This window comes from Bordetella genomosp. 10, assembly GCF_002261225.1.
GTDB lineage: Bacteria > Pseudomonadota > Gammaproteobacteria > Burkholderiales > Burkholderiaceae_B > Bordetella_C.
In genome coordinates this window covers 1544755-1593390 of sequence record NZ_NEVM01000002.1, presented here as the reverse complement: position 1 = coordinate 1593390, position 48636 = coordinate 1544755, and the positions used below count along the sequence as shown (strand labels likewise).

General features: G+C 67.6%; 48 protein-coding genes and 1 pseudogene. 36 read left to right on the top strand and 13 right to left on the bottom strand.

The features are described from left to right. The 5 genes and pseudogenes from CAL29_RS32020 to CAL29_RS16200 form a co-directional block, all read right to left on the bottom strand. Window positions 1-513: pseudogene (locus CAL29_RS32020) on the bottom strand (flagellar hook-length control protein FliK); the annotation flags it as partial. Beyond that, window positions 510-857, bottom strand: a complete 348-nt coding sequence (locus tag CAL29_RS16215) for a flagellar protein FliT (protein ID WP_094853988.1) — start codon at window positions 855-857, stop codon at window positions 510-512. The pseudogene CAL29_RS32020 and the gene CAL29_RS16215, both read right to left, overlap by 4 nt. Before the next feature lie 54 nt (window positions 858-911). Beyond that, window positions 912-1325, bottom strand: a complete 414-nt coding sequence (gene fliS, locus CAL29_RS16210; protein ID WP_094853987.1) for a flagellar export chaperone FliS — start codon at window positions 1323-1325, stop codon at window positions 912-914. Window positions 1326-1332: 7 nt separating this feature from the next. Beyond that, complete coding sequence (fliD, locus tag CAL29_RS16205; protein ID WP_094853986.1) at window positions 1333-2757, bottom strand: flagellar filament capping protein FliD; 1425 nt, start codon at window positions 2755-2757, stop codon at window positions 1333-1335. 123 nt (window positions 2758-2880) lie between these two features. Then, the gene (locus CAL29_RS16200) at window positions 2881-3276 is read right to left on the bottom strand and encodes a flagellar protein FlaG (RefSeq protein ID WP_094853985.1); all 396 of its coding nucleotides are present in this window, start codon (window positions 3274-3276) and stop codon (window positions 2881-2883) included. A 134-nt stretch (window positions 3277-3410) separates the two neighbouring features. Here CAL29_RS16200 and folC point away from each other — a divergent pair, with 134 nt between their 5' ends. The 4 genes from folC (at window position 3411) to purF (ending at window position 7777) form a co-directional block, all read left to right on the top strand. Beyond that, complete coding sequence (folC, locus tag CAL29_RS16195; RefSeq protein WP_094853984.1) at window positions 3411-4721, top strand: bifunctional tetrahydrofolate synthase/dihydrofolate synthase; 1311 nt, start codon at window positions 3411-3413, stop codon at window positions 4719-4721. A gap of 106 nt (window positions 4722-4827) precedes the next feature. Further along, on the top strand, window positions 4828-5721 hold the full coding sequence (locus tag CAL29_RS16190; protein WP_094853983.1) for an SPOR domain-containing protein: 894 nt from the start codon (window positions 4828-4830) through the stop codon (window positions 5719-5721). Further along, the gene (locus tag CAL29_RS16185) at window positions 5718-6206 is read left to right on the top strand and encodes a CvpA family protein (RefSeq protein ID WP_094853982.1); all 489 of its coding nucleotides are present in this window, start codon (window positions 5718-5720) and stop codon (window positions 6204-6206) included. Before CAL29_RS16190 ends, CAL29_RS16185 begins: the two co-directional genes overlap by 4 nt. A 53-nt stretch (window positions 6207-6259) precedes the next feature. Then, a complete protein-coding gene (gene purF, locus CAL29_RS16180) occupies window positions 6260-7777 on the top strand; it encodes an amidophosphoribosyltransferase (RefSeq protein WP_094853981.1) in 1518 nt (505 codons plus the stop codon). Window positions 7778-7812: 35 nt separating this feature from the next. Here purF and CAL29_RS16175 read toward each other — a convergent pair whose 3' ends face one another. The 3 genes from CAL29_RS16175 to map all read right to left on the bottom strand — a co-directional run bounded on the left by CAL29_RS16175 (window position 7813) and on the right by map (window position 11825). Then, window positions 7813-8286, bottom strand: coding sequence for a disulfide bond formation protein B (locus tag CAL29_RS16175; protein WP_094853980.1), 474 nt, complete (start codon window positions 8284-8286; stop codon window positions 7813-7815). Window positions 8287-8380: 94 nt separating this feature from the next. Further along, window positions 8381-10987 carry a [protein-PII] uridylyltransferase gene (locus CAL29_RS16170; RefSeq protein ID WP_094853979.1) on the bottom strand — a complete coding sequence of 869 codons (2607 nt, stop codon included), beginning with the start codon at window positions 10985-10987 and terminating at the stop codon, window positions 8381-8383. Between the two features lie 16 nt (window positions 10988-11003). Further along, a complete protein-coding gene (gene map / locus CAL29_RS16165) occupies window positions 11004-11825 on the bottom strand; it encodes a type I methionyl aminopeptidase (protein ID WP_094853978.1) in 822 nt (273 codons plus the stop codon). A 296-nt stretch (window positions 11826-12121) separates the two neighbouring features. On the opposite strand from map, the gene rpsB reads away from it, so the two are divergent. The 16 genes from rpsB to CAL29_RS16085 all read left to right on the top strand — a co-directional run bounded on the left by rpsB (window position 12122) and on the right by CAL29_RS16085 (window position 27849). After that, a complete protein-coding gene (gene rpsB / locus CAL29_RS16160) occupies window positions 12122-12874 on the top strand; it encodes a 30S ribosomal protein S2 (RefSeq protein ID WP_094853977.1) in 753 nt (250 codons plus the stop codon). A 137-nt stretch (window positions 12875-13011) separates the two neighbouring features. Next, window positions 13012-13890 (top strand): translation elongation factor Ts, encoded by an 879-nt coding sequence (gene tsf / locus CAL29_RS16155; protein ID WP_094853976.1) that lies wholly within the window; start codon window positions 13012-13014, stop codon window positions 13888-13890. Window positions 13891-14010: 120 nt separating this feature from the next. Next, the gene (pyrH, locus tag CAL29_RS16150; protein ID WP_094853975.1) at window positions 14011-14727 is read left to right on the top strand and encodes a UMP kinase; all 717 of its coding nucleotides are present in this window, start codon (window positions 14011-14013) and stop codon (window positions 14725-14727) included. A gap of 16 nt (window positions 14728-14743) precedes the next feature. Further along, window positions 14744-15304, top strand: a complete 561-nt coding sequence (frr, locus tag CAL29_RS16145) for a ribosome recycling factor (protein ID WP_094853974.1) — start codon at window positions 14744-14746, stop codon at window positions 15302-15304. A 17-nt stretch (window positions 15305-15321) separates the two neighbouring features. Beyond that, window positions 15322-16080, top strand: coding sequence for a polyprenyl diphosphate synthase (gene uppS, locus CAL29_RS16140; RefSeq protein WP_094853973.1), 759 nt, complete (start codon window positions 15322-15324; stop codon window positions 16078-16080). A 42-nt stretch (window positions 16081-16122) separates the two neighbouring features. Further along, window positions 16123-16977 (top strand): phosphatidate cytidylyltransferase, encoded by an 855-nt coding sequence (locus tag CAL29_RS16135; RefSeq protein ID WP_094853972.1) that lies wholly within the window; start codon window positions 16123-16125, stop codon window positions 16975-16977. Beyond that, entirely contained in the window at window positions 16974-18182 is a 1209-nt protein-coding gene (locus CAL29_RS16130; RefSeq protein ID WP_094853971.1) for a 1-deoxy-D-xylulose-5-phosphate reductoisomerase, read from the top strand. Before CAL29_RS16135 ends, CAL29_RS16130 begins: the two co-directional genes overlap by 4 nt. A gap of 48 nt (window positions 18183-18230) precedes the next feature. Continuing rightward, the gene (rseP, locus tag CAL29_RS16125; protein WP_094853970.1) at window positions 18231-19565 is read left to right on the top strand and encodes an RIP metalloprotease RseP; all 1335 of its coding nucleotides are present in this window, start codon (window positions 18231-18233) and stop codon (window positions 19563-19565) included. 68 nt (window positions 19566-19633) lie between these two features. Beyond that, window positions 19634-21967: an outer membrane protein assembly factor BamA gene (bamA, locus tag CAL29_RS16120; protein WP_094853969.1), complete on the top strand. Its 2334-nt coding sequence runs from the start codon at window positions 19634-19636 to the stop codon at window positions 21965-21967. A gap of 100 nt (window positions 21968-22067) precedes the next feature. After that, window positions 22068-22628, top strand: coding sequence for an OmpH family outer membrane protein (locus tag CAL29_RS16115; protein ID WP_094853968.1), 561 nt, complete (start codon window positions 22068-22070; stop codon window positions 22626-22628). A 16-nt stretch (window positions 22629-22644) separates the two neighbouring features. Continuing rightward, window positions 22645-23742, top strand: a complete 1098-nt coding sequence (gene lpxD / locus CAL29_RS16110; RefSeq protein WP_094853967.1) for a UDP-3-O-(3-hydroxymyristoyl)glucosamine N-acyltransferase — start codon at window positions 22645-22647, stop codon at window positions 23740-23742. A gap of 89 nt (window positions 23743-23831) precedes the next feature. Next, on the top strand, window positions 23832-24284 hold the full coding sequence (fabZ, locus tag CAL29_RS16105) for a 3-hydroxyacyl-ACP dehydratase FabZ (RefSeq protein ID WP_094853966.1): 453 nt from the start codon (window positions 23832-23834) through the stop codon (window positions 24282-24284). After that, entirely contained in the window at window positions 24285-25079 is a 795-nt protein-coding gene (lpxA, locus tag CAL29_RS16100; RefSeq protein ID WP_094853965.1) for an acyl-ACP--UDP-N-acetylglucosamine O-acyltransferase, read from the top strand. Between the two features lie 80 nt (window positions 25080-25159). Beyond that, complete coding sequence (gene lpxB, locus CAL29_RS16095) at window positions 25160-26386, top strand: lipid-A-disaccharide synthase (protein ID WP_094854133.1); 1227 nt, start codon at window positions 25160-25162, stop codon at window positions 26384-26386. Further along, a complete protein-coding gene (gene rnhB / locus CAL29_RS16090) occupies window positions 26373-27053 on the top strand; it encodes a ribonuclease HII (protein WP_373559774.1) in 681 nt (226 codons plus the stop codon). Before lpxB ends, rnhB begins: the two co-directional genes overlap by 14 nt. A 13-nt stretch (window positions 27054-27066) precedes the next feature. After that, window positions 27067-27849, top strand: a complete 783-nt coding sequence (locus tag CAL29_RS16085; RefSeq protein WP_094853963.1) for a TrmH family RNA methyltransferase — start codon at window positions 27067-27069, stop codon at window positions 27847-27849. 95 nt (window positions 27850-27944) lie between these two features. Here CAL29_RS16085 and ppsR read toward each other — a convergent pair whose 3' ends face one another. Further along, entirely contained in the window at window positions 27945-28775 is an 831-nt protein-coding gene (ppsR, locus tag CAL29_RS16080) for a posphoenolpyruvate synthetase regulatory kinase/phosphorylase PpsR (RefSeq protein WP_094853962.1), read from the bottom strand. A 159-nt stretch (window positions 28776-28934) separates the two neighbouring features. On the opposite strand from ppsR, the gene ppsA reads away from it, so the two are divergent. Beyond that, window positions 28935-31298: a phosphoenolpyruvate synthase gene (gene ppsA, locus CAL29_RS16075; RefSeq protein ID WP_094853961.1), complete on the top strand. Its 2364-nt coding sequence runs from the start codon at window positions 28935-28937 to the stop codon at window positions 31296-31298. A 6-nt stretch (window positions 31299-31304) separates the two neighbouring features. Here ppsA and CAL29_RS16070 read toward each other — a convergent pair whose 3' ends face one another. Together CAL29_RS16070 and CAL29_RS16065 are read right to left on the bottom strand one after the other, a co-directional pair. Continuing rightward, entirely contained in the window at window positions 31305-32150 is an 846-nt protein-coding gene (locus CAL29_RS16070; protein WP_094854132.1) for a methylated-DNA--[protein]-cysteine S-methyltransferase, read from the bottom strand. An 88-nt stretch (window positions 32151-32238) separates the two neighbouring features. Further along, window positions 32239-32973: a glutamine amidotransferase gene (locus CAL29_RS16065; protein WP_094853960.1), complete on the bottom strand. Its 735-nt coding sequence runs from the start codon at window positions 32971-32973 to the stop codon at window positions 32239-32241. A 161-nt stretch (window positions 32974-33134) separates the two neighbouring features. On the opposite strand from CAL29_RS16065, the gene CAL29_RS16060 reads away from it, so the two are divergent. The 5 genes from CAL29_RS16060 to CAL29_RS16040 are packed head-to-tail and all read left to right on the top strand — an operon-like array spanning window position 33135 to window position 37649. Next, entirely contained in the window at window positions 33135-33569 is a 435-nt protein-coding gene (locus tag CAL29_RS16060) for an NfeD family protein (RefSeq protein WP_094853959.1), read from the top strand. 51 nt (window positions 33570-33620) lie between these two features. Continuing rightward, window positions 33621-34544, top strand: a complete 924-nt coding sequence (locus CAL29_RS16055; RefSeq protein ID WP_094854131.1) for an SPFH domain-containing protein — start codon at window positions 33621-33623, stop codon at window positions 34542-34544. A 24-nt stretch (window positions 34545-34568) separates the two neighbouring features. Continuing rightward, window positions 34569-35717, top strand: a complete 1149-nt coding sequence (locus CAL29_RS16050) for a GGDEF domain-containing protein (RefSeq protein WP_094853958.1) — start codon at window positions 34569-34571, stop codon at window positions 35715-35717. Window positions 35718-35741: 24 nt separating this feature from the next. After that, a complete protein-coding gene (locus CAL29_RS16045) occupies window positions 35742-36917 on the top strand; it encodes a GGDEF domain-containing protein (RefSeq protein WP_179284060.1) in 1176 nt (391 codons plus the stop codon). A gap of 18 nt (window positions 36918-36935) precedes the next feature. Next, window positions 36936-37649, top strand: a complete 714-nt coding sequence (locus tag CAL29_RS16040) for a hypothetical protein (protein ID WP_143277679.1) — start codon at window positions 36936-36938, stop codon at window positions 37647-37649. 23 nt (window positions 37650-37672) lie between these two features. On the opposite strand, the gene smpB is transcribed toward CAL29_RS16040, so the two are convergent. Beyond that, a complete protein-coding gene (gene smpB, locus CAL29_RS16035) occupies window positions 37673-38140 on the bottom strand; it encodes an SsrA-binding protein SmpB (protein ID WP_094854130.1) in 468 nt (155 codons plus the stop codon). A 68-nt stretch (window positions 38141-38208) separates the two neighbouring features. Here smpB and CAL29_RS16030 point away from each other — a divergent pair, with 68 nt between their 5' ends. The 6 genes from CAL29_RS16030 to CAL29_RS16005 all read left to right on the top strand — a co-directional run bounded on the left by CAL29_RS16030 (window position 38209) and on the right by CAL29_RS16005 (window position 43458). Further along, complete coding sequence (locus CAL29_RS16030; RefSeq protein ID WP_094853955.1) at window positions 38209-38643, top strand: type II toxin-antitoxin system RatA family toxin; 435 nt, start codon at window positions 38209-38211, stop codon at window positions 38641-38643. A gap of 2 nt (window positions 38644-38645) precedes the next feature. Next, window positions 38646-39020: an RnfH family protein gene (locus CAL29_RS16025; RefSeq protein ID WP_094853954.1), complete on the top strand. Its 375-nt coding sequence runs from the start codon at window positions 38646-38648 to the stop codon at window positions 39018-39020. A 226-nt stretch (window positions 39021-39246) separates the two neighbouring features. Next, on the top strand, window positions 39247-40407 hold the full coding sequence (locus CAL29_RS16020; RefSeq protein ID WP_094854129.1) for an acyl-CoA dehydrogenase family protein: 1161 nt from the start codon (window positions 39247-39249) through the stop codon (window positions 40405-40407). Continuing rightward, the gene (locus CAL29_RS16015; protein ID WP_094853953.1) at window positions 40404-41579 is read left to right on the top strand and encodes an enoyl-CoA hydratase/isomerase family protein; all 1176 of its coding nucleotides are present in this window, start codon (window positions 40404-40406) and stop codon (window positions 41577-41579) included. Before CAL29_RS16020 ends, CAL29_RS16015 begins: the two co-directional genes overlap by 4 nt. Window positions 41580-41752: 173 nt before the next feature. Further along, window positions 41753-42640, top strand: coding sequence for a 3-hydroxyisobutyrate dehydrogenase (mmsB, locus tag CAL29_RS16010; protein ID WP_094853952.1), 888 nt, complete (start codon window positions 41753-41755; stop codon window positions 42638-42640). A 128-nt stretch (window positions 42641-42768) separates the two neighbouring features. After that, entirely contained in the window at window positions 42769-43458 is a 690-nt protein-coding gene (locus CAL29_RS16005; RefSeq protein WP_094853951.1) for a VIT1/CCC1 transporter family protein, read from the top strand. A 37-nt stretch (window positions 43459-43495) separates the two neighbouring features. Here CAL29_RS16005 and ygfZ read toward each other — a convergent pair whose 3' ends face one another. Continuing rightward, on the bottom strand, window positions 43496-44578 hold the full coding sequence (gene ygfZ, locus CAL29_RS16000; protein ID WP_094853950.1) for a CAF17-like 4Fe-4S cluster assembly/insertion protein YgfZ: 1083 nt from the start codon (window positions 44576-44578) through the stop codon (window positions 43496-43498). Between the two features lie 374 nt (window positions 44579-44952). On the opposite strand from ygfZ, the gene mltG reads away from it, so the two are divergent. The 4 genes from mltG (at window position 44953) to CAL29_RS15980 (ending at window position 48566) form a co-directional block, all read left to right on the top strand. Next, window positions 44953-45972: an endolytic transglycosylase MltG gene (gene mltG / locus CAL29_RS15995; RefSeq protein WP_094853949.1), complete on the top strand. Its 1020-nt coding sequence runs from the start codon at window positions 44953-44955 to the stop codon at window positions 45970-45972. Continuing rightward, complete coding sequence (tmk, locus tag CAL29_RS15990) at window positions 45969-46595, top strand: dTMP kinase (RefSeq protein ID WP_094853948.1); 627 nt, start codon at window positions 45969-45971, stop codon at window positions 46593-46595. The genes mltG and tmk overlap by 4 nt, the downstream gene beginning before the upstream one ends. Continuing rightward, complete coding sequence (holB, locus tag CAL29_RS15985; protein WP_094853947.1) at window positions 46592-47665, top strand: DNA polymerase III subunit delta'; 1074 nt, start codon at window positions 46592-46594, stop codon at window positions 47663-47665. The genes tmk and holB overlap by 4 nt, the downstream gene beginning before the upstream one ends. Window positions 47666-47795: 130 nt before the next feature. Beyond that, complete coding sequence (locus CAL29_RS15980) at window positions 47796-48566, top strand: TatD family hydrolase (protein WP_094853946.1); 771 nt, start codon at window positions 47796-47798, stop codon at window positions 48564-48566. The last annotated feature ends 70 nt before the right edge of the window (window positions 48567-48636 follow it).

Below are 48636 nucleotides of genomic sequence, written 5' to 3'. Positions count from 1 at the left end.
GCCCGCTTGCGCTGCCTGGCCGGCCTGGCTCGCGGGGCCGCCGGCCGCGTCGCGCGTTCCCGCGTTGGCGGCCGGCGCCTGGCCGCGGGCGGCGTCGCCGGCGGGCGCGTCGTCGGCGGCTGCCTCCGGCGCGCCTTCGCCGTCGGCCCACAAGGGCGCCTTGCCGGCGAGGGCCGGCGCGGTATCGGGGTATTGCGCCAGCAGCGTCAGGATCGTGCGCGCGGTCTGGCCCAGGATGGTGGGGGCCGAGCCGGTGATGTCCGCGCTGAGAAAGCGCGCGCGCGTGGCGGCGTTCAGCTCCGCCTTGTCGACGATTTCCTGGATGGCCTTGCTTTGCGGGCCTTGCTGGGAAACCGCGCCGTCCCCTTCCGCGCCGATGTCGACGGCGGTGCCCGGCGGGGTGACGGCGTCCAGGCGAGTGGTGTCCTTGCCCTGCTGCGCGAGCTGGGTGCCGAGGACTGCGTCCAGCCGCTGCACCAGCAGCGAGCTGAGCGCGGTGGGACCGACGCTCATAGGGCGCGCGCCTTGGTGCCGGCATAGGCGCGCAAGGCGCCTTGCTGGCGCTTCATGCGGCCCAGCAGTTCGCTCATGCGCGCGAGCTCGGGCATGGCCAGGTCGCGCGTGTGCGCGTCGTTTTCGAGGATCTGGACCAGCATGTCGTGCTTCTGGCGGCGTTCGTCATCGTCCAGCAGTTCGCCGACGCCGATGTGGCGCAGGCGTTCTACGGCCTCGCAATACGATAGTCCGTGAGTCAGGACGCTGTTCCAGTCTTCTGTCCGCGCCGCGTTGAGCATCGAGGCCGTCACGGCAACGATCTCCCGATAAAGCTCCAGTATCTGCGGGGAAGGGGAAGTCATAAGAGACCTTGTGCCGGTCGGCAGTGTTGCTTGGTGTGATAAAAACGTGTCTGCCTAGACCGGGCGGTCCACCGCGGTTTGCCAGGCGTCCTGCAAGTCGGCCAGAAGGCGGTCGGCGGTGTCCAGCGCGGTCGTATCGCCCTTGATGTTGGCGGTGACCAACTGGCGCAGGATGTAGTCGTAGAGGGCGTCGAGATTGGCGGCCAGCTCGTCTTCATGAGGATTCGCCAGAGCCTGCTTCAGGCCTTCGTCGACCAAGCGCATGGCGTGCGTGATGGCTTTGGCGCGTTCGGGAACGTTGCCTTCTTCCAGGTGATGCCGGGCCTGGCCGATGGCTACCCGCGCGCCGCTGTACAGCAGGGAAATGAGCCGTTCGGGCGAGGCGCTGAGAACCTGGGTTTCCAGGCCTACGTCCTTGTATGAACGGACTGAGTAGGTTGCGTCGGGACGGCGGGATGCGTAAGCCATAATTGGATCAGGAAGTCGACTTGGTCAGCGCCGCAAACTGTTGGGTTAGATAACTGCTGGTGCTGTTCATTTGCGCGACAAAGGAGTCCAACGCCACGAACTTGGCGCGCAAGGTGGCGATATCGGCGTCGATATGGTCCTTGGTGCTGTCGTAGTTGTCCTGTAGCGAGTCGTATGTTGACTGCAGGCCGTCGGTCCGGGCAGAGATAATGCCGCCGGTCTGCAGGATCGAGGTGGTGGTGGTGTTGAACGCTGTTCCCAAACCGCTGCTGCCGAACAGCAGTGTCTTCACGTCGTCCGAGTTGTTAACCAGCGCTTCGGTCATCTTGTTGACGTCCAGCTTCAGCGTGCCGTTCTTTGCGTCGGTGTCGGTGGTGATGCCGAGGTCGGCCAGTGAGCTAATGGCGCCGCCGTTGTTGGTCACGCGCAGGGCTTGCGCCAGCATGGTCTGGATGCCGCGGATCGTGCCGTCGCCGGTCAACACCGAACCAGTCTCGGACGACGTGTCGAAGGCAGTCGCGGTAGCGATCTGCGAGGCCACGGTGTTGTAGGCCGTGACGAAGTTCTGGATCGCCGTGGCCTGGGCCGTCGTGTCGGTGGTGATGCGCAGCGTGCCGGCCGTGTCCGTCTTCTCGGTCAGCGTCAGCGTGATGCCGTCGATGGCCGAGTCCACGGTGTTGGACGCGCTGGTCACGGTGATACCGTTGATTTCGACTACTGCATCGGTCGCTGCATCGCCCACGCGGGTTACTTTGGAGTCGGTGACGTCGCTGCCGTAGTTCAACGAGGTGGCCAGCGTATCGTTACCGGTCACGGAGATTCCCGTCACGGCCGCTTTGGTGCCCGTCGTGCTGGAGGTCAGCATCAGGTAGCTGTTGCCGTTGCCGTCGCTGATGATGGAGGCCTTGATGCCAAGCTTGCTGTTGCCGTTAATCGTGCTGGCGATGCCGTTGAGCGACGTGTCCGAGCCAAGGTCGACGCTAGCGGTGGTAGCGCCGTCTCCCGTACCCAGGGTAACGGTAAGCGTCCCGCCGGTGCCATTTGCGAGCGTTCGGCTAGAAAATGCCTGTGTCTGCAGGGTTTCGGTGGTGGCCAGCGAGTCGACCTTCACGCTGTACGTGCCCGTCACAGCGCTCGCCTTCGCAGTCGCGGTGAAGCCGTCGCCGGTCACGGTGGCCTTGGCGGCATTGTAGGTGTCGGCGCTACTTAGGGCCTGGGCGGCAGTCTGCAGCGCGGCGATCGAGCTCTTGATCGTCCCGTAGGCGGTGATCTTGCTCTGAATTTCGCTCTGCTGGGTCTGGATATTGGTAAGGGCGACTTCCTCGTTGTCCTGCAGCTTGTCCAGAATGCCCTGCAGATCGAGATTCGATCCGGATCCCAGCGAGGTGACGGCGGGAAGGGTGCTGCTGGAGGTGGAGCTGGTGGTAGCCATGCGAGGTTTCCTTCTTACGGTGCGTATTTTTGCAAATTCCCGGAAATGCTTATGCGCCGGGAAAACGGCATAACTGGGTCCTGTTTGGCGCTTTCGCGCCCGCTGGCGGGGAAAACGTCCGGCTCAGGCGGAGGTCTTGATGGCCGAGCCCTGGAACTCGGTGATCATCTTGGCGATCTGCAGGACGGTTTCGCTGGGGATGGTCTTGATGGTGTCCCCGGTTTTGCTGTCCTTGATCGAGATCACCACGCGCTGGGTGTCCTGGTCGATCGAAAAGGACATCTGGGTGGACCAGGCGTCCATCTTCTCGTTCAGCTTCTCCAGCGCCTGGTCGATGGGCAGCTTGCTGGCGCCCTGGTCCGAGGTGACGGTATCCGTGCTGCCGTCCTTGGCGGTGGCGCCGGCGGGCAGCACCGATACGGTCGCGTCGACGGGAGCGGCAGGCGAGGGAGCCTGGACGGGCGTTGCGATGGCTTGCTGCACGGGCAGGGCCGCGGTACCAATAGGGCTGACAGCCATAAAGACTCCACTTACACACTGCGTCGTCGACGCGTTGATCTGGTTTTCCGTTCCTGATAACGGCATGCTGAACGGGAACTTTAGGGGGCGGGGCGCCTGTTAAAATCCGCCAGCCTCAAATTCGTTACGTCCTCATGTCGCCGATCACCAAACCGGATGCCGCCAGTTCCCTGCCCGAATGGCTGGCCTATATCGAAGCGCTGCATCCCAAGACCATAGAACTGGGCCTGGAGCGCTCGCGCCGCGTGGCCGAGCGCCTGGGCCTGTCCCTGGATTGCGTGAAGATCGTCGTCGGCGGCACCAACGGCAAGGGGTCGACCTGCGCCATGCTGGAGGCCATATTGCTGGCCGCCGGCTACCGCGTCGGCCTGTACACCTCGCCGCACCTGATCGATTTCAACGAGCGCGCCCGGGTCAACGGCGAAATCGCCAGCGACGCCGCCCTGGTCGAGCAGTTCGTGGCGGTCGAGGCCGCGCGCGGCGAGGTATCGCTGAGCTACTTCGAATTCACCACGCTGGCCATCCTGCGCCTGTTCGCCGGCGCGCGGCTCGACGCCGTGGTGCTGGAGGTCGGCCTGGGCGGGCGCCTGGACACCGTCAATATCGTCGACGCGGATTGCGCCATCGTTACCAGCGTGGACCTGGACCATACCGACTGGCTCGGCGACACGCGGGAAAAGATCGGCTACGAGAAGGCCCATATCTACCGCGCCGGCCGGCCGGCCATCTGCGCCGATCCGGTGCCGCCGCAGACCCTGCTGGACCATGCCGCCGCCATCGGCGCGGATCTCTGGCTGTTCGGCCGCGACTACAACTATTCCGGCGACCGCCAGCAGTGGAGCTACGGCGGGCGCGGCCAGCGCCGCGCCGCGCTGGCCTACCCGGCCCTGCGCGGCGCCAACCAGTTGCTCAACGCCTCCGCCGCGCTGGCCGCCCTGGAGGCCTTGCGCGAGCGCCTGCCGGTGCCGCAGCAGGCGGTGCGGCAGGGCTTGCTGCAAGCGTCGCTGCCGGGCCGGTTCCAGATCCTGCCGGGCCAGCCCACCGTCATCCTGGACGTCGGCCACAATCCGCACGCCGCGGCGGTGCTGGCCCAGAACCTGGACAACATGGGTTTCCACCCGTACACCTACGCGGTCTTCGGCATGCTCAGCGAAAAGGACGTCGCCGGCGTGGTGGCCAAGCTCGCCGGCCGTTTCGACCACTGGTATTGCGCCGGCCTGCCCGGGCCGCGCGGCGGCAGCGGCGAGGCGCTGGCCGAACGGGTGCGCGAGGCCTTGCCCGCCCCCGCCCAGGGCGACGAGGCGGCCGGCATTTCGGCCTGCGCCGACCCGGTCGAGGCCTATGCCCAGGCGCGCGCCCGGGCGGGCGAGGGTGATAGAATCGTGGTATTTGGATCGTTCCTTACCGTGGCTGCCGTGCTCCAGTCGCTGGGCCGGAAATCCTAATCCGGCAAACGCCTTGAAATACGCGTTGCCGCCTCGAAATACGGCTTGATTGGATACGGCTTGGTTCCGCACGCCGTGTGCGCCGACTGCAAGGAATTAGCTCTTCATGGGTTTGTTTACACGGAAAGACCCCGCCCCCGACGCTTCCGCGGGCAAGCCACGTCCCTCCGTATCCAGCGAAGCGCAGGCCGCGCAATTGCGTGCGCGGGCTCGCAGGCGCCTGGCCGGCGCGGTTGCGCTGGTGCTGGCGGCGGTCATCATCCTGCCCATGGTGCTCGATTCCGAGCCGGCCCGCGTCAGCGACGACATTCCCGTCCGCATTCCCGATCGCGGCGCGCCTTACCAGCCGCCGGTCTCCGATCCCCAGGCGGCCCAGCCGCCGGCGGCGGACGGCAGCCAGGGCGGCGCCGCGCAGCCGCCCGCGCCCGCCAACGGCGCCGCCGCGGGCAATCCCCCCGCCGCCAACGGTTCGCAGATCGCCGCCGCGCCGCCCGTGAGCGAACCGGCGCCGCAGCCGCCGGCGCGCCAGCCCGCGCCGCGGCCCGAAGCGCCGCGCCCCGAGCCCGCGCGTCCGGAAAGCCACCCGGCGCCCGCGCGCCCCGAATCGCGGCCGGAAGCCCGCACCGAGACCAGGCCGGAGAACAAGCCCGCCGCCAAGCCGTCCGACGTCCAGCGCACCGACGACGGCGCGCGCGCCATGGCCTTGCTGGAAGGCCGTTCCGTGCCCGCGCCGGCGGCCGCGCCCGCCAGGCCGGCCGACACCAAGGGAAATTTCGTGCTGCAGATCGCCGCCTACACGTCGCAGGCCGATGCCCAGGCGCGCCGCGACAAGTTGCATGCCGCCGGCGTGACCAATGCCTTCCTGCAGGAGACGACGGCGGGCGGCAAGCAGCAGTACCGCCTGCGCGTCGGGCCGTTCCCGTCGCGCGAGGCCGCGCAGGCCGCCCAGGCCAGATTGCGTACGCTGGGCTATGACAACGGCTTCATTGCTGCGCAGTGACCGGCTTCGATTTCGTCGTGATGGCGATCCTGGCCGTTTCGGCGGTGCTGGGGTTGGTGCGCGGCCTGCTCAAGGAAGTGCTGTCGCTGCTGGCCTACGGGCTGGCGTTCGTGGCGGCCATCTGGTGGGGCCCCACGGTATACGGCTGGCTGGCCGGGATGATCGAGACCACCATGCTGCGCATGGGCGTGGCGTATGCGGCGGTCTTCATCGTGGTGCTGCTGCTGGTCGGGCTGGTCAACATGACGCTCGCGGCCCTGATACGCACCACCGGCCTGACGCCGGCGGATCATGGATTGGGCGCGTTGTTCGGCCTGCTGCGGGGCCTGCTCATCGTGCTGGTGCTGGTGGCCCTCGCCGGCTATACGCCGCTGCCGCAGGAGCCGTGGTGGCGCGACGCGATGTTTTCTCATGCGGCCACAGAAGCCGTCATACATACCAAGGGCTGGCTGCCGCCGTCGCTGGCGTCATTGCTGCCTTATTGAATGCGTTCGAACGACACATCGACTGAACGCGGTCGGATCAACAGGAAATTGCCATGTGTGGAATCGTAGGTGTCATGGGGCGCGGCCCTGTCAACCAGTTGCTCTATGACAGCTTGCTGCTGTTGCAGCATCGCGGCCAGGATGCGGCGGGGATCGCCACCGCACAGGGCAACCAGTTCAATATGTACAAGGCGCACGGCCTGGTGCGGGACGTTTTCCGCACCCGCAACATGCGCTCGCTGCCGGGCAACAGCGGCGTCGGCCAGGTGCGCTATCCCACCGCGGGATCCAGCGACTCCGAGGAAGAGGCGCAGCCGTTCTACGTCAACGCGCCGTTCGGCATCATGATGACGCACAACGGCAACCTCACCAACTGGCGCGAGCTGCGTGAATCGCTGTTCCGCGTCGATCGCCGCCACATCAACACCAATTCCGATTCGGAAGTGCTGCTGAACGTGCTGGCGCATGAGCTGCAATCCTCCGCCAACGGCGTGTCGCTGGACGACGACGCGATCTTCCGCGCCGTCGGCGCCGTGCATCGCCGCGTCAAGGGCGCCTATGCGGTGATCGCGCAGATCGCCGGCTACGGCCTGCTGGGTTTCCGCGATCCCAACGGCATCCGTCCGCTATGCCTGGGCCGCATGGAAGGCGACGAGGGCGTGGAGTGGATGCTGGCGTCCGAATCGGTGGCGCTGGAAGGCAGCGGCTTCAGCTTCGTGCGCGATATCGCGCCCGGCGAGGCCGTCTTCATCGACCTGGACGGCCGCATCGTCAGCCGCCAGTGCGCCGAGAACGCCCAACTGGTTCCCTGCATTTTCGAGTACGTGTACTTCGCCCGTCCCGATTCGCTGATGGACGGCGTCTCGGTCTACGACGCGCGCCTGCGCATGGGCGAATACCTGGCCGACAACGTCGCGCGCCGCCTGCGTCTCGGCGATATCGACGTGGTCATGCCCATCCCCGATTCCTCGCGTCCGGCGGCCATGCAACTGGCAGCCCGCCTGAACCTGGACTATCGCGAGGGCCTGATCAAGAACCGCTACGTCGGCCGCACCTTCATCATGCCGGGCCAGGCCGTGCGCAAGAAGTCGGTGCGCCAGAAGCTCAACGCCATCGGCATGGAGTTCAAGGGCAAGAACGTGCTGCTGGTGGACGACTCCATCGTGCGCGGCACCACCAGCCGCGAAATCGTCGACATGGCGCGCGCGGCCGGCGCCAACAAGGTGTTCTTCGCCTCGGCGGCGCCCCCGGTGCGTTTCCCCAACGTGTACGGCATAGACATGCCGACGCAGAAGGAACTCATCGCCACCGGCCGCACGGACGAGGAAATCGCCCGCACCATCGGCGCCGACGCGCTGGTCTACCAGGACCTGAACGATATGCAGCAGGCGGTGCGCGACCTGAATCCGGCCATGGCGCGCTTCGAGGCGTCCTGCTTCGACGGCCAGTACGTCACCGGCGACATCACGCCCGAATACCTGGAGCGCCTGCAACAAAGCCGCGACCAGGGCAGCGGCGAGGAGCACGGCGGCCTGCAGTTCAACATGGGCTACGCCGCCAACGACGGCTGATCGGGATCGGGCAGGGCGGCGCTGCCGCCCGTCCGTCAGGCGCGCTTGAGCAGCGCCGCCAGCGACAGCAGCGCCAGGATCACGAACAATCCCAGGCTCCACAGGGCATACTCCACGCCCAGGACCTTGACCACGGCGTCCGCGCAGGTGGCGTAGGCGCCGAAGACCTGCGGCAGCAGCGTGTCCAGCCCCAGGCTGGCGATGAAGCGGTCGGCGAAGGTCTGGGCGCAGGACAGCAGCTTGGACGCCACCGTGTACTGGTAATAGGCCGCCCATATGCCGCAGGCGGACAGCGCCAGCCCCAGCAGGGCGCCGAGCCGGCGCAGCACGCCGCCGCCCAGCGCGGTGAGCAGGCACACCACCCCCACCACCAGGTAGATCAGGCGTTGCAGCACGCAATAGGCGCAGGGCTGCATATCGAACGCGTATTGCGAGACCAGGGCCACGCCGACGGCGGCGAAGGACAACAGGGCAATCAGGATCAGCAAGCGTCGGTTGGAGGCGAACATGGGGTTCCTACGTCGGGGTGAGGCCAGGGCCCGTCAGGGTCCTGGAGGGCAATGCCATAAGAGCGCCGAAAGCGCCCGGAGTTCCAGCAGTGGGTCAGGCGGCCGCCTTCTGCGCATTGTCGCCCGCGAGGGCTTCCAGTATGTCGTGCTCGAACCGCATTTGCGAGCGCGGCCGCTCCAGCGCCGAGCCTTCGAGGATGAAGACGTCCTCGACGCGGTCGCCCAGCGTCATCACCTTGGCCATCTGCAGATTGACCGCGTGGCGCGCGAACACGCGCGCCAGGGCGTGCAGCAGGCCGGAGCGGTCGGTGGCGGTCACCTGCAGGCGCCACGACTGGCTGCGTTCGTCGGGCTGCAGTTCGACCTGCGGCGGCACCGGGAACATGCGCGACATGCGCGAGAGCCGCGCGCGTCCGTACATCGCGCCCTGCGACGCCGCGGGCTGCGCATCGGTCCGCGCTTCGCGCAGGCGCGCCGCCAGTTCGTGTTCGACCAGCGTGGCCTGGGCGCGCAGGTCCTGCTGCCCCTCGGGCAGCAGGACGATGAAGCTGTCCAGCGCGTAGCCGTGCCGCGTGGTGTGGATGCGGGCGTCCTGGATGCTGAGCGACTTGGCGTCGAAAAAGCCGCAGATCACCATGAACAGGTCCGGCACGTCGCGGGTGTAGACCATGACCTGGAGGCCTTCGCCCTGTTCGGTGGGGCGCGCCTTGACCACGGCCTCCTCCGGCGCGGGGCGGTGGTAGAGATGGCGCGTATGCCAGGCGATGTCGGAAGCGTCGTGGCGGAGGAAGTAGGCCACGTCCAGTTGCTTCCAGAACGCTTCGCGGGCGTCGTCGCGCAGCCCGCCCAGGCGCGTCAGCCGCGCGGCTTCGGCCTTGCGGTCGGTGAGCACCGTGTGGGCGTCGGCCTGGCCGCCGCCCAGCGCGCGCAGGGTCAGGCGGTAGAGGTCCTCCAGCAGCTTGCCCTTCCAGGCGTTCCAGACCTTGGGACTGGTGCCGCGGATATCGGCCACGGTCAGCAGGTAGAGCGCCGTCAGGTGGCGTTCGTCCTTGACCGCGGCGGCGAACTCGCGCACCACCTCGGGATCGGACAGGTCGCGCTTCTGCGCGACCGTCGACATCAGCAGGTGCTGGCGCACCAGGAACTCGACCAGTTCGGCGTCGGCCGGCGCCAGGCCGTGTTCGTGCGCGAAGCGGCGCACGTCGCGCGAGCCCAGTTCGGAATGATCGCCGCCGCGGCCCTTGGCGATGTCGTGGAACAGCGCGGCCACGTAGAGCAGCCAGTGGTCGTCCAGCTCCGAAATCAACTGGCTGGCGAGCGGATATTCCTGCGCGTGCTCCGGCATGGTGAAGCGGCGCAGGTTGCGGATGACCTGGAGGGTGTGCTGGTCCACGGTATAGACGTGGAACAGGTCATGCTGCATCTGTCCCACGATGCGCCGGAACACGGGCAGGTAGCGGGGCAGGATGTTCAGCATGGTCATGCGGCGCAGCTCGTGCACGATGCCCGCCGGCTGCTGCAATATCTGCAGGAACAGCTTGCGGTTGACCGGATTGCGGCGGAACTGCGCGTCGATGCGGTCGCGCGCATGCCAGATGGCGCGCAGCGTGCGCGCCGACATGCCCTTGAGTTCCTGGTGCTGCTGCATGGTGAGGAAGGCGCGCAGCAGCAAGGTGGGATTGCGCTCGAAGGCGTCGTCGCGAATGATGTCCAGGCGGCCGTGCAGGCTGCGGAAATCCTCGTCGATGGCCTGCGCGTCCTCGGCCGGGCGCGGGAACAGCCGTTCCTCGATGTTCTGCACCAGGATGGTGTTGAGCTGCGTCACCAGGCGCGCGGCCCAGTAATAGCGCTGCATCAACAGCTCGCTGGCGCGCCGCGTGGCGGTGGCCTTGATGCCGTAGACCTCGGCCAGGGCCGGCTGCAGGTCGAACAGCACGCGGTCCTCGCGGCGCTTGGCCAGCAGGTGCAGTTCGATGCGCAGGCGCTTGAAGGCCTGCTCGGCCCGGCGCAGGTTGCGCGCCTCGGACGCCGTGAGCAGGCCCGCGTTGGCGACCTCGCGCCAGCTTTCGCCGAAGCCGGCCGCGCGCGCCATCCACAGGATCACCTGCAGGTCGCGCAGGCCGCCGGGCGATTCCTTGCAGTTCGGCTCCAGCGCGTACGGCGTGTCCTGGTAGCGCGCATGGCGCTGCTGCATTTCGATGCGCTTGGCGCGGAAGAACTTGGCGGGGTCCAGGCGCGCGTGCATGGCGGCCTCGAACTGCCGGATCAGCGCGCGGCTGCCCGCCAGCCAGCGCGACTCCAGCAGCGCGGTCTCGACCGTGATGTCGGCCTGGGCCTCGCGCTCGCAGTCCTCGATGGTCCGCACGCTGTGGCCCGGCTCCATGCCCAGGTCCCAGAGCGCCGCCACCAACTGGCCGATGGCGCTTTCGTCGCGCTCGGACGGCGCGTGCGGCAGCAGGATGAGCAGGTCGACGTCGGAATAGGGGTAGAGTTCGCCGCGCCCGTAGCCGCCCACCGCCGCCAGGGCGGCGCCGGCGGGCAGGGGGCATTGCTTGACGAGCTCGCGCAGCGTGTGGTCGGTGATGCGGCGCAGCTCGTGCAGCAGCGTATCCGGCCGTTCGTGCGCGCGGAAGGACTCGATGGCCTTCTGCCGGCTGTCACGCATGCGCTCGCGTAGCGCGGGGATGTCCGGGGCGGTCATGGCTGCGGATGAGGGATCAGGCGGCGGGCAGGGCCACGGGTTCGGCGATGAAGGCGGGCGGCGCCGGCATGTCGGGCGACACGGTCAGCACCTCATAGCCGGTTTCCGTCACCAGCACGGTGTGTTCCCACTGGGCCGACAGGCTGTGGTCGCGCGTCACCACGGTCCAGCCGTCGGAAAGCTGGCGGATTTCGCGGCGGCCCGCGTTGATCATCGGCTCGATGGTGAAAATCATGCCCGGCACCAGCTTCACGCCGCTGCCCGGCTTGCCGTAGTGCAGCACCTGGGGGTCTTCATGGAAGCGCCGGCCGACGCCGTGACCGCAGAATTCGCGCACCACGGAATAGCCCTTGCCCTCGGCGTATTTCTGGATGGCATGGCCGATGTCGCCCAGGGTGGCGCCGCCGCGCACCTGCTGGATGCCCAGCCACATGCATTCGTAGGTGGTGTCCGTCAGGCGGCGCGCCAGCACGGAGGGCTCGCCCACGTAGTACATGCGGCTGGTGTCGCCGAACCAGCCGTCCTTGATGATGGTGACGTCGATGTTCACGATGTCGCCGTTCTTCAGCACCTTGTCGCCGGGAATGCCGTGGCAGACCTGGTGGTTGACCGAGGTACAGATGGCGCCGGGGAAGGGCGGGTAGCCGGGCGGGGCATACCCTACCGTGGCCGATTTCGCCTGTAGCGTGTGGTTGACGTAGTCGAGCGCCAGGCGATCGAGCTCGCCCGTGGTGACGCCCGGCTTGACAAACGGGGTCAGATAATCGAGTACGCGTGCGGCGCCCTGGCAGGCCAGGCGCATTTTGTCCAAATCGGCGGGGTCGGTGACTATGCCCATGTATCAGCTTGAGTTCGGTCTGCGAAAAATAGTAGAATTATAGGCTTACCCGAAAAACCAAGGGTAAGAGAGAGCAGAAGTAGAAGTGCAAGTAGTAGCGAAGTAGAAGTGCAAGTAAGTAGTCGGGAGGCGTTGAAGGGTCCGGATCCGTTGATTAGACCCCTAATACGTTACCCATTCAAATCGCGTGCTGCCGCCACCCAGGGTGTCGGAGGCGAGGTCAGTCCAGGTTGGCAAACCCGGACCCCGCCGTCGATACAGGCGCAGCGCAAGACCCAACCCTCGGAGCGAACATTATGTCCCTCATGCGTGAAATGCTGGAAGCCGGTGTCCACTTTGGCCACCAAACCCGTTACTGGAACCCGAAGATGGCGCAGTACATCTTCGGTCAGCGTAACAAGATTCACATCATCAACCTGGAACAGACGGTCGCCAAGTACCAGGAAGCCACCAAGTTCGTGAAGCAACTGGCTGCCCGCGGCGGCAACATCCTGTTCGTCGGCACCAAGCGCGCCGCCCGTGAAATCGTCGCCGGCGAAGCCGCCCGCGCCGGCATGCCCTACGTCGACGCCCGCTGGCTCGGCGGCATGCTGACCAACTTCAAGACGGTCAAGACCTCGATCAAGCGCCTGAAGGACATGGAAACGGTCGTGGCCGACGGCGGCGCCGAGCGCATGATCAAGAAGGAAGGCCTGCTGTTCCAGCGCGAACTGGACAAGCTGAACAAGTCGATCGGCGGCATCAAGGACATGAACGGCCTGCCCGACGCCCTGTTCGTCATCGACGTCGGCTATCACAAGATCGCCATCGCCGAAGCGCGCACGCTGGGCATCCCGGTCGTGGCCGTGGTCGACACCAACCACTCGCCCGACGGCATCGATTACGTCATCCCCGGCAACGACGACTCGGCCAAGGCGATCGCGCTGTACGCCAAGGGCATCGCCGACGCCGTGCTGGAAGGCCGTGAGCAGAACCTGCATGGTCTGGTCGAAGGCGCCGGCGAGGAAGGCCAGGAAGAATTCGTGGAAGTGCAGGACGGCCAGGCCTAAGCCGCCGCGTCGTCCAGGACGGCCAGGCGTCCCCGCGCCGCCGCCGCGATGCCGGGCGCGAGCCCGGCCGCGCCTCCCGCAGCAAACCCACATGCCCCGGCCCGCCGGGGCGTGTTTTAGACAGAATGGAGCAAAGCATGGCTGAAATTACCGCCTCGATGGTCAAGGAACTGCGCGAGAAGACCGACGCGCCCATGATGGAATGCAAGAAGGCGCTGACCGAAGCCGAGGGCGACCTGGCCCGCGCCGAGGAAATCCTGCGCGTCAAGCTGGGCAACAAGGCCAGCAAGGCCGCCTCGCGCGTCACCGCCGAAGGCCTGATCGGCCTGTTCATCACGCCCGACGCCAAGCAGGGCGCCGTCATCGAAGTCAACTGCGAAACCGACTTCGTGGGCAAGAACGCCGACTTCGTCGAATTCGTCAACAAGCTGGCCGAACTCGTCGCCGTGAAGAACCCGGCCGACGTGGCCGCGCTGTCCGATCTGCCCTTCGGCGAAGGCACCGTCGAATCGACGCGTTCCGCCCTGGTCGGGAAGATCGGCGAAAACATCTCGGTGCGCCGCTTCAAGCGCATCGAAACCGGCGACAAGCTGGCCAGCTACGTGCACGGCGGCCGCATCGGCGTGCTGGTCGAGTTCAGCGGCGCGGACAGCGTCGGCAAGGACCTGGCCATGCACATCGCCGCCACCAAGCCCAAGGCCCTGAACGCCGACGGCGTGCCGGCGGCGGACATCGCCACGGAACGCTCGGTGGCCGAGCAGAAGGCCGCCGAATCGGGCAAGCCGGCCGACATCGTCGCCAAGATGGTGGAAGGCTCGGTGCAGAAGTTCCTGAAGGAAGTCACGCTGCTGTCGCAGCCCTTCGTCAAGAACGACAAGCAGTCCGTCGAGCAGATGCTGAAGGCCGAAAACGCCAAGATCTCGCAATTCGCCCTGTTCATCGTGGGCGAAGGCATCGAGAAGAAGGTTACCGACTTCGCGGCGGAAGTGGCCGCGGCGGCGGCGGGCACCGCCTGACAGGCGCATAGTCCGGCTTTTCGCGCATCTTTACCAGCAGGCCGGCACTAGGCGTAGTCTAGGCCGGCCTGTTTCTTGTCTTACACTTTCGTCGGATCGAACCTCAAAGGGATATCGCCCATGGCAACCAGATCGTACAAACGGGTTCTTCTCAAGCTGTCCGGCGAGGCGCTGATGGGCGATGACGCCTTCGGGATCAATCGCGCGACCATCGCGCGCATGACCGAGGAAATCGCCGAGATCGTCGCCTTGGGCGTCGAGCTCGCCATCGTCATCGGCGGCGGCAACATTTTCCGCGGCGTGGCGCCGGGCGCCCAGGGCATGGACCGGGCCACCGCCGACTACATGGGCATGATGGCCACCATCATGAACGCCCTGGCCCTGCAGGACGCGCTCAAGCACCGCAGCGTCGACACGCGCGTGCAATCGGCGCTGAACATCGAGCAGGTCGTCGAACCCTACATCCGTCCGAAGGCGCTGCGCTACCTCGAAGAGGGCAAGGTCGTCATTTTCGCGGCGGGCACCGGCAACCCCTTCTTCACCACCGATACGGCCGCCGCGCTGCGCGGCGCCGAGATCGGCGCGGAAATCGTGCTCAAGGCCACCAAGGTCGACGGCATCTACAGCGCGGACCCCAACAAGGATCCCGAGGCGACGCGTTATGCTCGCATCAGTTTCGATGAGGCCATCGTGCGCCGCCTGGAAGTCATGGACGCCACCGCGTTCGCCCTGTGCCGCGACCAGAAGCTGCCCATCAAGGTCTTTTCCATCAACAAATCGGGAGCCTTGAAGCGCGCCGTCAGCGGCGAGGACGAAGGCACGCTGGTACACGTTTGAAATACAAGGAGTCGCCATGAGCGTCGCAGACATCAAAAAATCGGCCGAATCCCGCATGAGCAAGTCCATCGACACGCTCAAGGTCAACCTGTCGAAAATCCGCACCGGCCGTGCCCACACCGGCATCCTGGACCACGTGCTGGTCGAGTACTACGGTTCGCCCGTGCCGGTGGGCCAGGTGGCCAACGTCAACCTGGTCGACGCGCGCACCCTGAACGTGCAGCCCTATGAAAAGCAGATGGCCGGCCCGATCGAGAAGGCCATCCGCGAGTCGGACCTGGGCCTGAACCCGGTGTCCATGGGCGAAAGCATCCGCGTGCCCATGCCCGCCCTGACCGAGGAGCGCCGCCGCGACCTGACCAAGGTGGTGCGCAACGAAGGCGAGGACGCCAAGATCGCCGTGCGCAACCTGCGCCGCGAGGCCAACGACGCCTTGAAGAAGCTGGTCAAGGACAAGTCGATCTCGGAAGACGACGAGCGCCGCGCCCAGGACGACGTGCAGAAGCTGACCGACCGCTGCGTCGCCGACATCGACAAGCTGGTCACCCAGAAAGAAGCGGAGATCATGACCGTCTGACGGCGGCATGCCATAACATGGGTTTGATCAGCACCACCCAGGCCGTTCCCGAGACATCGGCGGTCCCCCGGCACGTGGCCATCATCATGGATGGCAACGGCCGCTGGGCCACGCGCCGGCATTTGCCGCGCACGGCCGGCCACGCCAAGGGCGTGCAGGCGGTGCGCCGCGTCGTCGAGGGTTGCGGACGCCTGGGCGTGCGCTACCTGACGCTGTTCGCCTTCAGTTCGGAGAACTGGCGCCGCCCGGCCGAGGAAGTCTCGCTGCTCATGCGCCTGTTCGTGCAGGCGCTGGAGCGCGAGGTCGACAAGCTGGACGGGCAGGGCGTGCGCCTGCGCGTGGTGGGCGACCTGGCGCCTTTCGAGCCGCGCCTGCGCGACCTGATCGAGCAGGCGCAGGCGCGCACGGCCCATCACGACCGCCTGCACCTGTCGATCTGCGCCAACTACGGCGGCCGCTGGGACATCCTGCAGGCGACACGCCGCATGCTGGCGGAGAATCCCGAGCTGGCGCAGCATCCCGAGGGCATCGACGAAGCCACGCTGACGCGCTACCTGTCCATGGCCTGGGCGCCCGAGCCCGACCTGTTCATCCGCACCGGCGGCGAGCAGCGCATTTCCAATTACCTGATCTGGCAATTGGCCTATACCGAGCTTTATTTCACCGACCGCTACTGGCCGGATTTCGGCGCCGCCGAACTCGAGGCGGCGTTCGAGTGGTATCGCACCCGCGAGCGCCGCTTCGGCCGCACCAGCGCGCAGTTGGGCAAACGCTGACGCCCCCGCCGGCGGTCCGCGATCACCAGGAGACTTTCCCGCATGCTAGGCCAGCGTATCGCTACCGCCGTCGTTTTGCTGATCGTGCTGGGTCTGGCCATGAGCGTCGCCACGCCATGGCCTTTCCTGGCCTTGCTGGCCCTGGCCACCGGCTGCGCCGGCTGGGAATGGCTGCGGCTGACCCTGCCCAGGCCCGGCGCCGCCGTGCTCGGCGGCGTGCTGCTGGGGCTGGCGTCCCTGGCCTTGGCCGCGCTCTGGCTCCAGGCCCCCGCGGCGGCGGCCAGCCAGTGGGCCAGCGCCATCATGTTCCGCGGCGTGGTTCCCCTGGCCGTGGCGCTCTGGATCGTGGTGGCCATTCCGACCGTGGTCCGGGGCCGCGCCGACGTCGCGCCGGCCAGCGCGGGCCTGAGCCTGTTCGCCGTGCCGGCGCTGCTCGCGGCCTGGGCGGTGCTGGCCATGCTGTTCGCGCAGCGCGGGCCGTGGTTCGTGCTGTCGCTGCTGGCGGTGGTCTGGGTGGCCGATATCGCCGCCTATTTCGCCGGCCGCGCCTTCGGCCGCCGCAAGCTGGCGCCCCGCGTCAGCCCGGGCAAGACGGTGGAGGGCGCGCTGGCCGGCGTGCTGGCCGTGGTGGCCTGGATCGCGCTCAGCAGCCAGTGGGCGCCGACCTTCGGCGCCGCCCTGGTGGCGCGCTGGGGCTGGGGCGGCGCCTTGCCGCTGGCCGCCGTGCTGGCGGCGCTGTCCATCATCGGCGACCTGTTCGAATCCCTGCTCAAGCGGCGCGCCGGCCGCAAGGATTCCAGCGCCTTGCTGCCGGGCCACGGCGGCGTCTACGACCGCATCGACGCCGTCCTGCCGGTGGCGCCGTTGGCCTTCATTCTTATCGGAGTCGCGTTTTGAGGGCATTTCAACGCATCGCGCTGCTGGGGTCGACGGGCTCCATCGGGGAGAGCACGCTCGACGTCATCGCGCGCCATCCCGACCGCCTGGGCGTCTTCGCCCTGTCGGCGTTCAGCCGCATGGAAAAGCTGGCGGAACAGGCCGCCGCGACCGGCGCCGCGCTGGTGGTGGTGCCGGACGACGCGGCGGCGGACCGTTTCCGGCAGGCCTGGCGCGGCGCGGGCGCCAGGCCGGCGATCCGCGTCGGCGCCCAGGCGCTGGCGGAGGCCGCCGCCGATCCGGGCTGCGACACCGTGGTGGCCGCCATCGTCGGCGCGGCCGGCCTGCCGTCGTCCCTGGCGGCGGCGCGGGCGGGCAAGCGCATCCTGCTGGCCAACAAGGAAGCCCTGGTCGCGGCCGGGTCGTTGTTCATGGCGGCAGTGCGCGACAACGGCGCCGAACTCCTGCCTATCGACAGCGAACACAATGCGATCTTCCAATGCCTGCCGCACGGCAGCCGCGCCAGCGCGCCGACCGAGCCGGCGGCCGGCGTGCGCCGGCTGATCGTCACGGCGTCCGGCGGGCCCTTCCGCGGCCGCGATCCCGACACCTTGCATGCGGTCACGCCCGAGCAGGCCTGCGCCCATCCCAACTGGAGCATGGGCCGCAAGATCTCCGTCGATTCCGCCACCATGGTCAACAAGGGGCTGGAAGTCATCGAGGCGCACTGGCTGTTCGCCATGCCGGCCGACCGCATCGAGGTGGTGATCCACCCGCAGAGCGTGGTGCATTCGATGGTCGAGTACCACGACGGTTCGGTGCTGGCGCAATTGGGCCAGCCGGACATGCGCACGCCCATCGCCTACGGGCTCGGTTTCCCCGACCGGCTGCAAAGCGGCGTGGGGATGCTGGACCTGGTGCGCTGGGGACGGCTCGATTTCGAGGCGCCGGACCTGCGCCGCTTTCCCTGCCTGGGCCTCTGTTTCGACGCCCTGCGGGCGGGGCAGGGCGCCTGTATCGCGCTGAACGCGGCCAACGAAGTCGCGGTGGCCGCCTTCCTGGCGGGCGGCCTGGCCTACACCCGCATCGCGCCGGTCATCGCGCAGGCCTTGCAGTGGCAGGCCGGGCGGCCATCTGTTACGCTGGGCGGCCTGGAGGATGTCCTCGGCCTGGACGCGGAAACCCGCGCCCACGTGCTCGAATGGATAGGCCGGGCGGCGGCGTGACCCTGGCCGCCGGTGCGCGGCCCCCTTTCTGTTCCCGGATTTTTTGAAATGCTCCTGACCTTGCTCGCCTTTGCCGTGGCCCTCGGCATCCTGATTACGTTCCACGAGCTGGGCCACTACTGGGCGGCGCGCGCTTGCGGCGTCATCGTGCATCGGTTCTCGATCGGTTTCGGCAAGGTGCTGCTGCGCCGCACCGACCGGCACGGCACCGAGTGGGCCATCTCGGCCATCCCCCTGGGCGGCTACGTCAAGATGCAGGACGATCCCGAGCCCGGCGCCACGCCGGCGCAGGCCGCCCGCGCGTTCAACAACCAGCCGGTGCGCAACCGCATTCTCATCGTCGCCGCCGGCCCCGTGTTCAACCTGATCCTGGCCGTGCTGCTGTATGCCGGCCTGAACCTGGCCGGGGTGCAAGAGCCCGCCGCGCTGCTGGCGCAGCCGGTGGCGGGCACGCCGGCCGCGCAGGCCGGCTTCCAGTCCGGCGACCGCATCGTGGCGATCGACGACAAGGCCGTGGCGTCCTGGAACGACGCGCGCTGGGCGCTGATGGACCGCGTCAGCGAGGGCGGCCAGGTCGAGGTCGACGTGGCGGCGGCGGCCGGCGGCACGCAGCGCCGCACCCTCACGCTGGACGGCAGCCGCATGGATCCGGCGCAAGGCGATCCCCTGGCCGCGACCGGCCTGCGCCTGCTCGAACCCAAGCCGGTGGTGCGCGGGGTGATACCGGGCAGCGCCGGCGAGCGCGCCGGCCTGCGCGACGGCGACGTCATCGTCGGCGCGGGCGGGCAGGCCACCCCGGATGCCGGCCGCGTGGTGCAGATCGTGCAGCAATACCCCGACAAGGCGCTGCCCCTGCAGGTGCGGCGCGACGGCGCCGAGCTGACGCTGTCGGTGGTGCCGCAGGCCGAGCACGACGCCGAAGGGCGGGTCATCGGCCGCATCGGCGTGCAACTGGGCGCCGACATCCCCATGGTCACGGTGCGCTACGGCCTGGGCGAGAGCCTGTGGCAGGGCGCGGTCCGTACCGCTGACACCGCCTGGTTCTCCCTGCGCATGATGGGCCGCATGGTGACCGGCGCCGTGTCCTGGCGCAATATCAGCGGTCCGGTGACGATCGCCGACTACGCGGGGCAGACCGCCCGCATCGGCCTGGCCGCCTATATTTCCTATCTGGCGCTGATCAGCATCAGCCTGGGCGTCCTCAATCTCCTACCTATCCCCATGCTGGACGGCGGGCACCTGCTGTACTATCTCATCGAAATTTTGCGTGGCAGTCCGCCGCCATCGCGCTGGCTGGATATCGGGCAGCGCGCCGGCCTGGGGCTGCTGGCCGGCCTGATGGGGCTCGCGCTTTTCAATGATTTTGCGCGGCTTTTCACCTAGCCGCGTGCCACGAACGCGCTTTCTGCCTTAAAATCCCCCGCCATTCGTACGACCGAGGACTATCCAGGATGCTTTTCCGCAGGCTGTTTCAAAACAAGAAGGGATTGTGGGCGAGCCTTCTTGCCATGCTGCTGTTGCCGGCGCTGGCTCACGCCTTCGAACCTTTTGTCGTACGGGACATCCGCGTTGAGGGCATCCAGCGTATCGACGCCGGCACGGTGTTCGGTTACCTGCCCGTCAAGGTCGGCCAGAAGTTCACGGAAGACGACGCCACCGAGGCGGTGCGCCGCCTCTACGGCAGCGGCTTCTTCAGCGACGTGCGCGTGGACACCGACCGCGACGTCGTGGTGGTGACTGTGCAGGAACGGGCAACCATTGCATCCATCAGTTTCAATGGCATGCGCGAGTTCGACGCCAAGGCGATCACCGACTCGCTGAAACAGGTGGGCTTCGCCGAGGGCCGCATCTTCGACCGCTCCATGCTGGAGCGCGCCGAGTTCGAACTCAAGCAGCAGTACATGACCAAGGGCAAGTACGGCGTCGAAGTCACGGCCACCGTCACCCCGCTGCCGCGCAACCGCGTCGGCATCAGCTTCGATATCTTCGAAGGCGAAGTGGCGCGCATCCGCGAGATCCATTTCGTCGGCAACAAGGCCTTCTCCGAAAGCGACCTGCTGGACCAGATCCAGTTGACCACGCCGGGCTGGCTGACCTGGTACACCGACACCGATAAGTATTCCCGCGAAAAGCTGGAAGGCGACATCGAGCGCATCCGCTCCTTCTACCTGGACCGCGGCTACCTCGAATTCACCTCCGAGCCGCCGCAGGTGACGATTTCGCCCGACCGCAAGGACATCTACATCACCTTCACGGTGCATGAAGGCGAGCCGTACAAGGTGCGCAGCGTCAAGCTGGCCGGCAACCTGCTCGGCCTGGACAACGAAATCAACAAACTGGTCAAGATCAAGGCCGGCGACACCTTCTCCGCCGCCGAGGTCAACGACACCAACAAGGCCATCACGGACTACCTGGGCGAGCTCGGCTATGCGTTCGCCAACGTGAACCCGAATCCGCAGATGGACCGCGCCAAGCACGAGGCCGACCTGACGTTCTACGTCGACCCCAGCCGCCGCGTGTACGTCCGCCGCATCCAGATCGGCGGCAACACTCGCACCCGCGACGAAGTGGTGCGCCGTGAAATGCGCCAGCAGGAAGCCGCGTGGTACGACGCCGGCGACATCAAGATGTCGCGCGACCGTATCGACCGCCTGGGCTACTTCAACGACGTCAACGTCAAGACCGAACCGGTCCCGGGTTCCCCCGACCAGGTCGACGTCAACGTCGACGTGAAGGAAAAGCCCACCGGCATGGTCAACCTGGGCGTGGGCTACGGCTCGACCGACCGCGCCATCCTGTCCGCGGGCATCAGCGAGGACAACGTGTTCGGCAGCGGCACCAACCTGACGCTGCAACTGAACACCAGCGCCACCAACCGCGCCGTGGTGCTGTCGCACACCGATCCGTACTGGACCAAGGACGGCATCAGCCGCACGACCTCGCTGTACTACCGCCAGACCCGGCCCTTCCTCGACAACGACGGCGAATACCGCGTCAAGACCTACGGCCTGGGCCTGAACTTCGGCATCCCGATCTCGGAATACGACCGCATCACCCTGGGCGGCGCGTTCGAACGCAACCAGATCGATCTGTACGACGACTCCCCGCAGGCCTACAAGGACTTCGTCGACCAGTACGGCGATTCGACCAATGCCCTGATCCTGTCGACCGGCTGGCAGAAGGACACCCGCGACAGCGCGCTGGCGCCGACCAAGGGTTACTTCACCAAGCTGGAGGCCCAGGGCTCGACGATGGATCTGCGCTACACGATGCTGTCGGGCCAGCAGCAGATCTTCGTGCCGCTGGGCCGCAGCTATACGCTGGCCCTGAACGGCATGGTCGACTGGGGCACGGCGTACGGCAGCAAGGACTTCCCGGTCATCAAGAACGTGTACGCGGGCGGTATCGGCAGCGTGCGCGGCTACGAAGGCTCGTCGCTCGGTCCGCGCGATACGGCGACCGGCGACTATATCGGCGGCGCGCGCCGCATCGTGGCCAACGCCCAGTTGTACCTGCCTTTCCCCGGCGCCAACAAGGACCGGACGCTGCGCTGGTTCATCTTCACCGATGCCGGCCAGGTCAAGCCGGGTTCGGGCATGACTTGCACGACCGGCAAGGCCAGCGATCCGGTAACCGATCCTTGCGGCTGGCGTTTCTCCGCGGGTGTCGGCCTGTCGTGGCAATCGCCGCTGGGACCGCTGCAACTGTCCTACGCGAGGCCGCTCAATCAGAAGCCGGGTGACGATTCACAGAGCTTCCAGTTCCAGATCGGTACTGGTTTCTAAAAGCAAGCCAATAGTGGCCGGATGTTTCCGGCCGCCTATTGCCTATCCGGTTTAGTGGCACAATAACGTTTTGCTAGACCTTATCGAAGGTGAGATTTTCATGATGTCTGATTTCGCACGCAATCTGTCCCGTCGTATCTCCCGCGCGGCTTCCGTCAACCTGATGGGCACGCTGGTCTTGGCGGGCGCGCTGCTGGCGGGCGGTGCGTATGCGGCTCCCGCCGCGGCGCAAGGTACCAAAATCGGATTCGTCAATACCGAAAGAATCCTCCGCGAGTCGGGCCCGGCCAAGGCCGCCCAGGCCAAGATCGAATCCGAATTCAAGCGTCGCGACGATGACCTGCAACGTGCCGCGGCCGCCCTGCGCGCCCAGGCCGAAAAGTACGACAAGGACGCGCCCGTGCTGTCCGAAGGCGACCGCGTCAAGCGCCAGCGCGACCTGAGCAATAGCGACGCCGACCTGCAACGCCGCCGCCGCGAGTTCCAGGAAGACTTCAACCGCCGCCGCAACGAGGAATTCTCCTCCATCGTCGAAAAGGCCAATGCCGCCATCAAGCGCATCGCCGAGCAGGAAAACTACGACCTGATCCTGCAAGACGCCGTGACGGTCAATCCGCGTGTCGACATCACCGACAAGGTGATCCAGGCCCTGGGCAAGTAAGCATCAAGCATCGTCCATGCCCATCCTGCTGGATCCCGACCATGCACCGTCGCTCGACGATCTGTTAACCGCCACCGACACCACGGGTCTCGAGTGGCGGCTCAGCGCCGCGGCCGGCAGGACACTTCCCCGCATCCAGGGCCTGGGCACCTTGTCCAGCGCGGGTGCGACGGAAATCAGTTTCCTCGCCAATCCCCGCTACCAGAGCCAGTTGCCCGCCACCCAGGCGGGGGCGGTCATCGTCTCTCCCGACGTGGAGGAGGCCCTGGCGGCGGCCGCGGACGCGCCCGGATTCGTCCGCGTCGTCTGCAAGAATCCCTATCTGCTGTATGCGCGCGTGGCGCAGTGGTTCGAGCGCGCGCGCCGGCCCGCGGCCGCGGCGTCCGTGCATCCCAGCGCCGTGGTAGCCGCCGATGCGGCGATCGGCGAGAACGTCCGCATCGGCCCGCACTGCGTGGTGGAAGCGGGCGCGCACATCGGCGATAACACCGTGCTTGGGCCCGCCTGCGTGATCGGCGCGGGTTCCAGGATAGGCCCGGATAGCTTGTTGCACGCGCGGGTTACGTTGTATGCGGGCGTAACCGTAGGCGCCCGCGCCATCCTGCATTCCGGCTGCGTGCTGGGGGCCGACGGTTTCGGCTTCGCGCCCGATCCGGCGCAGGGCGGCCGCGGCGCCTGGGGCAAGATTCCGCAGTTCGGCGGCGTCAGCATCGGCGACGACGTGGAAATCGGCGCGAATACGACCATCGACCGCGGCGCGCTGGAAGACACGGTCATCGGCAACGGCGTCAAGCTGGACAACCAGATCATGGTCGCGCACAACGTGCGCATCGGCGCCTTTACCGCGGTGGCCGCCTGCGTTGGCATCGCCGGCTCGACCACCATCGGGGAGCGCTGCACGATAGGCGGCGCCTCGATGCTCTCCGGGCACCTGACCTTGGGCGACGACGTCCATATTTCAGGCGGCACGCCGATTACGTCGAATATCTCCCGGCCCGGCCGCTACACTGGCGTATATCCCTATGCGGAACACGGGGAATGGCAACGCAATGCCGCCGTGATACAACAATTGGGACAAATACGTCGCCGCTTGCGCGACCTTGAAAAAAAATAGGGCAGGATGCCGCCTGCGCCGCCGGGGATACACTGGCGCCGGCGGGCGCCAGCCCACATCACCCTTCGTACTGCAGGAATATCAAAGACATGGAACTCGATATAAAGGGGATCCTGGACCGTTTGCCGCACCGCTATCCGATGCTTCTGATCGATCGCGTGCTCGACATCCAGCCTGGTAAATCCATCGTGGCGATCAAGAACGTTTCGATCAACGAACCGTTCTTCACGGGACACTTCCCCCATCATCCCGTCATGCCCGGCGTCCTGATCCTGGAAGCCATGGCGCAGGCCGCCGCGCTGTTTTCCTTCGCCGACGAAAACGCGCTGAAGAAAGACGACAACTCGACGGTTTATTATTTCGTGGGTATCGACGGCGCGCGTTTCCGCCGTCCGGTGGTGCCGGGCGACCAATTGCGCATCGAGGTCGATGCCGAACGCCTCAGCCGCACCATCTGTAAATATTCCGGCCGTGCGCTGGTCGATGGCCAACTGGTGGCCGAGGCCAAGCTCATGTGCGCCATCCGTAGCCTGGAAGTTTAAATGTCCGGAAATATCCATCCCACCGCCATCGTCGACCCGGCGGCCGAAATCGACAGTTCCGTCGTGATCGGCCCGTATAGCGTGATCGGACCCAAGGTGCGCATTGGCGCGGGATCGGAGATCGGTCCGCACTGCGTCATCGACGGCGTCACCACGATCGGGCGCGAGAACCGTTTCTACCGGTTCTGCTCGATCGGCGGGATGCCGCAGGACAAGAAGTACAACGGCGAGCCGACCCGCCTGGAAATCGGCGACCGCAACACCGTCCGCGAATTCGTGACCTTCAATACCGGCACGGTGCAGGACGGCGGCGTCACCACCATAGGCAGCGACAACTGGGTCATGGCCTATGTGCACGTGGCGCACGACTGCCATATCGGCAGCAACACCATCCTGGCCAATTCGGTGCAACTGGGCGGCCACGTGCGCGTGGGCGACTGGGCGATCATCGGGGGCCTGGTCGGCGTGCACCAATTCAGCCGCATCGGCGCGCACAGCATGACCGGCGGCAACAGCTCGCTGATGCAGGACACGCCTCCCTACGTGCTGGCCGCGGGCAATCCCTGCCGGCCGGTGGGCGTGAACGTCGAGGGCCTGAAGCGGCGCGGCTTCAGCCCGGTCGTCATCTCGGCGCTGCGCGATGCCTACAAGGCCATCTACCGCCGCGGCCTGTCCTTGCAGGAAGCCGCCGCGGAGCTGCGCGAACGCCAGGCGCGCGAGCCGGAAACGCGCGAGGCGCTGCAAGTCATGCTGGACTTCATCGAGGTCAGCAACCGCGGCATCATCCGGCCGTGAGCGCGGGCGCGACGCCCGCCGGGGCGCAGGCGGCGCCGGACAGCGGCCTCCGTGCCGCCGGGCCGGCCACCCATATCGGCATGGTCGCCGGCGAGCCTTCGGGCGACCTGCTGGCCGGCCGCATCATCCAGGGCCTGCAACAGCACGAACCCGGCGTCGTCTGCCAGGGCATAGGCGGGCCGCGGATGCTGGCCCAGGGTTTCGAATCCTGGCATCCCATGCACGCGCTGACCGTGTTCGGCTACATCGACGCGCTCAAGCGGATTCCCAGCCTGCTGTCCATCTACGGCGATACCAAGCGGCGCCTGCTGGCGGCGCCGCCCTCGGTGTTCGTCGGCATCGACGCGCCGGATTTCAATCTGAAGCTGGAGCTGCAATTGCGGCAGGCGGGCGTGCCGACGGTGCATTTCGTCGGGCCGTCCATCTGGGCCTGGCGCTACGAGCGCATCCACAAGATACGCGAGGCGGTCTCCCACATGCTGGTGCTCTTTCCCTTCGAGGAAGAGATCTACCGGAAGGAAGGTATTCCGGTGACCTACGTCGGCCATCCGCTGGCCGGCGCCATTCCCATGCAGCCGGACCGCGCCGCGGCGCGCGCCCGCCTGGGACTGGAGCAGGGCGCCCGCATCCTGGCCATGCTGCCCGGCAGCCGCTCCTCCGAAATCAAGGTGCTGGCGCCGCGCTTCCTGCAGGCCGTGCGCCTGCTGCAACAGCGCGACCCGGCCCTGCAGTGCGTGGTGCCCATGGTCAACGCGCAGCGCCGCGCGGAGTTCGAGGGCTTCCTGCGCCAGTATCCCGTGGCCAACCTGCGCATCGTCACGGCGGACGACGTGGCGCCGGCCGCGCGCGGGGACGGCGAGGCCGCGGGCAATGAAGGCAACCCTGAAGGCAGGGGCGGCCCCGCGCCCGTGGCCTGGTCCGTGATGGAAGCGGCCGACGCGGTGCTGGTGGCCAGCGGAACGGCCACCCTGGAGGCGGCGCTGTTCAAGCGGCCCATGGTGATTTCCTACTACCTGCCGACGTGGATGCGCCGTATCATGGCGTGGAAGTCGAAACAGCAGCGTCCCTATCTGCCGTGGGTGGGCCTGCCCAACGTGCTGCTGCGCGACTTCGCCGTACCGGAACTGTTGCAGGACGACGCCACGCCCGAAAAGCTGGCGGAGGCCACGTGGACGGCGCTGACCGACGACGCCAATGCGGCGCGCGTGCAGGCGCGGTTCACGGCGCTGCACCAGGACCTGCTGCGCGACACGCCGGCGCTGGCGGCGCGGGCGATTATCGAGGTGTCCTCCCGTGGATCAGTCTGACCTCTTCGGCATGGATGGGCTGGCCGACGTCATCGTGGCCGGCGTGGACGAGGCTGGCCGCGGGCCGCTGGCCGGCGCCGTCTATGCCGCCGCCGTCATCCTGGACCCGGCCCGGCCGATAGACGGCCTGGCCGATTCCAAGGTGCTGACCGCGGAACGGCGCGACGAACTGGCCGTGCTCATCCGTGAAAATGCCCTGGCCTGGTTCATCGCCAAGTCCAGCGTCAGGGAAATCGACAAGCTCAACATCCTGCGCGCCACCATGCTGGCGATGCAGCGCGCCGTCGCGGGCCTGCCCGTCAAGCCGGGGCTGGCCCTGGTCGACGGCAACCAGGCGCCCAAGCTGAAGTGCGGCGTCAAGACCATCATCAAGGGCGACGCCCTGGTGCCGGCCATCTCCGCCGCCTCCATCCTGGCCAAGACGGCGCGCGACGCCGACCTGGTGCGCCTGCACGGCAAGTACCCGCACTACGGCTTCGACCAGCACAAGGGCTATGGCACCGCCATGCACCTGGAGCGCCTGCGCGAGCACGGGCCTTGTCCCGAACACCGGCAGAGCTTCGCGCCGGTCAAGGCGTGGGTGGCCGGCACGGTGGAGACCCTGGTCGTCGAGACCACGCTGACCACCATAACCACGGTGACCACGATGCCGCTGGTGGCGGACTGAAAAGCTCACGCCGATGAAGCACATCGCCTCGCGCGACAATCCGCTGGTCAAGGACCTGCACCGCATCGCGGCCGCCGCGGGGCGACGCGACGCGCCGGCCTTGCTGGACGGCGTGCACCTGTGCCAGGCCTGGCTGCAACACCAGGGCCCGCCGCTGCGCGCGCTCTTCGATGCCTCGCGCCTGGACAAGCCCGCGCTGGCGGATCTGGCCGCGCAATTGCCCGCCGAATGTTGCGTGTCCCTGGAGCCGCGGCTGCTGCACGGCCTGGCCAGCGTGGAGAGCGACCAGGGCGTGCTGTTCGTGGTCGAGCCGCCGCGGCCGGCGCTGCCGGCGCGCGTGGCGCAGGGATGCGTGCTGCTGGACCGCGTGCAGGATCCCGGCAACGTGGGCACGCTGCTGCGGACCAGCGCCGCGGCGGGCATCCGCCGCGTCATGCTGTCCGAAGGCTGCGCGGCGGCCTGGTCGCCCAAGGTGCTGCGCAGCGCGCAGGGGGCCCATTTCGCCTTGCAGGTCCATGAAAAGGTGGATCTGGCGGCGCTGGCGGGCCGCCTGGACGTGCCGCTGGCCGCCACCGCGCTGGAACGCTCGCAATCGCTCTACGACGCGGATCTGCCGGCCGCCTGCGCCTGGGTCTTCGGCCACGAAGGGCAGGGCGTGGCGCCGGAACTGCTGGCGGCCGCGTCCCTGCGCCTGCGCATTCCGCACGACAGCGCCGCGGTCGAGTCGCTGAACGTGGCCGCCGCCGCCGCGATCTGCCTGTTCGAGCAGCGCCGCCGCCATCCGCCGCCAGGCTGACGTCGGTCAGCGCGGGTCGTCGGCGAGGTCTCCCTGCCAGGGGCCTACGCCGGGGTGCGCCGCACAGGCGCACCCCTTCCGCACCTCGACGCTTCTCAGAGCGCCCGGTCCAGCCCCACTTCCTGCAATACCGTCGTGGAAATTTCCTCGATGGACTTGGTCGTGGTCGACAGCCATTCGATGCCTTCGCGCCGCATCATGCGCTCGGCCTCGGTCACCTCGTAGCGGCACTGCTCCAGCGAGGCGTACTTGCTGTTGGGCCGGCGTTCGTTGCGCACCTCGGCCAGGCGATCGGGCTGGATGGTCAGGCCGAACAGCTTGTCGCGGTAGGGAGCCAGGGTGGAGGGCAGGGCGCCGCGCTCGAAATCGTCCGGAATCAGCGGGAAGTTGGCCGCCTTGACCGCGTACTGCATGGCCAGGTACAGGCTGGTCGGCGTCTTGCCGCAGCGGGACACCCCCACCAGGATGACGTCGGCCTCGGCCAGGTTGGTGACGAACTGCCCGTCGTCGTGCGACAGGCTGAAATTGATGGCGTCGATCCGATTGCGGTATTTCTCGCTGTTGGCCGCCATGTGCGAGCGGCCGATCGAGTGGCTGGATTTCAGTCCCAGGGCCTGCTCGATATGGCTTACAAACGTGCCAAACAGATCCAGAAAGATACCGTTGGCCTGGCGCACCCGCGCCATCATTTCCGGATGCACCAGCGTGCTGAAGACGATGGGCTGCATGCCCGTCTCGGCGGCGTTGCGGTCGATGCGCAGGGCGGCTTCCTCGGCCTTCTGCAACGTGTCGACGAAAGGCAGGCGGATCTGGCGGAAATTGACTTCCTCGAATTGCGCCAGGACCGAGTGGCTGAAGGTCTCGGCGGTGATGCCGGTGCTGTCCGAGACGATGTAAACGGTGCGTTCAGTGGGGGAGATGGCCATATGTAAAAAATTCCAACGGGGCTGGAGGTAAGGAGAAGCTGACCGGGTACAATCGGACCCCGATAAGTCACCCCAAGAGCGGTCCCAAGGCCAGTTTGGTCAGGGCGTATGGATGTCCTGACCAAACTCGCTTTCATTCCATTGTAAAAGGTGACTTCAATGTCGTATGTCGTTTCTTTCGAGCAGCTCCGCATGACGGACGTGGACTCGGTAGGAGGTAAGAACGCTTCTCTCGGCGAAATGATCAGCCAACTGTCCGGCGCGGGTGTCCGCGTTCCGGGCGGCTTTGCCACGACCGCGCAGGCCTTCCGCGACTTTCTCAAGTCGTCGGGCCTGGACAAGCGCATCGCCGATCGCCTCTCCACGCTGAACCCGGAAGACGTCCGCGAACTGGCCACGGCCGGCGCGGAAATCCGCCAATGGCTGGTCGACGCGCCGTTCTCGCCCGAGTTCGAGCAGCAGATCCGCGACGCCTTCGCCAAGCTGGACGCCGACGGCAAGGGCACCTTCGCCGTGCGTTCCTCGGCCACCGCCGAAGACCTGCCGGATGCCTCGTTCGCCGGCCAGCAGGAAACCTTCCTCAACGTCGTCGGCATCGACGACGTGCTCGACAAGATCCGCCACGTCTTCGCGTCGCTCTACAACGACCGCGCGATTTCCTATCGCGTGCACAAGGGCTATGCCCACGCCGAAGTCGCGCTGTCGGCCGGCATCCAGCGCATGGTGCGCTCGGACAAGGGCAGCGCCGGCGTGATGTTCACCATCGACACCGAATCCGGCTTCAAGGACGTGGTGTTCATCACCTCGTCCTACGGCCTGGGCGAAACCGTGGTGCAGGGCGCGGTCAACCCCGACGAGTTCTACGTCTTCAAGCCCACGCTGGAGCAGGGCCACTATCCCATCGTCAGCCGCCGCATCGGTTCCAAGCTCATCAAGATGGAGTTCGACCCCGAGCGTCCCCAGGGCCGCGCCGTGCGCACGGTCGACGTGCCGGTGTCGGAGCGCAACCGCTATTCGCTGACCGACGAGGAAGTGACCGAACTGGCGCGCTACGCCGTCATCATCGAGAAGCACTACCAGCGTCCGATGGACATCGAATGGGGCCGCGACGGCGTCGACGGCAAGATCTACATCCTGCAGGCGCGCCCGGAAACGGTGAAGTCGCAGCAGTCGAACTCCGACGTGCAGCAGCGCTATCGCCTGAAGGCCACCGGCAAGGTGCTGGTCACCGGCCGCGCCATCGGCCAGAAGATCGGCTCGGGCCCGGTGCGCATCGTGGCCGACGTGTCGGAAATGGACAAGGTGCAGGCCGGCGACGTGCTGGTCACGGACATGACCGATCCCAACTGGGAGCCGGTGATGAAGCGCGCCTCGGCCATCGTCACCAACCGCGGCGGCCGCACCTGCCACGCCGCCATCATCGCGCGTGAACTGGGCATCCCGGCCGTGGTCGGCTGCGCCACCGCCACCGACGACCTGAAGGAAGGCCAGTCGGTGACCGTGTCCTGCGCCGAAGGCGACGAAGGCCGCATCTACGACGGCCTGATCGAGACCGAGGTCGAGGAAGTGCGCCGCGGCGAGATGCCGCCGATCGACGTCAAGATCATGATGAACGTCGGCAATCCGCAACTGGCTTTCGACTTCGCCCAGATTCCCAACGAAGGCGTGGGCCTGGCGCGCCTGGAATTCATCATCAACAACAACATCGGCATCCACCCCAAGGCGGTGCTGGACTACCCGAACGTGGACGGCGAGCTGAAGAAGGCGGTCGAATCGGCCGCGCGCGGCTATGCCAGCCCGCGCGCCTTCTTCGTCGAGAAGCTGGCCGAGGGCATCGCGACCATCGCTTCGGCCTTCTGGCCCAAGTCGGTCATCGTGCGCCTGTCCGACTTCAAGTCCAACGAGTACCGCAAGCTGGTCGGCGGTTCGCGCTACGAGCCCGAGGAAGAGAACCCCATGCTGGGCTTCCGCGGCGCCTCGCGCTACATCGCCGAGGAGTTCGACGAGTGCTTCCGCATGGAATGCGAGGCGCTCAAGCGGGTGCGCGATGAAATGGGCCTGACCAACGTCGAGATCATGGTGCCCTTCGTCCGCACGGTCAGCCAGGCCGAGCGCGTGGTGGGCCTGCTGGGCAAGCACGGCCTGAAGCGCGGCGAAAACGGCCTGCGCCTGATCATGATGTGCGAAGTGCCGTCCAACGCCATCCTGGCCGACGCGTTCCTCGAGCACTTCGACGGCTTCTCGATCGGTTCGAACGACATGACCCAGTTGACCCTGGGCCTGGACCGCGACTCCGGCATGGAGCTGCTGGCGGCCGATTTCGACGAGCGCGACGACGCGGTGAAATTCATGCTGCGCCGGGCCATCAAGGCCTGCCTGTCCGCTAATAAGTACGTCGGCATCTGCGGCCAGGGCCCCAGCGACCACCCGGACTTCGCGCAGTGGCTGAAGGACGAAGGCATCCTGTCGATGTCGCTGAACCCGGACACCGTGGTCGACACCTGGCAGCGCCTGGCGAAGTAAGCCAGGTCACTTCCGTGCCGCGGCCTCGCGCGTAATCAGCTCCAGCTTGCGCGCGACGCCCCAGCGGTAGCCCGCCATCGCGCCGTCCTGCCGGACCACGCGGTGGCAGGGGATGACCAGCGCCAGGGGATTGGTGGCGCAGGCGCGCGCCACCGCGCGCACGGAAGAGGGCGCGCCGATGCGCCGCGCCACTTCGGTATAGGTGACGGTGGTGCCGGGCGGAATGGCGCGCAGGGCCTGCCACACCCGCTGCTGGAAGGCCGTGCCGCGCACGTCCATCGGCAGGTCCAGCCCTTGCGCCGGGTTCTCGACGAAACCGACCACGGCGGCCACCCAATGCTTGAATTCGTCGTCCGCGCCTTCCAGCGTCGCTTGCGGATAGCGGTCCTGCAGGTCCCGCACCAGCGCCGGGGCGTCGTCTCCCAGCGCGATTTCGCAGATGCCCTTGGCCGTGGCCGCCACCAGCAGCGCGCCCAGCGCGCATTGGGCGACCGCGAAGCGGATCTCCAGGCCGGCGCCGCCGCGGCGCCGTTGCGTGGGCGTCATGCCCAGCATGGCGGCGGTGTTTTCGTAGAAGCGGCCGCTGGAATTGAAACCGCCGTCGTACAGGGCCTGGGTGATGCTGGCCCCCTGGTCCAGTTCGCGCCGGGTGCGCGCGGCGCGCAAGGCGGTGGCATAGGCCTTGGGGGTGATCCCGGTCATGGACTTGAAGACGCGATGGAAGTGGAAGCGGCTCAGCCCGGCCTGCTCGGCCAGGGCCGCCAGGTCCGGCGTCTCGCCGGCCTCCATGGCGCGGCAGGCCTGTTCGACCAGGGCGGCATGGCGGGGGGCGGACATGGCATTGTCATTCATCATGGTGGACTCCGTGCGGGCGCATGGCGATGCGTAATGGTCCTATCTTCGCAACGGCGGCCGCCCCCGTCACTCCGCTTGTTGCGCTTCAGGCCGCCAGGGCCGCGTCGGTAGCGTAGAGCTGGAGGAAGCGGCGCAGCAGGCCGGCGGATTCCGGCGTCGCCCGCAGCTCGCCGGCGACCGCGCCGGCATCGATGTTTTCCCGCGCATAGCGTTCGGCATACTGGCGCAAATGCTCGCGCATGAAGTCCACGCCGAATTCCGGATGGAATTGCGTGGACACGATATGGGGCGCCAGGCGCAGCAACTGGCAGCCGTCCATGGCGGAGCGCGCCAGCACCCGGGCGCCCGGTGGCAGTTCGACCACGGTCTGTTCGTGCATGGTCTGCACCGGGAAGGCGCGCGGCAGGCCCTCCAGCAGCGGGTCGTCGGCCACCAGTTCGAGCTGGCGGGTGCCGATCTCGCGGCCGGCGGGGTTGTAATCGACCCGTCCCCCGAGGGCATGGGCCAGCAACTGGTGCCCGTAGCAGATGCCGAACATGGGCAGGCCGTCGCGGGCGGCCTGGCGCAGCCAGTCGGCCGTTTCCTCGCCCCAGGCATCGCGGTCCGTCACGTTGGCCGGCGAGCCGGTGATCAGCGCGGCGCGGTAATGCCGCGCCTCGCGCGGCCGTTCGCCGAGGAAAACCGGCACGACATGCACGTCGGTGTCGTCCAGGCCGGCGGCCGCCTTCATGAAATCGGCATAGCCGCCGAAGCGTTCCGTGAGGCTGGGATTGGGATCGCCGGTGTGGAGAATGAGAACGGGGAGGCCGGAGCGGTTCATGGTCGGTGTCGTGGCGCGGGCAGGCGGGAAGGGGACGGGAAGCGTCAACGACATGATAATCCAGCGTGCCGGCGCGAGGTCCGCAGGGATCAGCCCAAAATCGTACAATCACCCCCGGCCAGGCCCGCGCCTGGTTCCCCTGTCTCGCGGAGAACGTGTCTATGTGGATCTGGTTCGGATTGGCTGTCCTCGCGTTGATCGGGGAAATCGCCAGCGGGACCTTCTATCTGTTGCTGGTCGCCGTCGGCCTGGCGGCCGGCGGGCTGGCCGCGGCCGGCGGCGTCAGCCTCGAAGCGCAACTGCTGGCTTGCAGCATCGTCGCGCTGGCGGGCCTGTTCCTCTTGCGGCGCACCGGCGTCCTGAAAAAGCGCGAGGTCGACGCCGCGCGCAACGCGGACGTCAACCTGGACATCGGCCAGGTGGTGCGCGTCGATGCCTGGGACGCGGACGGCATGGCCCGGGTGCAATACCGCGGCGCCAGTTGGCAGGTGGAACTGGCGCCCGGCAATACCCCCCAAGGCGGTGAATTCGTCATCACGGCGGTCCGCGGCAGCAGCCTCATCGTCGCGCCCCGCGCCACGCCGGCCCGGTCCTGATTCCCGAAGCCGATCCTCAAGTTCCCCACCCGGTATCCAAAGGTGTTCGCCATGCTCGATCCTTCTTCCATCGTCCTGATAGTCCTGGTCCTGCTCGTGGTGCTGATCATCGTGCGGGCGATCGCCATCGTGCCGCAGCAGCATGCCTGGGTCGTCGAACGGCTCGGCAAGTTCGACCGGGTGCTGTCGCCCGGCGCGGGGTTCGTGATTCCCTTCGTCGAGCGGGTGGCCTACAAGCATTCCCTCAAGGAAATTCCGCTGGACGTGCCCAGCCAGGTCTGCATCACGCGCGACAATACCCAGTTGCAGGTCGACGGCGTGCTGTATTTCCAGGTCACCGATCCGATGCGGGCCTCCTACGGTTCGTCCAACTACATTTCCGCCATCACCCAGTTGTCGCAGACCACGCTGCGTTCGGTGATCGGCAAGCTGGAGCTGGACCGCACTTTCGAAGAGCGCGAGTTCATCAACACCACCATCGTGGCGTCGCTGGACGAGGCGGCCCTGAACTGGGGTGTCAAGGTGCTGCGCTACGAGATCAAGGACCTGACCCCACCCAATGAAATCCTGCGGGCCATGCAGGCGCAGATCACCGCCGAACGCGAGAAGCGCGCGCTGATCGCCGCCTCCGAAGGCCGCCGCCAGGAACAGATCAATATCGCCACCGGTGAACGCGAGGCGGCGATCGCCCGCTCCGAGGGCGAAAAGCAGGCCCAGATCAACCAGGCCCAGGGCGAGGCGGCCGCCGTGCTGGCGATCGCCGAGGCCACCGCCAAGGCCATCACGCAGGTGGCGGAGGCGGTGCGCCAGCCCGGTGGCATGGAGGCCGTCAACCTGAAGGTGGCGGAACGCTACGTCGAGGCCTTCGGCAACGTGGCCAAGCAGGGCAATACCCTGATCCTGCCGGCCAACGTGGCGGATATGGGCAGCATGGTCGCCACGGCGATGTCCATCGTCAAGGCGGCGCCGCGCTAAGGCCGCGACCGCGCGGTCATAGAAATGGTCGGAGTCACGACGCTGTTCATCGTCATGGGGTTGGCCAGCGTGCTCATGCTGGGCGTGCTGGGTTCGCTCGCGCGCAGCGGCATCCCCGGCGTCAACGCGTGTATCCAGGCGTCCTTCGCCACCGCGCTGGGGATATTGCTGATCTCCGCCCAGCCCATGCTGCCGCCCGTGATCGGCATCATCGTCGCCAATATGCTGATGGGCGTGGGCATGCTCCTGTACCTGGCGGCGGTCAGGCAGTTCTTCGGCCGGTCCGTGCCGGTGACGGCGTCGGTGGTGGCGCTGGTAGTGCAGTTCACCGGGCTGGTCCTGTTCTGGTACGTATGGCGCGATTTCACGGCCCGCGTCCTGCTCGTCTCCATCATGTACTCGGTGCTGGCCGCGGCGGTGGGCATCACGGTCCTGCGCAACACCCCTTATGGCCGGCCCGCCTATCCCTACGTGTTCGCGGTGGGCGTGTCGATGTTCGTGGCGGTGGGCTACGCGGTGCGGGCCGTGGTCTACATGCTCCGCATCGACGCCGTGGGCTCGCTGGCGGAGTCCTCGCCGGTGCAGATCGCCTTCCTGGTCGTGGGCATCATGGCCTTGCCGGGCCTGACGCTGGCGATGATCCTGATGATCCACGACCGCATGCTGGCCGAGCGCGAGACCGAGGTGAACACGGACTACCTGACCGGCGTGCTGTCGCGCAAGGCGTGGTGGCTGCTGGCGGAAAAAATCCTGGCCCAGGCCGCCCGCAACGACCGGCGGCTTTCCCTGTTGATGCTGGACATCGACCGCTTCAAGCACATCAACGATACCTACGGCCACCTGCTGGGCGACGCCGTGCTGCAGCACTTCGGCGCCCTGGCCGTCAACGTGCTGCCCGAGGAGGACATCGTCGGCCGCATCGGCGGCGAGGAATTCGTCGTGCTTTTCCCGGACACCCGCATCGACGCCGCCTTGTTCGCCAGCGAGACGCTGCTGCGGATGGTGCGCGGCTCCCCTTGCGGCCATGGCAGCCGTTCCATCAGCTACACCTTCAGCGGCGGCCTGGTGGAGTGGGACGGCGAGGAAGACGCGCAGGCGATGGCCCAGCGCGCCGACCAGGCCTTGTATGCCGCGAAAGAAGGGGGCCGCGACCGCATCGTCGTGCGGCGCTGAGCGGTCGGGAAATCCATGGGACAAATGAGCGGCCCCACTCTCATGATGGTCGTCGCGATGCTGGTCTGCCTCCTGATGCTGGCGGGGCTCGCCACCTTCGCGCGCGCCGGCGTTCCCGGCGTGAGGGCATGCATCGTCGCCACCTCGTTGACGGTGGTCTCGGTGCTGGTCATCGTCCTGCAGCCGCTGCTGCCGCCGTTCATCGGCATCGTGGTGGGCAATACCATGCTCGGGGCCGCGATGGCGCTGTACGTGGTCGCGATACGATGGTTCTTCGGCCTCGCCGCTCCCATCCGGGGATTGATCCTGATCGTCATCCTGGAGGCGGTCGGCCTGGCGCTGTTCTGGTACGTGTGGCGCAGTTTCTCGGCCAGGACCGTGATCATTTCGGTCACCCATTGCACCTTGACGGTGGCGATGGCCGTCACGGTGCTGCGCAACCGGCCGCTGCACCGGCCGGCCTATCCGTATCTGTTCGCGCTGGGCATGTCGTCGCTCCAGGCCGTCGCCCACGCCTTGCGCACGGTGGTCTACTTCCTGCACGTGGACCCCATCGAGGCGATGCACCAGACCTCGATCTTCCAGATGACGTTCCTGGCGGTGGGCGTCTTCACGCTGCCGGGCCTCACGCTGGGGATGATCGTCATGGCGCACGACCGCATGCTGTCCGAGCGGGAGAACGAGGCGAATACGGATAGCGTGACCGGCGTGCTGTCGCGCAAGGCGTGGCGGCTGCTGGTGGAGAAGACCGTGGCCCGCGCCACCCGCGGCAACCAGCGGTTCTCCCTGCTGGTGCTGGATATCGATCGCTTCCGGCAGATCAACGACACCTACGGGCACCTGCTGGGCGATGCGGTGCTGCGGCATTTCACCGCGCTGGCGGCGGGCGTGCTGCGCCAGGAGGATTTCATCGGCCGGATCGACGACGAGCGGTTCGGAATCCTCTATCCCGACCTCCGCATCGACGGGGCGCTGCTGGCGAGCGAAAAACTGCTGCGCGCGGTGCGCGAGAACGCGTGCGAGCAAGGCCATTGGTCGGTGGCCTATACCTTCAGCGCGGGCCTGGTGGAGTGGGACGGGCAGGAGAGCGCGCAGGCGGTGGCCGAGCGCGCCGGCCAGGCGCTGCGGCGCGCCAGGGAGGACGGGCGCGGCCGCATCGTGGCATGTCCCACGGCAACATCCTGGAATGTCCATGCGTGACCCGAAGGAGAACGGAATATGCCAACCCCCGCCTTGTGGCTGACCAGCGTCATCATCATCTGCCTGCTGATGATGGGGATGCTGTTCTCCCTTTCCCGCAGCGGCATCCCCGGCGTGGCGACGACAGCCTGCGGGGCGGCCGTGACATGCGTCGCGGTTGCGCTGACCGCGGCCCCGCCGCTGCTGGCCGGGGGCCTGCCGGTGCCGGTGCGCCTACTGGGCGGCGTCCTGCTGGGCGTCGATATGGCGCTCTATTTCGTGGCCGTGCGGCAGTTCTTCGGCCTGGGCGTGCCGAAGGCGGCACTGGCCGTCCTGCTCCTGCTGTACGCGCTGGCGCTGGCGGCCTTCTGGTACGTCTCGACGGATTTTTCCATGCGCACCGCCATCGTATCGACGATGCGCGGACTGATGGCGGGCCTGATCGCCGTCACGGTGCTGCGCCATCGGCCAGCGGGCCAAGCGGCCTATCCCTACGTTTTCACCGTGGCGATGGCGGGGGCGCTGGCGCTGATGCATGCCTGGCGCGCCGTCGTCTACTTCCTGCGGCTGGACGGCATCGGCGCCCTGTGGCAGTCGTCGACGGTCAATACGATCTACCTTTCGATCGGCCTGGTGACGCTGCCGGGGATCATGCTGGGCATGATCCTGATGATCCACGACCGGATGCTGGAGCAGCGCGTCAGCAAGGCGGTGGCGGACAGCCGCGGTCGCCAGGATCCGCGGCGGCCTTGAGGCCGGGCATCGCGCCCGTCCGTTCAGTCGCCGCGGCGCGCGTTGCGCGTGTCGTGCTTCATCAGGCGTTCCTTCTCGCGCGCCCAGTCCTTGTCGCGCGCGGTGTCGCGCTTGTCGTGCAGCTTCTTGCCGCGGCCCAGCGCGAAGTCCAGCTTGATGCGGCCGTTCTTGTAGTGGAGATTCAGCGGCACCAGGGTATAGCCGCGTTGTTCCACCTTGCCGATCAGCTTGCTGATTTCCTCTGCCTTCAGCAGCAGCTTGCGGGTGCGCGTGGCGTCCGGATGGATGTGGGTGGACGCCGTCGGCAGCGGGCTGACGTGCATATTGAGGAGGAACAGTTCGCCATTGCGCACGATCACGTGGCTGTCGCTCAACTGCACGCGGTTGTCGCGTATGGCCTTGACCTCCCAGCCCTCCAGGACCAGGCCGGCCTCGTAGCGGTCCTCGATGAAGTATTCGTGGCTTGCTTTGCGATTATCGATAATGCTCATGGGGGTCCGGCGCATGCCGGCGCGTATAGCCGCTAAAATCCTGTCATTCTAGCCATTTGCGATAGTCGATGCACAAAGTCCAACGATCCGTCCTCGTGCCATACAGCGACGCCCAGATGTTCGAACTGGTGGCCGGGGTGGAAAAATACCCTGAATTCATGCCGTGGTGCGGCGGCGCCGAAGTCCGTTCGCGCGACGAACATGGCATGGAAGCATCCATCGTCATCAGCTTCGCCGGGCTCAAGCAGCGTTTCAGCACCCGCAACAAGCACGTCTTTCCGGAGCGCATCGACCTGGAGCTGGTCGACGGGCCGTTTTCCATGCTGGTGGGCCACTGGTATTTCCAGGCGCTGTCGCCGGACGCATGCAAGGTGCTGTTCACCATGGAATACGAGTTCTCCAACCGGGCGCTGGAGATGGTGGTGGGGCCGGTGTTCAACCGCATCGCCACCAGCTTCATCGATTCCTTCACCAAGCGGGCCCAGGCCGTCTATGGCGAATGAGCATGGCGAATGAACCGGCGCCGGGCGTCGGGGGGCGGCAACCCGCTGCCCCGATGCTTTCGATATTGGTTTGCCAGGCCTGGCCGGGGCGCGTCTGGCAGGCCAGGCTGACGCTGCCGGCCGGCGCCAGCGTGGCCCAGGCATTGGCCGCGAGCGGCTACGACCAGGCGTTTCCGGGACAGGATCCCTGGGCGCACGGCGTCGGCATCTACGGCCACGCGGTGCGGGCGCAGGACCTTCTGCGCGACGGCGACCGCATCGAGATCTATCGCCCGCTGACCTTCGATCCCATGGAGTCGCGCCGGCGCCGGGCCGCCCATCGCGGACGCACCATGCCGGTGGCGCGCCCGGCGCGCACGCCCAAGGCGCGGCGCTGAGCTGAACTCCTGGCGCTGACCCCCCTTCGGACGGCAGTCCGGCGCGCCGCGCCGGTCCACGGGCCGATTTACTTGCGCGGAGCTTGACGTTAACGTCAACGTAAAAGCCAAGCTGGCGTAATATGCCAGCAGGCTCCGGCGCCGGCCGACGCGGCGGCGCCGCGATGTGCCCGACCATTCCTGCGTAAAAATGCAGCGCGGCCACAAGCCGCCGGAGGAGACGAACGTGGATCTGGATCTGACCGAGGAACAGCGGGCCTATGCCCAGGCGGCGCGCGAATTCGCCGAGGGCGAGCTGGCCCCGCATGCGGCGCGCTGGGACGCCGAGGGGATTTTCCCCAAGGAAGTCTTCCACAAGGCGGGCGAACTGGGGTTTTGCGGGCTGTACGCCAGCGCCGCCATCGGCGGCCTGGAACTGCCGCGCCTGGACGCCACCCTGGTGTTCGAGGAAATGGCGGCGGTCGACCCGTCCACCACCGCCTTCCTGACGATCCACAACATGGCCGCCTGGATGGTGGGGAATTGGGGCGGCGCCCGCGTGCGCGAGGAATGGGGATCGGCGCTGACTTCCGGCGCCAGGCTGGCGTCCTATTGCCTGACCGAGCCCGGCTCGGGTTCCGACGCCGCGTCGCTGCGCACCGCCGCCGCCGGGACGCCGGATGGGGCGCACTACGTCCTGAACGGCGCCAAGGCCTTTATTTCGGGCGGCGGCGACACCGATCTGCTGATCGTCATGGCGCGCACGGGCGGCGGCGGCGCGGGCGGCGTCAGCGCCTTCGCCGTGCCGGCCGACTCGCCGGGGATCTCCTATGGCCGCAAGGAAGAAAAAATGGGCTGGAACAGCCAGTCCACGCGCGCCATCGTCTTCGAAAACGTGAAGGTGCCGGCCGACCACATGCTGGGCGAGCCGGGGCAGGGCTTCAAGTTGGCCATGAAGGGCCTGGACGGCGGGCGCATCAACATCGCCACCTGCTCGGTGGGCGCGGCCCAGGGCGCGCTGGACGCGGCGCGCCGATACATGCTGGAACGCCGGCAGTTCGGCGCGCGCCTGGCGGAATTCCAGGCGCTGCAATTCAAGCTGGCCGACATGGCCACCCACCTGGTGGCGGCGCGCCAGATGGTGCGCCTGGCCGCCTGCAAACTGGACGCGGGCGCGGCCGACGCCGCCGCCTATTGCGCCATGGCCAAGCGCTTCGCCACCGACATGGGTTTCCAGATCTGCCTGGACGCGCAGCAGATACATGGTGGTTACGGATATTTGCGGGACTATCCGCTTGAGCGTCTGGTGCGCGATACTCGCGTGCACCAGATCCTGGAAGGGACCAACGAGATCATGCGCGTGATCGTGGCCCGCCAGTTGTTGGAAAAAGGAGCAGAACTACGATGAGCGATTCCGTGTTGTACGAGGAACGCGCGACCCGCAACGGCATGAAGATAGGGGTGGCGACGCTGAACGCGCCGCAGACCCTGAACGGCCTGTCGCTGGACATGGCGCGCAGCCTGGCGCACCGTTTGAACGAATGGGCGCAGGACCCGGAGGTGGTCCTGGTGCTGTTGCAGGGCGCCGGCGACAAGGCCTTCTGCGCCGGCGGCGATTTGCATGGGCTGTACCGCAGCATGCGCGAGACGGCCGGCCAGGGCGCCTGGGCCAATGTCTATGCGCGGGAGTTCTTCGAAGTCGAATACCGCCTGGATTACCAGATCCACACCTACCCCAAGCCCCTCCTGTGCTGGGGCCACGGCTACGTGATGGGCGGCGGCATCGGCCTGATGATGGGGGCCAGCCATCGCGTGGTCAGCGAGCATTCGCGCCTGGGCATGCCGGAGGTGTCCATCGGCCTGTTCCCGGACGTCGGCGGCAGTTGGCTGCTCAACCGCATGCCCGGCAGCACCGGCCTGTTCCTGGCCCTCACCGGCGCCCAGTTGAATACGTCCGACGCCTTTTTCGCCGGGCTGGCGGACTTCCACGTGCGGCACGCGGATTGGCCGGCGCTGGTCGAATCGCTGCTGGACCAGCCCTGGGCCGGCCCGCGCGGGGGCGCCGATACGGACGCCAAGGATTCGTTCGCGCCGCGCTCCATCAACGACGGCCTGCTGCGCCGCGCGCTGATCGCCATGGAGCCCAGCGAAACGCTGGAGCCGGGCCCGCTGCGCCAGCATTCGTTCATGATCAACAACCTCTGCTCGGGCACGCGGCTGGATGAAATCCATGCCGACATCGCGGCCCTGGCGGACCATGCCGATCCCTGGCTGGCCAAGGCGGCCAGGACCATGCTGGCGGGGTCGCCGGGCACCGTGCGCCTGGCCTTCACCCTGTTGCAGCGCCTGCGCCAGCGCTCGCTGGCCGACGTGTTCCGCGCGGAGTACGTGGCGGCGCTGGCGGCCACGGCGCATGGCGACTTCGCCGAGGGAATACGCGCCCTGCTGATCGACAAGGACAAGCGTCCGCGCTGGAATCCGGCCACGCTGGCGGAAGCCGGCGAGGTGTGGGTGCAGAAGTTCTTCCAGGAGCCCTGGCCCTCGCACCTGCCGCACCCGCTGGCCGATCTCGGCGCCTGAGGCGGCAGCCAGGCGGGGAGGAGGGTGCCCGGGACCGCCCGATGATGACAGGAGGAAAGCCGCCCGCGCCGCGCGGCCCGGGCGGCTCTCCTCGGCAGGAACGATGACAACAAAAGCGTGCCGCCGCGCGTGCGGACATGCCCGATCGCAGCACGACATCGAGGAGACGAAACATGAGCAAGATCGCTTTTATCGGACTGGGCAATATGGGCGGCCCGATGGCCTTGAACCTGATCAAGGGCGGGCATGAGCTGACGGTCTACGACCTGGTGCCGGCCAGCATCCAGGCGGCCACCGCGGCGGGCGCGCGCGCCGCGGCGTCGGCGCGCGAGGCGGTGGCGGGCGCCGAGGTGGTGATCTCCATGCTGCCGGCCAGCCGGCACGTGGAAAAGCTGTACCTGGACGACGGCTTGCTGCAAGCCGTCGACGCCGCCGCGCTGGTCATCGAATGCAGCACCATCGCGCCGGAAAGCGCGCGCAAGGTGGCCGCGGCGGCGCAGGCGCGCGGCATCGCCATGATCGACGCGCCGGTGTCGGGCGGCACCGGCGGCGCGGCGGCCGGCACGCTTACCTTCATCGTCGGCGGCGACGCGGCCGCCCTCGAACGCGGCAGGCCCATCCTGGAAAAAATGGGCAAGAACATCTTCCATGCCGGCGCGGCGGGCGCCGGCCAGGTGGCGAAGATCTGCAACAACATGCTGTTGGGGATACTCATGGCCGGGACGTCGGAGGCCTTGTCGCTGGGCGTGGCCAATGGCCTGGATCCCGCGGTGCTGTCCGATATCATCGCCAAGAGCTCGGGCCGCAATTGGGCGACCGAACTGTACAACCCCTGGCCGGGCGTCATGCCGCAGGCGCCCGCGTCCAAGGCGTATGCCGGCGGCTTCGGCACCGACCTCATGCTCAAGGACCTGGGCCTGGCGGCGGAGGCGGCGCTGTCGACCCGTTCGGCCACGCCGCTGGGCGAACTGGCGCGCAACCTGTACGCGCTGCATAGCGCGGGCGGCCACGGCAAGCTGGATTTTTCCAGCATCGTGAAGCTCTACCAGGCGAAGGGCTAGGCAAGGCAGGGCGCGGCAGGGCAAGGCAGGGCGGTGGACCGGACGGTCCGACCCGGCCGGGCCCATCCGCCGCCGCTTTGCCTTCGAAGCGGGTAGTATCGCGGCGTACCCACTTCCGCCGTATCGCCATGCCGTCGAAGGAACACCATCGCATTTTCCGCAGCAACTGGCTGCGCGCCGCCGTGCTGGGCGCCAATGACGGCATCGTGTCGACGGCCAGCCTGATCGGCGGCGTGGCCGCGGCGTCCGGCGGCCAGCATGCCATCCTGACGGCGGGCTTGGCCGGCCTGATCGCCGGGGCCTTGTCCATGGCGGCCGGCGAATATGTCTCGGTCAAGTCGCAGTCCGACGTCGAGCACGCCGACCTGCGGCTGGAACAGCGCTCGCTCAAGGGCAATTCGGCGATGGAGCTGGAGGAGTTGACGGAGATCTACATCGCGCGCGGCCTGACGCGCGAACTGGCCGGCCAGGTTGCCCGCGCCCTGACGGCGCACGACGCCCTGGACGCGCATGCGCGCGACGAACTGGGCATTTCCGTGAGCAGCAGGGCGCGGCCGGTGCAGGCCGCTTTCGCCTCCGCCTGTAGCTTCGCCGGCGGCGCCCTGGTGCCGCTGCTGCTGGCGCTCGCCTTGCCGGCGTCCTGGCTGCTGGGCGGCGTGATCGCGGGTTCGGTGGCCGGACTGGCCCTGCTGGGCGTGGTCGCCGCATGGGCCGGCGGCGCGCCCAAGCGCATCGCCGCCTTGCGCGTGACGGTGCTCGGCGCCCTGGCGATGGCCATCACGGCGGGCGTGGGCTCGTTGTTCGGCGCCGCGCGCTGAGGCTGGTCCGCGCGGCGATCCTGAAGATATCGGCGGTTCAGGCCAGCGCGTAGGGCAAGGGCCGCACGTCGATCGCGGCCCCGTCGATCGCTCCCAGGCGCAAGCCGCCGCCTTCCAGCGCGGACAGCGTGGTCTCGAACAGAACGGCGGCATCCGGCGCGCCGGCGGCGTCGACGACGCGGCCGCAGGGCTCGTTGGGCTGGGCGGCGTCGTAGACGTCCGTGCCGGGCGCCACGTCGGCCGCCGCTATGCCGGCGACGACGCCGTAGGCCATGCGGCGCTTCACGGTGCCGCGGTAATGGCTGCGCGCGACGACTTCCTGGCCGGGATAGCAGCCCTTGGTGAAGCTGACGCCGCCGACGAGGTCCAGGTTGACGGTCTGGGGAATGAACATGTCCTGGGTTTGCGCGCCTATCCAGGGCACGCCGGCGGCGAGATCGTCGGCCCGCCAGTGGTCGGCGTCGCCCAGCGTCAGGCTGTTCAGCAGCGCGTTGTCGGGCGACTCCAGCCGGTCGAGCTGGGCGTCGCTGGCGATCCACCACCAGCGGGCGCCCGCCGTGGCGCCGGCGCCGGGCGCCGCGATCCAGGTGCCGCTGGGAAGATCGGCGCGCTGCCAGGCCGTGCGCGGCAGTTCGCCGCCGGCGGCGCGGCCCAGGGCCTCGATGTCCCGCGCGCCCCAGACGGCGGCGACGCGCAAGGGCGACAGCGCGAGCTTGGCCTTGGCGCGCAGCACGAACATGCCCAGGCGCTTGACCACCGCGGGCGCGACGTCCGCGCGCACCAGGGCATGGAAAACGGCGGGCGGCGGGACGACCGCCGCGTCCGTCGCCCCCGCCGTGCCGGCTGCCTGCGCCGCCGCGCCCGGGGCCGCGGCGTGCACGCCCGCGTGTTCGGCTTCGCGCCACATCACCATGGTCGCCAGCAGGCGTCCCTTGGCGGTGCAATAGCCGGCCAGGGCCGCGCGGGCGCTGTCCAGCCCGGTCAGGTCCTGAGTCAGTTGGCCGTGCAGGAAGGCGATGGCGTCGGCGCCGCTGGCGCTGACGACCTGCAGATCGGGCAGGGGCGCGCAATGCGCGAGGCCTTGGGCGGAATCGGGAATGGCTTCGAAGAAAGCATGCATGGTTCGGCGGCCGCGCTCGGGCGCGGCATCAAATGGTCTGAAACAAAAAGGGCCCCACGCCGCGCGGCCGCGCCGCTCGCTGCCCCCAAAGGAGGCATTTTGCCTTGGGAACGGCCCGGCGGCAAAAAAGGCCCCCACGCCGCGCGGCTGCGCCGCTTGCTGCCCCCCAAGGGGGCGTTTTTGCCTTGGGGCGGCCCGGCGGCAAAAAAGGCCGGGCGCAAGTCTCGATGCCCATCCAGGGCGTCGCGGAGCCGGCTTTGCCGGTCCGCCAACGCCGCCCCCTTGAGGGGGCCGCGCGCAGCGCGGTAGGGGGTGGGCCCATCTACTGTCGCAGGGGCGCGCAATCCACGCAATCCATTAAACTCCCGAGTCTGATGAAGAAGCGACCGATTTACTATTTCCTGTTGTTCCTGCTCCTTGTGGTGGTGGCCCTGGCCGCCGCCTGTGGCGGCGCCTGGCTGTGGATGAACCAGCCCTTGCGGATGGCCTCCGACCGGGTGGATTTCGTGGTGGACCCCGGCCTCAGCCCGCGGGCGGTGGCGCATGCCGCCAATACCGCCGGGATCTCGCTGTGGGAGGACGGTTTCGTCTGGATGGCGCGGCTCAGCGGGCGCGACAAGCTGATCAAGGCCGGCGGCTACGAAGCGGTGCGCGGGGACACGCCCTGGCTGCTGCTGGAGCGCCTGGCGCGCGGCGACGTCAACCAGCGCCAGGTCACCTTCGTGGAGGGCTGGAGCTACAAGCAGATCCGCCAGGCCCTGCGCGACAATCCGGATATCAAGCAGACGCTGGACGGCGTCGACGACGCCGAGATCCTGCGCCGCCTCGGATCCAGCGCCGCCAGCATGGAAGGGCTGGTCTTTCCCGATACCTATCTGTTCACGCCGGGCAGCACCGATTTCGATATCCTGCGCCGCGGCTACCAGGAAGGGCAGCGCATACTCGCCCAGATGTGGGACAAGCGCAGCCCCAACACTCCGGTCGGCACACCCTATGAGGCGCTGGTCCTGGCGTCCATCATCGAGAAGGAAACGGGCCACGGCCCGGACCGCGCCCGCGTCGCGGGCGTGTTCGCCAACCGCCTCAAGGAAAACATGCCCTTGCAAACGGATCCCACCGTCATCTACGGCATGGGCGACAATTACGAGGGCAAGCTGCGCAAGCGCGACCTGCAAGCCGATACGCCGTGGAATACGTACACCCGTACCGGCCTGCCGCCCACGCCCATCGCCAGTCCCGGCCGCGCCGCCTTGCTGGCGGCGGTGCAGCCGGAGCAGCACAAGTTTCTTTATTTCGTTTCGCGCGGCAACGGCACCAGCGAGTTTTCCACCACGCTGACGGATCACAACCGTAACGTGTCGCGCTACATCCTGGGACGGGACCGACAGCAATGACCACACGGGGACGATTCCTGACGCTGGAAGGCGTGGACGGCGCCGGCAAGAGCACGCACGTGAAGTGGGTGGCCGAGGAACTGCGGCACGCCGGCCTGACGGTGCGCATGACGCGCGAGCCGGGCGGGACCGAGCTGGGCGAGAAGCTGCGCGAGCTGGTGCTGCACGAATCCATGGGGCTGGACGCCGAGCTCCTGCTCATGTTCGCGGGCCGTTGCGAACACCTGCGGCAGGTCATCGAACCGGCCCTGGCGCGCGGGGAGTGGGTGGTGTGCGACCGTTTCACCGACGCCACCTACGCCTACCAGGGCGGCGGCCGCGAGCTGGGCGCCGAGCGCGTGGCCGTGCTCGAATCGTGGATGCGGCCGGCCCTGCAGCCGGACCGCACCTGGCTGTTCGACGTGCCCCTGGAAGTGGCGCGCGCCCGCCTGGCCGACGCCCGCACGCCGGACCGCTTCGAGCGCGAAGGGGCGGAATTCTTCCAGCGCACGCGCGACGCCTATCACGCCCGGGCGCGCCAGTACCCGGACCGCATCCGGGTGATCGACAGCAGCCGTCCCAAGGACGTGGTGCGCGAAGAACTGCGCGGCGAAGTGCGCGCGCTGCTGGACGCCTACGCATGAGCCAGGCGCGACCGAACATCGCGCGCTTCCTGCCCTGGCAGGAGGACATCGCCCGGGACTGGCTGCGGCAGCGCGAACGCTTTGCCCATGCGTGGCTGATCCATGGCCTGGCCGGCATCGGCAAACTGCAATTCGCCGCCGCCGCCGCCGCCAGCCTGCTGTGCGAATCGCCGCGCGAGGGGCTGGCCTGCGGCGCCTGCCATGCCTGCACCTGGGTGGCGGCCGGCAATCATCCCGACCTGCGCCGTGTGCGGCCGGAGGCGGTAGCCCTGGAAGAGGGCGCCGAAGCCGCCGCCGAGGCGGGCGAGGAGGGCGGCGAACCGGCCGCCGGCGGCAGCGCCAAGCGCGCGCCGTCCAAGGAAATCCGCATCGACCAGTTGCGCGCGCTGGAGTCCTGGTTCAACACCGCGACGCATCGCGGCGGCTGGCGCGTGGCGCTGATCTACCCGGCGCAGGCCATGAACGTGGTGTCCGCCAACGCCTTGCTGAAGGTGCTGGAGGAACCGCCGCCGCACACCATCTTCCTGCTGGTGGCCGATGCGCCGGACCGCCTGCTGCCCACGCTGCTGTCGCGCTGCCGGCGCCTGCCGCTGCCGACGCCTGCCCCCGCCGAGGCGCGGGAATGGCTGCGGACGCAGGGCCTCGAGGACGCGGAGGACTGGCTGGCCGCGGCGGGCGGCGCGCCTTTGGGCGCCCTGCGCCTGGCGCAATCGGGCGACGCCGCCTGTCCCGCCTGGCTGGAGCAGTTGCTGCTGCCCCTGTCCAGCGGCAAGGGCAGCGACGTCGGCATGCTGGCCGACCAACTGGAAAAACTGCCGGCGGCGCAGTGGATAGACGCCTTGCAAAGGCTCTATGTCGACCTCATGTTGGCGGGAGCGGGCGCCGCGCCGCGTTATTTCCCCAGCCTGGCCGAGCCGGTGGCGCGCACTGCCGCCCGCGCCGCCCCGGCGAAGCTGGCCGAGACCGCGCGCTGGCTCACCCGCCAGCGCGGCCTGGCCGGGCACCCGCTGAACGCCAAGCTGTTCGCCCATGCTGCGCTGCAACGCGTGGTGCTATCCTGCCAGGCTTGACCCGGGTTGCCCGCGCGCGCCGGGTTTTCGGCGCCCGGTGAACCCAAGGCGAAAGCCGTCCTTGGAGCGCTAGGCGGCGCAAGCCGCGCTTCGGCCCGCTCCGGCTTCATTCACGTTCTAGCTGCGAAATATGTACGTCGATTCCCACTGTCACCTGAACTTCCCCGAACTGGCGGCCGACCTGCCGGCCATCCTCGACCGCATGGCGGCGAACCAGGTGACCCACGCCCTGGTGGTCAGCGTCAACCTGCCGGAATGGCGCGGCCTGATGGACCTGGTGGCGCCGCATCGCAACCTGTGGGCCTCGGTGGGCGTGCATCCCGACTACGAAGACACCCACGAGCCCACCGCCGAGGAACTGGCCGAACTGTCGCAGGATGCCAAGGTGGTGGCGATCGGCGAGACCGGCCTGGATTACTACCGCCTCAGCGAACCGCTGGACTGGCAGCGCACGCGCTTCCGCACCCATATCCGCGCCGCGCGCGAGACCGGCCTGCCCCTGATCATCCATACCCGCAGCTCGGCCGAGGACACCCTGAAGCTGATGCGCGAGGAAAACGCGGCCGAGGCGGGCGGCGTCATGCACTGTTTCACGGAGACCTGGGAAGTGGCGCAGGCCGCCATCGACCTCGATTTCTATATTTCACTCTCCGGCATCGTCACGTTCAAGAACGCGGTGCAACTGCATGAAGTGGCGGCCAAGGTGCCCCTGGACCGCCTGCTGATCGAAACCGACTCGCCTTACCTGGCGCCCGTGCCTTATCGCGGCAAGCTCAACGACCCGTCCAAGGTGATCCACGTCGCGGAGAAGATCGCCGACCTGAAAGGGATACCCGTGGCCGATGTTGCGCGGGCATCGACGGATAATTTCTTCAAATTATTCAATAAGATAGTGAAATAATCTAAAGTAGATTATTTAAAGTGAATTATTTAAAGTAAGCTCTTTAAAGTAAATTCTTTAAAGCAAGTTC

Coding starts and splice junctions, on each gene's coding strand:
- CAL29_RS16215 (WP_094853988.1), bottom strand. CDS start 857: ATGACTTCCCCTTCCCCGCAGATACTGGAGCTTTATCGGGAGATCGTT.
- fliS (WP_094853987.1), bottom strand. CDS start 1,325: ATGGCTTACGCATCCCGCCGTCCCGACGCAACCTACTCAGTCCGTTCA.
- fliD (WP_094853986.1), bottom strand. CDS start 2,757: ATGGCTACCACCAGCTCCACCTCCAGCAGCACCCTTCCCGCCGTCACC.
- CAL29_RS16200 (WP_094853985.1), bottom strand. CDS start 3,276: ATGGCTGTCAGCCCTATTGGTACCGCGGCCCTGCCCGTGCAGCAAGCC.
- folC (WP_094853984.1), top strand. CDS start 3,411: ATGTCGCCGATCACCAAACCGGATGCCGCCAGTTCCCTGCCCGAATGG.
- CAL29_RS16190 (WP_094853983.1), top strand. CDS start 4,828: ATGGGTTTGTTTACACGGAAAGACCCCGCCCCCGACGCTTCCGCGGGC.
- purF (WP_094853981.1), top strand. CDS start 6,260: ATGTGTGGAATCGTAGGTGTCATGGGGCGCGGCCCTGTCAACCAGTTG.
- CAL29_RS16175 (WP_094853980.1), bottom strand. CDS start 8,286: ATGTTCGCCTCCAACCGACGCTTGCTGATCCTGATTGCCCTGTTGTCC.
- CAL29_RS16170 (WP_094853979.1), bottom strand. CDS start 10,987: ATGACCGCCCCGGACATCCCCGCGCTACGCGAGCGCATGCGTGACAGC.
- map (WP_094853978.1), bottom strand. CDS start 11,825: ATGGGCATAGTCACCGACCCCGCCGATTTGGACAAAATGCGCCTGGCC.
- rpsB (WP_094853977.1), top strand. CDS start 12,122: ATGTCCCTCATGCGTGAAATGCTGGAAGCCGGTGTCCACTTTGGCCAC.
- tsf (WP_094853976.1), top strand. CDS start 13,012: ATGGCTGAAATTACCGCCTCGATGGTCAAGGAACTGCGCGAGAAGACC.
- pyrH (WP_094853975.1), top strand. CDS start 14,011: ATGGCAACCAGATCGTACAAACGGGTTCTTCTCAAGCTGTCCGGCGAG.
- frr (WP_094853974.1), top strand. CDS start 14,744: ATGAGCGTCGCAGACATCAAAAAATCGGCCGAATCCCGCATGAGCAAG.
- uppS (WP_094853973.1), top strand. CDS start 15,322: ATGGGTTTGATCAGCACCACCCAGGCCGTTCCCGAGACATCGGCGGTC.
- CAL29_RS16135 (WP_094853972.1), top strand. CDS start 16,123: ATGCTAGGCCAGCGTATCGCTACCGCCGTCGTTTTGCTGATCGTGCTG.
- rseP (WP_094853970.1), top strand. CDS start 18,231: ATGCTCCTGACCTTGCTCGCCTTTGCCGTGGCCCTCGGCATCCTGATT.
- bamA (WP_094853969.1), top strand. CDS start 19,634: ATGCTTTTCCGCAGGCTGTTTCAAAACAAGAAGGGATTGTGGGCGAGC.
- CAL29_RS16115 (WP_094853968.1), top strand. CDS start 22,068: ATGATGTCTGATTTCGCACGCAATCTGTCCCGTCGTATCTCCCGCGCG.
- lpxD (WP_094853967.1), top strand. CDS start 22,645: ATGCCCATCCTGCTGGATCCCGACCATGCACCGTCGCTCGACGATCTG.
- fabZ (WP_094853966.1), top strand. CDS start 23,832: ATGGAACTCGATATAAAGGGGATCCTGGACCGTTTGCCGCACCGCTAT.
- lpxA (WP_094853965.1), top strand. CDS start 24,285: ATGTCCGGAAATATCCATCCCACCGCCATCGTCGACCCGGCGGCCGAA.
- lpxB (WP_094854133.1), top strand. CDS start 25,160: ATGGTCGCCGGCGAGCCTTCGGGCGACCTGCTGGCCGGCCGCATCATC.
- CAL29_RS16085 (WP_094853963.1), top strand. CDS start 27,067: ATGAAGCACATCGCCTCGCGCGACAATCCGCTGGTCAAGGACCTGCAC.
- ppsR (WP_094853962.1), bottom strand. CDS start 28,775: ATGGCCATCTCCCCCACTGAACGCACCGTTTACATCGTCTCGGACAGC.
- ppsA (WP_094853961.1), top strand. CDS start 28,935: ATGTCGTATGTCGTTTCTTTCGAGCAGCTCCGCATGACGGACGTGGAC.
- CAL29_RS16070 (WP_094854132.1), bottom strand. CDS start 32,150: ATGAATGACAATGCCATGTCCGCCCCCCGCCATGCCGCCCTGGTCGAA.
- CAL29_RS16065 (WP_094853960.1), bottom strand. CDS start 32,973: ATGAACCGCTCCGGCCTCCCCGTTCTCATTCTCCACACCGGCGATCCC.
- CAL29_RS16060 (WP_094853959.1), top strand. CDS start 33,135: ATGTGGATCTGGTTCGGATTGGCTGTCCTCGCGTTGATCGGGGAAATC.
- CAL29_RS16055 (WP_094854131.1), top strand. CDS start 33,621: ATGCTCGATCCTTCTTCCATCGTCCTGATAGTCCTGGTCCTGCTCGTG.
- CAL29_RS16050 (WP_094853958.1), top strand. CDS start 34,569: ATGGTCGGAGTCACGACGCTGTTCATCGTCATGGGGTTGGCCAGCGTG.
- CAL29_RS16045 (WP_179284060.1), top strand. CDS start 35,742: ATGAGCGGCCCCACTCTCATGATGGTCGTCGCGATGCTGGTCTGCCTC.
- CAL29_RS16040 (WP_143277679.1), top strand. CDS start 36,936: ATGCCAACCCCCGCCTTGTGGCTGACCAGCGTCATCATCATCTGCCTG.
- smpB (WP_094854130.1), bottom strand. CDS start 38,140: ATGAGCATTATCGATAATCGCAAAGCAAGCCACGAATACTTCATCGAG.
- CAL29_RS16030 (WP_094853955.1), top strand. CDS start 38,209: ATGCACAAAGTCCAACGATCCGTCCTCGTGCCATACAGCGACGCCCAG.
- CAL29_RS16025 (WP_094853954.1), top strand. CDS start 38,646: ATGGCGAATGAACCGGCGCCGGGCGTCGGGGGGCGGCAACCCGCTGCC.
- CAL29_RS16015 (WP_094853953.1), top strand. CDS start 40,404: ATGAGCGATTCCGTGTTGTACGAGGAACGCGCGACCCGCAACGGCATG.
- mmsB (WP_094853952.1), top strand. CDS start 41,753: ATGAGCAAGATCGCTTTTATCGGACTGGGCAATATGGGCGGCCCGATG.
- CAL29_RS16005 (WP_094853951.1), top strand. CDS start 42,769: ATGCCGTCGAAGGAACACCATCGCATTTTCCGCAGCAACTGGCTGCGC.
- ygfZ (WP_094853950.1), bottom strand. CDS start 44,578: ATGCATGCTTTCTTCGAAGCCATTCCCGATTCCGCCCAAGGCCTCGCG.
- mltG (WP_094853949.1), top strand. CDS start 44,953: ATGAAGAAGCGACCGATTTACTATTTCCTGTTGTTCCTGCTCCTTGTG.
- tmk (WP_094853948.1), top strand. CDS start 45,969: ATGACCACACGGGGACGATTCCTGACGCTGGAAGGCGTGGACGGCGCC.
- holB (WP_094853947.1), top strand. CDS start 46,592: ATGAGCCAGGCGCGACCGAACATCGCGCGCTTCCTGCCCTGGCAGGAG.
- CAL29_RS15980 (WP_094853946.1), top strand. CDS start 47,796: ATGTACGTCGATTCCCACTGTCACCTGAACTTCCCCGAACTGGCGGCC.